Here is a 51,304-nt window from a genome sequence, read left to right on the forward strand (position 1 = left end):
GTGATAGCCTGTGGAGAGGACGTAAGACCTGCTCATACAGAGGCGACCTCGACGAAGCAGGAATTCAACGTCAAAGCTACCTATGCGTAGATTTGAGTAAGTTTGAAAGAACGGCATAGCAGCGTACTGCTTAGGATTCTCAAGGTATTTTCGTTGACTAATGATGATTGCGTTGCTACACTCTTGTGGGGATTTTATCGTTGAATAAAATTCCCGTTAAGGGAGAGATGATGCATGTCCACAGTGGTTGTGGTTGGAACACAGTGGGGCGATGAAGGCAAAGGCAAGATCACAGACTATCTCGCGGAGAAGGCGGATGTCGTTGCGCGCTATCAAGGCGGAAACAACGCGGGGCATCGAATTCGGCTCGGCGATCAAAAATTTGATCTACACCTTTTACCATCTGGAATTCTCTATCAAGATAAAGTATGTGTAATTGGCAATGGCATGGTCGTCGATCCACGTGCATTAATTGAAGAAATGGATTATCTTAAACAATTGGATGTCACGCTGGGTACGCTTGTGATCAGTGATCGTGCGCACCTTGTGATGCCATATCATATTCGTCTGGATGAACTCGAAGAAGAGCGCAAAGGCGCAAGTAAAATTGGTACGACGCGAAAAGGTATTGGACCTGCCTATATGGATAAGGCAGCGCGGATTGGTATTCGCGTTGTGGATCTACTTGATCGAGAAGTTTTCCGCGCAATGGTCGAGCGAAATCTTCTGGAGAAAAACCGCTTGTTTGAACGCTATTATGAGGCGGATGGATTCACTGTAGAAGAGATCATGGATGCCTATTTACCCTTGGCAGAATTGATTCGACCTTTTGTGACGGATACATCTGTGGTATTAGAAGCGGCGATTCTAAAAGGGCAAGATGTTTTATTCGAGGGAGCTCAGGCGACGATGCTCGATCTCGACCACGGAACGTATCCGTACGTTACAGCGTCGAATCCTGTGGCGGGTGGCGTGTGTATCGGTTCTGGGGTTGGGCCGACAGAGATTGACCAAGTGATCGGCGTGGTTAAAGCGTATACGACGCGTGTTGGGGAAGGTCCGTTTGTCAGTGAGCTTACCGACGCGCTTGGTGATCACATTCGCGAAGTGGGTCACGAGTATGGTGTGACCACAGGGCGGCCGCGTCGCGTTGGCTGGTTTGACAGTGTAGTGACACGACACGCGCGTCGCGTCAGTGGTCTTGACAGCATCGCGGTAACGAAACTTGACATCCTATCGGGCCTTGATGAGCTGCGCATTTGTATCGCGTATGACTGGAATGGTCAACGACTCGACGCAGTCCCCGCGAGCATCAAGCAGTTGAGTGAGTGCAAACCGATCTATGAGTCACTGCCGGGGTGGCAATCTGACATTTCAACTGTGCGCAGTTTTGATGAGCTTCCGAAGGAGGCGCAGTCGTATCTTAATCGGTTGTCAGAGCTGACAGGTGCTCCGATTTCTCTCTTCGGTACGGGAGCGGATCGCGACCAAATTGTGCAAATGAGGACTGTTTTTTAACTTGCCGAATGTCGATCACGGTCATCGGATTTTTACTTGCATTGATCGATCAATCATGGTATATTGATGACCGTTGATTCTTGAGCCATTAGCTCAGTTGGTAGAGCACCTGACTTTTAATCAGGGTGTCGCTGGTTCGAGTCCAGCATGGCTCATCGTTGGCCCCATGGTCAAGCGGTTAAGACACCGCCCTTTCACGGCGGGAACAGGGGTTCGAATCCCCTTGGGGTCACCATTTTATTACTCGTATGGGCGATTAGCTCAGCTGGGAGAGCACCTGCCTTACAAGCAGGGGGTCGGCGGTTCGAGCCCGTCATCGCCCACCATAAAAATGCCTTGATAAATCAAGGAAAATCGGACTGTACCCCCACAGGGTATGCAGTTCGATTTTGTTTTATGTCCTAGTTTTGTCCTAGTTTCTTTTCCTCTATCGTACGAATTGATTTTTTTGTAAGCACAAAGGGCGAGTGAAGAATCTCGTGCCCTTGCTCAGCACCGGTCGGTTGGTGCGCATGGATGAATGAACAAAATTTTTAAATGTCAATGTATTGATCAATTTTCGTTCGCATCTTCGAGCGATCAACCCAAGAAAACGGACAGCGAGTCTTACACCTGGGAAATGAGCGTCAAATTAATACGAGTTATCAAGCCACTGTTTATAGCTACGTGCCAATACGATCATCAATTCTTTAGCATGATGCTATCCTACCGCTTGTGTTGCTAAGGCAGATGCCGACGTATTGCATGCGGCACACGCAGCAAAATTACAGGAATACAATGGTGAAGTGGTCCGTGTTCGTCAGCTTTCTGTGGAGGGCATCATGGACTCCTAAATCGCTATGCAGTGCCAAGTAACCAAGCGATGTACGCATGGTTTAAGCAATATGGGGTGTAATGCTGCCCTATGGATTGAGATTGATTGGCGTGTCATCGTATTCCAGTGTAGGCGATACGTCAATCAGGCTCATCGGGATCGTGAAGCGGCCGTTATGCATAGGAGTCAAGTCGGCCATGGATACAAAGTGCTCTACCGTTTCATCGACATACAAAAGGACATTTTCCCGAAAAAGTTTGATGCGTTCAGCATCGGTGAGCGGGACCGCCGGTGTCGTTTGTGAGTTATAATCCGTTGCCGGCAGGACGATCGGTAACTGGTCCGGTTTCTTTGTCAATTGCATTGGATTGCAGAAGATCGTCTCTGTAAAGACGCCGGCCGTCCGCAGGCGTTCAATGACACGTCGTGCGGCGCGTTCCGCTCCCCGGCCGAAATTGCCCGGGAAGATTCCGATGTCAGCCTGCAAATCATTGTAGTCAGATCCTCCGAATAGCAGCACGTAAAGATCTGAACAGACGGAGAACACACAGGTCTTTGTCTCATCGCCTTGAATCAAAGTAACGCGGCGTATAGAGTCGTACGGTGTCACATTGATTTTAGGAAAGCGCGTAGAATACTGCACCATTTCAAATGACTGCGGCGTGGTCTTTGCTGCAGGCACATGCAACTCGCCTTGTGGGGTAATGAGTGTGAGCGCGTTGTAACGATGGTTCGGTTTGCTGCGTGGCAACAGGGAAGTAGCGAGGTTCAGTGTTGTGACGATCGTCACGCGCTTTTCTTGCGCTTTTTTTATGAGTGCGTCGAGAGTGCGTTCTGACTCATCGGCTGTATAGGCCGCATACTCCGGAAAGATCAGGATCTCGCCGACTTGGGCGCGATCACAAGTGTGGAGAATTTCCTCGCGAACCGCCGCCTCTGAACCGATCTGATACGTTTTTACACGCCAATTCAAGTTGTTATTGCCTCCTTCATGCACCCCGTCCATGGGTTCCATTCGTGACAAGCTTTACGAGTCATGCACTTCCGAGATGAGCATGGTGAGTGCGTCACTGTCTTCGAGTCCAGTGATATCGCCCTGAATCACGCTGCCCTCAAGCACCTCGCGCAGCATTCTGCGTATGATTTTTCCGGATCGTGTCTTTGGCATCACACTGACAAAATGAATGCGTTCCGGTTTGGCAAATGAGCCGATATCTTCGATAACTTTCTGCTGTAATGCTCTGGCCAGCACATCATTCGGTTGAAACAATTTGTCGATCGTGACAAACGCAACAGGAACGGTCCCCTTTATCGCGTCCGGTTGAGTCACTACGGCAGCTTCGACAACGGATTCGTGTTGAATGAGGGAACTCTCCATCTCCATGGTACTGATGCGATGTCCGGCGACGTTGATGACATCATCCACCCTCCCCAACACCCAGTAATGCCCATCGCTGTCGCGTACGGCGCTGTCGCCGGTGAAATAGGCGCCGGGTATTTGCTCAAAGTAGTTCTGCAAATAGCGGATGCGGTTGCCAAACACATCGCGCGCCAGTGTGGGAAACGGGGTTCGGATGATCAGAAAACCAGGCGTTCCGTCCTTCACGGGACGGCCTTCATGATCCACGATGTCAAGACGGTGACCAAAAAATGGAACACCGCATGATCCGGGTTTCATCGCTGTCGCGCCGGGCAGCGAGGCCAGTGGCGTACCGCCGGTCTCTGTTTGTCCCCAGGTATTGTTGATGACGGCGTGCCCCCCACCGACAACCCGGTACACCCAATTCCAGGCTTCCGGATTAAGTGGTTCGCCGACGGAGGCAATCAGGCGAATGGAAGAGAGATCATACGTTTGTGCCAAGGCTTCTCCATATTTCATAAGCATGCGGAAAGCCGTCGGAGCAGAGAATAATTTATTGATCTGGTAGCGCTCCACGATTTCGTATAAGCGGCCCTGATGCGGATGGTCGATGGCCCCTTCGTAGATGACATTCGTAACGCCGAGCGCCAATCCGCCCACGAGGACAAAGATATGGGCTGTCAGCCAACCAATGTCGGCGGTGTTCCAATACACGTCCTCGTCGCGCAGGTCGAGTTGGTATTTGGAGTAAGCGTAGGTCCCAAGCAGAAATCCGCCGCCGGCATGAACGATCCCTTTTGGCTTGCCGCTGGTTCCGCTTGTGAAAATCAGCAATCCGGGGTCGTTGCAGTCTAGCGGCACAGCGTCATTGGTTGCTGGGGCCGTTCGCATCAGTTCTGTATAGTCATAATCCCTGCCCTGCATCATGGGCGTGGCCAAGTCGGCAATTCGATTGAATACGATGACGTGCCTGACGGCGTGTTCACCCTGAAGAGCGGCATCCACAGTTTCCTTCAGAGTCAGCACTTTCCCTCTGCGATAACTGCCATTTGAGCAAATGACAGCTTTTGCGTTTGAAGTGACGATGCGCTCCCGGAGGGCTTCGGGTGAAAATCCCGCGAACACCGTATTATAAATAATTCCCATGCGGAAGCACGCGAGCAGGACAATATACGTTTCCGGGAGGTTTTGCATGTAGACACTGACGACGTCGCCCTTTGCAAGACCGAAGTTGCGGAGAACATTCGCAAACTTTTGCACATTGCGGTGCAGTTGCAGGTAAGTCAGTGACCGCGTTTCACCGTTCTCCCCCTCAAAGAAAAAGGCCACTTTGTTGCGGCGCAGCGGATTGTTTGCGTGACGATCCACACAGTTCAGGCATACGTTGATCTGGCTTCCGGGAAAGAAACGAAAATCGGGCATGCCTCCTTCTATAACCGTTTGTTCACGATGAACCCAATCCAGTTCGTCAGCGATTTTATTCCAGAATGCCGTAGGATCCTCGATGGATGTGCGGTACTCATTGCTGTACATGTCAGTGCTTGTCATGTAGGACCGTTCGACATAAGATGGGGGCGGAGGAAATGTTTTGCTTTTCTGAATAAAATCGATGCCATTTGGCGCATCCATCGTTCTTCCTCCTTTGTTTCTTTCAATATGTATGCGTTTTCTCCATAGTACGCCAGGACTTGCGCAAGAACAATAGAGTTTGATTGAGTCGGGGTCGACTCGAATGGAAAGGGATAAATATTCCCTTACGTTGAAGATTCATCGTTTGCAGAGGCGGCATTCAGCGATTTTACCCGATAGGTTCCCCACACGGAGAATCCGGTTGCGACAAGTACGCATCCAAACGCGCAGACCCCGTTCCATCTCCACGCGGTCCAGACGAAACTGCCGATGGCAGAACTGATGGAGCCGCCGAGAAAATAGGCCACCATGTATACCATGTTCAATCGGTTTCTTGCTTCTGGTAAAAGGTTGAAGATGCGGCTCTGATTTAGAATGTGCCCGGCTTGCGTGCCGAGATCGAGCAACACGATGCCGAGGATGAGTCCGACAAGGTGATATCCGAAAATCCAAAAGCAGAGAAATGAGAGAAGCACGGTGGTGAGTGCAAAGCCGGATAAGATCTGTGCGGGCATTCGATCCGCTAAACGTCCTGCGAAGCGAGCGGCGACGGCACCGACCACGCCGACTAATCCAAAGAGTCCGGCAATCTGGCTTCCATAGTGGTAGGGCGCTTGTTCAATAAAAAAGGTGAGTGTTGTCCAAAAAAGACTGAATCCACCGAATAGAGTTGCGCCGAGTAGTGAAGTCTCTCGCAAGGTGGGTTGTTCTCGAATCAATCGACCGACTGACACAAACAATTCGCGATAGGTGACCGTTTGCTCTGGGAAGGTTTGCGGGAGCAACAATCGCAAGAGAACGCTGAGGATTACCATCATCAGTGCAGCGATCCAGTACATGGTGCGCCAGCCAAAGTCGCCGCCAATCCATCCGGATGCCGTGCGCGCGAGCAAGATGCCGATGAGAAGACCGCTCATGACGCTGCCAATGACTTTGCCGCGTTCGTGTGGTGCGGCGAGTTGAGCGGCGAGGGGGATAAGCAGTTGAGGTGCAATCGATGTAACGCCGACAGCAAGACTGGCTGCATCCATCCATGCCATATTTTGCGCTGTCGCTATGCCGACAAGGAAGAGTGCCACTACGATGAGCAAGATCAGAATTAGACGTCTGCGCTCTTTCATATCCCCGAGTGGCACAAAAAAGAAGAGTCCAATTGCATATCCGATTTGGGTGCACATGGACAGGATACCGCCCTGCTGCGCTGTTGCGTGAAACGTGTGAACGATTTGCGCCAACAGGGGTTGATTGTAATACAGATTGGCGACCGTAACGCCGCTGACGAGAGCGAGAACAAAGACGACTCGCTTGGTGAGCGGAGAATGGGAGTGCTGAGGCTGTAGAAGCATCGTATCCATCCCTTAACCCCATCCAGGAAACACGGAGTGGAGACCGGTCAACGCCATTTGGACTGCGATAATGGAGAGAATAAAGCCCATGAGTCGAGTGATTGCGTTGAGCGCGGTGTGACTGATCCGCCCTGTGATCCAGGAGGCGTAGTAGAATAAGGCGAAGCATGTGAGCAAAACGATGATGACAGCGATAAAGACGGCCGTTGTATGCATGACCAGTTGCGGGCCGACGCTAAGCGCCATCACCGTTGTGATTGTGCCAGGGCCTGCCATAATCGGCAGGGCAAGCGGCGTCAAGGTAATATCGTGTTTTGGACTGGACTCGTCTGCGCGGGGAGACTGAACGTACGATGGCGTTGCGTTGAGCAAACGGTAGGCGATCCCAAAAAGCAGAATGCCTCCGGCGATTTGAAAGGCTTGAATCGTGATGCCAAAAAACGAGAGAACATCATGACCGATCAGCAAAAAGATGATGAGGATCAAAAAGGCGTTGATGACAGCCCGTTTGGCGATGCGCCGCCGTTCAGCGGAAGAGGCGTTAGATGTGAGTGCCAAGTAGGTGGGGAGAATCCCCAGCGGATTCATTACCGCAATGAGCGATACGATCGCATGAATTAAGTAGGAGGGCATGGGAAACTTTCATTCCTTTTCTGTTGTGTTCGTCTCATGCGGAACATGTATAGTATAGGGCATCAGGCAAATGAGTAAAATCGTGCGAAATAGGCGGTGAACCGATGGATGGCCAGGAGCGTGCGCGTCGTCAGGAGATGCTTATCGATTTTTTGCGGCAAGCAGAGGGCCCTCTTTCTGGTACACAGTTGGCGCGTCGTCTCGGCGTGACACGCCAAGTGGTCGTACATGATATCGCGCTTATGCGCGCCGCGGGTGTAACGATTTTATCGACGCCCCAAGGATATATTTATCAACAACGCGACTCGATGCGTTCCCAGACGGTGCTCGGGGTAAATCACACCCCAGAGCAAACAGCCCTGGAACTCTATACAATGGTTGATTTTGGGCTCTACGTGATGGACGTACAAGTTGAACATCCGCTGTACGGGATGTTATCCGGTGCGCTGCGACTAGCGTCGCGCCGAGATGTCGAGCTATTCCTTGAGCAAGTGCAGCGGCTGGACGCGCCGCTGCTTTCTTCTATAACGGGTGGATCGCACTATCACACGATCGCCTATCGCGAGACGCGCCATGTTGAAGAGGCGATCGCGAAACTGCGTGCGGTTGGGATCCACGTCGATGACGCGTGATGCCAAGAAAACGGTTATTCGGCCACGGTGCGCAGGCAGGATGCAGCCGCCTTAGCCGTTTGTCGCGCCTTTGTCACATCAGGATCGCTACTGAGCACGACTGCAATGCGTCGCCCTTTGGTGATGGTTGGTTTACCAAAAAGTCGCACTTGGGTTTGCGGATAGGCAAGTACGTCGGCAACCCCTTCAATTCGATACGAAGGCGCGTCCGCGTCCGCTTTCAGCACATGGGAAGCGCCGGGCGAGAGCAATTGAATCTCGGGGATGGGGAATCCGAGAATGGCGCGGACGTGCAGCGCGAACTCAGACAAGTTTTGCGTGATCATCGTCACCATGCCCGTATCGTGAGGTCGCGGCGAAACTTCGCTGAAATAGACCTCGTCCGGTGTGAGAAAGAGTTCGACGCCAAAGACGCCGTAACCGCCAAGGCGATCCGTGACGCGTTTTGCAATCTCTTGCGCTTTTTCAAGGTGTTGCGGATTCATCGCGTGAGGTTGCCAGGATTCAATATAGTCGCCATCTTGTTGACGGTGGCCAATGGGCGGGCAAAAAAGCGTACCCGATGCGGTGCGGACAGCGAGCAGTGTGATTTCTGATTCGAATGGAATAAACGATTCGACGATCACTTCTGCACTCTTGACGCGCCCGGCGGTCATCGCGTAATTCCATACCTGCTCCATCTCTTTCTCGGATCGACAGATGCTTTGTCCTTTTCCAGAAGAACTCATAATCGGTTTGACAACACAAGGGAATCCAATCTCGTAAGCGGCTTCTTTAAATGCAGCGAGACTCGTCGCGAACGCATAGCGCGCGGTAGGAATGCCAAGTTCCTCTGCGACAAGGGTGCGGATTCCTTTGCGATCCATGGTGAGCTTCGCCGCCGTGGCTGTGGGAATAACGCGAAACCCTTCCCGTTCAAGCGCGACAAGGGTGTCTGTCGAGATGGCTTCAATTTCAGGGACGATCAAATCGGGCTTTTCAGAGAGAATGAGCGTTCGCAATGCGTCTGCATCCGTCATGTCCACGACGTGATGGTGATGCGCAACCTGCATGGCGGGCGCATTCGGGTAACGGTCGACCGCGATGGTTTCAACGCCGTAGCGCTGCGCTTCAAGGATGACTTCTTTCCCGAGTTCACCAGAGCCAAGCAACATCACGCGTGTGGCGTTTGGTGAAAAGGGTGGGCTGAACATAAAAAAACCTCCTGTGGGGTTCGAGGTGTCACACCTCTGAAGTTGTGCCCAGGCGGTCGGCGTTATCGACGTTACACTCCATCGTGGTTACTCCACGTTACGTTCCGCCAGTCATGCAACGTCCCGCCTAGTATACATGAAGAAATAAGATTTTTCTCATCAAAATATGGGGAAACCTTCATCTCTCTCACCTCATGGGTTAAAGAACCTTGGCTACAATGAAATCATTCCGAAGGGGAGGGATTACACATGAAAAGATTCATCCTTGGTGGTGTTGCACTCGCGACGGCGGGTATGCTTTTGTCACAAGTATCCGCGTTTGCTGCAACGCAGAGCACGACGACTCCACCTGTCGCTCAAGTGACGAACCTGACACTTCCAGCGTCCGTGTCGGCAGGCCCTGAGGCAAAGGACGGCGTTGACAATGGCCCGAATGTTCAAGGCCAAGTGGGGGGTCAACGCAATGACGGTGGGATTGACAAACCCGGTGCTGAAAAGCATGGTGTCGAAAAAGGCATCGACCATGGTTTGAATCAAGGTCCGAACGTGCAGGATCAAGTGGGCAGTCAAACGAAGGATGGCGGCGTAGATGCGCATCCGGCGGGGCAAGGTAACTAACGCGTTCCTGCGCTCTGTCTGCCTACGGGTGGCTGAGTATACGCGTTGAACGGACCTGGAGTGATCGGCCAGCGAGAATGGACAAGTTCCATCATCGCTGGCCGTCTTCCTTTGCTATACTTGTATTGGGGTGAATAAAATGAGCAAAGAGCGAGTACTGCTCATCGAAGACGATGAAGAGATTGCCGGATTTGTCGAGTTAGAGCTGACGCATGAGGGATATCAGGTTACGGTGGCCAATGATGGTCGCGATGGGTTGCGCAAGGCGCTTGACGCGACGTGGGATCTACTGCTTTTGGATGTCATGCTCCCTGGAATGTCGGGTCTTGAAGTATGTCGCAGAATTCGTCTGGAGAGCACCGTACCGATCATCATGTTGACGGCCAAAGGCGGTATCTCTGACCGTGTGGCGGGGATCGACTATGGCGCGGACGACTATCTCATCAAACCGTTTGCGATTGAAGAGCTGATGGCTAGAATGCGAGGGTTATTGAGGCGGGCGCACTACGCGCAGGATTCGCTTACCGTACTCTCCATTGGCGATTTGACGCTTCATCAGGAGACGCGGGATGTGAAGCGGGGCGACGTCGAAATCCGTCTGACGCCGCGCGAGTTTGACTTGCTGCGTCACCTGATTGAGAACAAAGGGCATGTGCTATCGCGGGAAAATTTGCTGCATGCCGTGTGGGGCTATGATTTTTCCGGAGAAACGAATGTGGTTGACGTCTATGTTCGCTATTTGCGCGCAAAGGTCGATGAAGGATTCTCCACGCCCCTGATTCACACGGTGCGCGGCGTCGGATATGTGATGAAAGAATGAGAACGCGCTTATCCATCAAATGGCGCGTCTCTCTGATCTCAATCGGAACGATCGCGGGTATCACCGTTCTCTTTACACTGTTTATCTATTTTTCACTCTCTAAATGGATGATGGAACAACAGGATCACGCGGCACTGACAAGCACTCAACATATCGCGCTCGCCTATCCTGGAAACATTGAGCAAGGCAGTAATAATTCCAATGATAAATCGCAATCTTGGCTTTCGCAGTTTGCCTCCAAAAACCAGACGTTCTATATCATCGGATTAAACGGGAAAACGGTCGCAACGCTCGGAAATGCATTCGGCGTGCTTCCGCACTCAATCGGGCTGACACACGCACAAAAAGGAACACTCACGCATGTCGTCGAGCGCGGACATTCGTTTGTGCGAATCATCTTGCCCAGTCGCTCAGAGTCAGGCGATACTGTCGCCTGGGTGATTTCGTATGCGTCGACCGATGTTGTGCAGGCGTACATTACGGCACTGGTGCGTGTGTTAATCTTCGGATCGCTTCTTGCGCTGATTTTGGCTGGACTGAGTGGTTATGTGATGAGTTTCGTTGCGCTGCGCCCAATTACCGACATCATCCGGCGGATGCATCATATGGATGCGTTTTCGATCAAAGGACGATTGCCCCACGATTCTGGTCGCGATGAGATTGCGGAATTAGCAAAGACGTTTAACGAAATGCTCGATCGAATTCGCAAGACGATCGAGAAGCAGAATGAGTTTATCGCAGACGCCTCCCATGAGTTTCGATCGCCGCTCACCGTCATTGAAGGGTATACGAATCTGCTCGATCGCTGGGGAAAGGATGATCCAGCCGTGACGGAACGCTCCATTGGCGCGATCAAAAAAGAGGCTGCACGTTTGCGAAGATTGACGAATGGACTTCTGCAACTCGCATCACTTGCCAATGTGCAACTCGAAAGTACACCGTGTGACGCCAAACGTGTCGTGGAAGAGGTCGTCCTTCAATTTAGCGAGGTTTTTCAGCGAAACATTGCATTTGAATGTTCCGATGTATCGGTGATGACAGAAATGCAATCCGAGCATCTCCATCAAGTGACTGCGATTCTTTTACAAAATGCGGTCAAGCACACCACAGAAGGCCAGGGAATTTCAGTGCGGGCGGTACGTCAGAAGAGCGGACTTCTTTTGGCTGTCGAGGATAAGGGCGAGGGGATTGACCCGGAGCATCTTCCCCACGTTTTTGATCGATTTTACCGCTCAGACCGAGCGCGCAGTCGATCAACCGAAGGATTTGGGCTGGGACTTGCGATAGCCAAAGAGATCGTCGGTCTTTATCAAGGAACGATTCAAGTCGTGAGCGAAAGAGGGAAGGGAACGGTTTTTTCGGTAACAATTCCGGCTCGATAGGGCAGATTGCGACCGCCAAGAAATATTCTCATCAAATTCTAATCTGTTTCTATCTATATTCTAATATTTTCGTCCCGCCGTTTTAATCATGAGCCAGTACACTGATGCTGCACAGGGTACGCCGTGTGCTTGATGACGTGGCTAGGCAAATGGGATTACGCAAGGGGCAATGTTGGATGTGCGGAATTGCTGCAATCGTACCAAAGATACACCCATTTCCACAGCAGGAAGAGATTTTGGTGGAAATGCTTGATAGCATGGTTCATCGCGGGCCGGATGGTCACGGGGTGATGCGAAAAGGACACCTCGCGTTGGGTATGGTTCGACTTGCGATCGTTGATCTTGAGCATGGCATGCAACCGCTTTTTAATGAAGATCAGACACTTACCTTGGTTTGTAATGGAGAAATCTACAATGCGGATGACCTGCGGACATCCTTGATCAAATCCGGGCATACGTTTCAAACGTTTTCAGACACTGAAGTGATTTTACATTTATACGAAGAAAAAGGGAAAGAATGCCTTGCCGATCTTGAAGGCATTTTTGCATTTGCACTATGGGATGAAAAAGAGCAAGAACTTTTTATTGCGCGGGATCGACTCGGCGTAAAACCACTCTACTATATGGATCAGGGGGCGTATTGGGCGATCGCGTCAGAAATGCGCGCGCTCCTTCCTTTGATCGATGAGGCGGTTCACCTTGATCGCGATGCGGTGACTGCGTATCATGCGTACCGCTTTACACCGCGCGAGCAGACGATGGTCAAAGGGATTTATCGGCTACTCCCAGGTCACTATGCAGTCGCCTCGAAAGCGGGGATGGTGCACCATGCGTATTGGACCCCTGTGTTTGCGACGCCAATCGTGAAGCGCAACCATGCGGATCAGGCCGTACACCTGCGCTCTCTGCTTTTTCACGCTGTAAAGAGTCAACATGCGGAGGAAGTCAAATCTGCCGTGCTTTTAAGCGGAGGGTTAGATTCGACAGCGATCCTCGCGATGCGACGCGAATTTCTGGGAAACCGCGAGGATTGTGCCATTACGGTTGCGTTTGAGCGACCGAAACGACACGCGGAGCGTGAAGAGTACACGGAAATGAGCGAGGCAGAACGTGTCGCGCTCCGTTTCGGTGCGCAACATCTCTCGCAAATCGTCAGTGCGGAAGAAGCGCTAGAAGCGTTTCCTCGTATTATCCAAGATCTTGATGAACCGATCGCTGATCCGACAGCCATTCCACTCTGGTTTGCGGCAAAGCTTGCGAACCGTCACGAAACGAAGGTTTTATACAGCGGTGAAGGCATGGATGAGTTGTTTGCGGGATATTCCATCTATGGTCACGAGAAGGTGTTGCGCCGTATGCGCATGATCCCATCGCCCTTGCGGCGGGCGCTGCGAAACATACTTTTGCGGGCAGACTTGCCGGGTGCAGGTGTCCTGGAGCGGTCGCTAAGTGATGTGGAGACGTGGTATCAAGGCGTTGGCGGTGTGTTTACGCGCGCAGAGCGCATCGCGCTTCTGGGTGGAGACGAGAGCCGACGAGGTAAGTGTCCTTCTGCATTTTACGGAGAATCGCTTGATAAAGCGAAACATAGTGCAAGTAGCGACCTGCAGCGCATGATGCTTCTTGATCTTGTGACGTGGCTGCCCGACAATACGCTTGCCAAATCGGATAAGATCACCATGGCACACTCTGTGGAGATGCGCGTGCCCTTTTTGAATCAAGAAGTGGTGGAGTATGCCCTCGCGTGTCCGGATCACCTGAAGTGGAAACGGGAAGGGAAAGAGATTGTGCGCAGAGCGCTCGAAGGTGTTATACCGGAGGAGGTTCTTAGGCGCAAAAAGGTCGGATTTAACGTACCCGTATCGGCGTGGATCTTTGGCGAGTGGAATTCCTATGCAAAAGCGATGCTTTTATCGGATGACGCCGTGACCCGAACGCTATACGAACATCGCGCGGCGCACCTTTTTGATGCAAAACCCAGTCAACAAGAGCGCGCTGGAAGGCTATTGTTTGCTATGCTGACCTTGGAGCTTTGGCTTAGGTACATGCCGATGCGAGCGGAAAAAAGGGGATTGTTTCATGAACGGGAAGTCGCGCATTATCCCACTGAAAGAAGGATTCCACGTGTGGACGCGGCAAGTGGGGGAAAGTCCGATCAAGCTGTTGCTGCTTCACGGCGGGCCTGGGTTTAACCACGAATACTTAGAGTGTTTTGCGGACTTTTTACCGCCGGAAGGCGTAGAACTGTACTTCTATGATCAATTGGGTTCCTATTTCTCAGATCAACCGGATGATTCCTCACTGTGGATTGACACGCGATTTCGAGAAGAGGTCGAACAGGTTCGCTCTTTTCTCGGCTTAGAATCATTTTATCTCTGCGGCCAATCGTGGGGTGGGTATCTCGCGATTGAGTATGCGCTCAAATACCCATCGCATCTCAAAGGCCTTGTCATCTCGAACATGACGGCGAGCATTCCCGCCTATGTCGCGTCGATTCAAGCGCTGCGCAATCAATTGCCGGAACCCATCGTTTCCCGCATGCTTGAATTTGAAGAACGCGGCGATTTTGAAGCAGAAGCGTATCAAGAGCTTGTCATGGAACATCTCTACAAGAAGCACATTTGTCGTCTGGATCCGTGGCCGGAAGCGGTGCGGCGCGGGTTTGCCCATGCGAATATGCAGGTCTACAACACAATGCAGGGACCAAACGAGTTTCTCGTCACCGGAAACTTCAAGGATTGGGACCGTTTTGCAGACCTAAAGGACATCCATACACCGACGCTTCTTCTCTCTGGTCGTCATGACACGATGGCGCCGTCTGACATTGAAGAGATGGGACGGCGCATCCCCGCGTCGCGCGTCGCCATTTGCGAAGCGGGGAGTCACCTCTCGATGTGGGATGATCAGGAAACGTACTTTGCGCATTTGCTCCAGTTCATCCGCGACGTTGAGGCGGATCGATTCAACCGCGATTGACCCACGCTTGGCCGCCGTTTGTCGTGACAAAAAGCCCGTCGTAGGTGCTAAACGCGTAACCAAAGCGCGGTGTGAGGAATTGCATCGCGCTCCACGTGATCCACTGATTGTGCGGGAACATGTACCGCTTCCACGTCTTTCCTCCATCGCTTGTCGACTGGTATCCTGTTTGCGCACTCAACATAAACGAACCGCTGTCAGGCGTCGGTCCGAGCGCGAGAAAATTCGCGTTTTGCGCGCGCGCGGCGACGGGAATCGCCGTTTTCGCGAGTCCTGCGGCGTCTGCCATGAGCGAAATCGGGTCGGTGGATGCTGCCAGGAGCCATGTCAGGCCGCCGTTTCGCGTCAACCACGCGTGATGGCCAAGCGCCCCCACAATGTATCCGAATCTTCCCTGCATATCGATGCTCGATGCGCGACCGGATCCTCCTTTTAACGCAAAGGGGACGAATACCTTTCCGCCGTCTTGCGTCTTGTAGAGGTGCTGGTCTGAACCAATGATGTAACCGACGTTTGGCGATGGAAAGGCGACAATCTGAGCAGAGGATGGACCGCTATAGGGAAGTGGATTGTGCACGGGAAGCCGTCCGATAATGCTCCACGTCGCACCGCTATCGCGTGTCATCAGGACGTCGTTTGCAGCACCAGGGATTCCCACACCGTAGCCGAGTTTTGGTGTGACCATCTGCGCGCTAAGCACGGGGGATGGTTTTGGCGAGGGGTAGATGGCTTGCCAATGCAATCCGCCGTCGCGCGTACGCAGTACGGTTCCGCTTTGTTCCCCCTGAAGGAGGAGATATCCGATCTGTTGACTCGGGAACGCAGAGACGTTGCCGAAGCCCATGCCATTCGCTGCGGGAATGGGGGTTGACTTTGACCACGTTTTTCCGCCATTCATCGTCTCGGTGACAGAGGTTGTCCCATAGCCGCACGCCGCACAACCTCCCACGAAGTACGCGCGGGTGGCGCTGATCGGAAAGATCTGTCCGCCGTGGCTCCCAGGCCCTTGCGGGATAGGTGTGGCACGGTGTGTCACCGGAATGCCGGGCGCGGGTCCGGCTCCGGCCGTTGACAATGCGAGAACGGGCTTGAATTGCTGGCCTACGAGGCGAAACACGGTGTAGGAGGACTGTGACATGCCGGCGCCGCCGTCTACCATGACCCACGCGCCGTTTTTAACCAATTTTATCTGTGCGCCTTGGATCATCCCGGGGCCGGAGATGCGGTTGACGAGTTGAAACGAGCGTCCGCCGTTGTGTGTGACATAGAATGCACCTTCGCCGTACCCTGCCTGGTTGGATGATGTGATCTTAGGTTGTGTGAAGATGTATCCAAAACCATTTGCATCAATCGAAACAGCGAGCGCGGGTTCCGGCGTCTTGAGGGGGATCCACGTCTTCCCGCCATTGCTCGTGCGAAAGAGTGTTCCGCCTAGGTCTGGCTGCTGACGCGAGGGGGAGATCGCGTATCCGAGTGAGAGCGTGTCAAAGGTTACGCTGTTTGCGAGATTAAAAGGGAGAGGACGTGTCGTAAAAGAGTTGCCGCCGTTCGTTGAGATGGCGAGTTGTGCGCCAGATTGAGACTGTGAAACAGCGATGAGTGTATGCGAATTAAGCGGCGTGAGATCCGTCAAATTCAGCCCGTGCAACGGAATCACGCGGAAATGGTTGCCGCCATCCGTCGTGGCGTAAAGTTCACCCTGCGCGGCGAGCCAACCTGTCGACGGTGTTGCAAACGCGAGGTCTTGCAGTGGGTTAACCGCGGATTGGTGGATGGATACAGGAATCACGTGCAGAATCGGGCGCATCGCAGCGAATGTGCAAGGCGTGAGCGCGGCTCCTGCGAGAAAAAACGATGCGATACCCGTTCGCGCGATCCATTTGGGTGAGAAAGTTTTCATAGCAAGGTACTCCTTCACAGTTCGTTACAAGACAGACGAAAAAAGGAGGGTTGGGGTTTCAAACTTCTTTGCGGTAAACTATTCCATAGAAAAAGGATGGGGGAATTCACGTGAGTATTCATCTTGCGGCAGCCAAAGAGGATATCGCAGATGTCGTTTTGCTACCTGGGGATCCACTGCGCGCCAAGTTTATCGCAGAAAACTTCCTTGAAAATGCGGTCTGTTACAACGAAGTGCGTGGGATGTACGGGTTTACAGGTACCTATCAAGGGAAGCGCGTTTCTGTGCAGGGGACGGGGATGGGAGTTCCGTCGATCTCCATCTATGTTCATGAATTGCTTGAATCGTATGGTGTGAAAACGCTCATTCGCGTTGGAACGTGTGGAGCGCTTCGCAAGGATGTGAGATTGCGGGATGTCATTTTGGCGATGTCAGCATCAACCGATTCTGCCACAAATCGCATCCGCTTTCCAGAGGTGCAGTTTGCTCCGACGGCAGATTTTTCACTTATCATGAATGCGTATCTCGCGGCAAAGGAAGGCGTCATTGATGTGCGCGTCGGCCCTATTTTTACGACAGATACGTTCTATAGTGAGGCGCAGAGCGTCGTTGATCACGTGGCAAGCTACGGCGCCCTCGCGGTGGAAATGGAGACATCTGCGCTCTATACGCTGGCAGCCAAGTTTGGCGCGCGTGCACTCTCTGTTTTGACGGTGAGCGATCACTTGGTCACAGGGGAGACGACGACGGCACAAGAGCGTCAGGAAACGTTTCGTGACATGATGCAAATTGCACTTGACGCGGCGATTCGTGAGTAGCTGATGTGTAGAATGATTGTACAGAGCGTCCACTACGGCGAATGAGTCAAGGTCAAAAACCTTGCATGCCACAATGGACGCTCTGAGTATGGTTGTAAGGCGAATTACCAACCAAACGGGGCAACGGCTGGATAGATTCCAGTGATCCCCCCATAAGGCATGAAAATTCCTCCGGGGACAGGCGATGGAAAGAAGGCAAGCGAGACGTCAGATTGATCAGCATGCACATTCAATAGCTGTGCGGACAGCTGTTCCTCATCCGTGCCGGAACTGTGCGCGGCGTCTACGCGTGTGACATGGGAGAGGATCATGCCCCGTTCAAGGACATGGGTGACGAGCCCGTGATGGACACCGTAGACGGAGTGGCACTGAATCCACTTTTGGTGATGCATGCGGACGGTTTCCGCTGTGTAGACCATGAACAATTCCTCCATATCGCGTCATTTACCCTGTTACGATATGGTGAGAGGGGCGTTTGTTCCTGTGTGTTTGCCCTGATCAAGAGAATCGTTTGCCCTTTTTTTGCAGACCTTACCGTTATGGCCGCAGTTTCTAGAAAGCGAACACGAGGGAATTTTACGCAGTCAAAATCGATTCATGATTCATCACGAATTGTACATTTCCTTTCCAAAAAAGGCGTCGTTTATCATAAAGCCTTTTGCTACAATGCGGATGACATAAAGCGTATGCGGCCGGGTAAAGGGGATTTTGTTCTGAACAAAGTAGCATTCAGTACCGTTGTGAGCGTTCTCGGCAGCCTATCGATGGCAGGTTTTCTCTATTTTACTCGAACTCACGCGATGGGCGCGCCTGTCGTCATGATCAATCACGTTGTGGTGAATCCGAACGTCCCTGTACAACGCGCGACACTGCGGAAATTTCCATTTCCGTTTCAAGCGATGCTCGCGATTGCATCTGATGCGGATCACGTGACACTGCGCAAGTTTAATGTTGTTCACGAATTCTTGAACACGAAGGAGGACACGATGCTCGGGCTTGGTCTTGGTCTTGATGTGAGCGACAGTTTTTTTGCGTACAACGGCTCGGACAGCCCCGACATCGTCGATATCAACCACACGCCATTGCGCGATGAGATGACCTTTTTCCGCGGTGTATCACGCCAGCTTTACATGGGCAAGATCCTGCTTCGCTATATGCGCGCAGGATGGATCGACTCATTTCACTCCATGGGCGATTATTCGCGCGTCGATTCAACGCAGACGCTATTTAAACGAAGTCAGGCGGAATACGCGATCGCCTATCTCTTGAAGCAGGGGATCCATCTCACCGTTACGATTGATCACGGTAATCAGAGCAACGTAGCCAATTTTGGCGCGTACGGATACAAGGACAATCCATTTTTCGACTACCAACAAGGAGCAAACCCGTATTCACCTTATTACGTGGCAGATTTGTTGCGGGAAATCGGCGTTCGCTTTGTGTGGCCTGACATCTACAATGGAAATTTCAGCATGAAGAGCATGCTATTCCCGATTCATCTTCAAGACGGTCACACGATGTGGGGATTTTGGCGCTACACAGGTCGACTCGTTCAAGGCGTGATTCGCGGTAAACTTTATAATTTGCGGTGGGAGAATGAGTGGAATCCGCATGACCTCTACAGGCAATTGTCGTTGCGTCATCTGAGTGAGTTGATTCGCACGCACGGCTATGCGATTGTCGCACAGCACTTGGAAGGCAATGCGGATGCCTTTGTCTTGCCGACAAGTGCGATTGAGGCGCTAACGCGACTCGCACACTTTCAGGATCGCGGTAGCATCTTGGTGGCGCGCACCAGTCGATTGCTTATGTACAACCTCGTGACACAATACTTGCAGTTTCACACGACGTACGCAAAAGGCGTCACGACGATTGACATCACTCGTATAAACGATCCTGTGGATGGAGCTTGGATTCCCACGCTTGATCAATTACACGGTGTAACCTTCGACGTGCGTGATCCCAATCAGGTCGTTTTGCGCGTAAACGGCAAACTTGTGCCTGAAAGTTGGATCAAACGCTCGCCACACACGATCGGTGTGGTGTGGTTTGCGCCTGATTACACCAATTATGCGATTGGGAGTTAAGGATTAAAAAAGAAATTTTCATGGGAGTTTGCGGAAGATCGCACATAGTCGTTGACAGGCTGTTCCCCACCCATCATAATGTTAGAAATCGCTGGTTGAGACGGGTAAGTTTCAGGGGGTGTGGGCGTGGTACCCGAACACTTTATCGAATTCGACCCTGTTCACCGGCAGGATCGCCGAGGTCGCTTCTTTATTTTGTCAGGTCCTTCTGGTGTTGGCAAAAACACGTTGCTGGCAAAGGTGCTAACTGACCTGCCGTGGATGTACTATGTGCCTTCTGCGACGACGCGCGCAATGCGGCCTGGGGAGTATCAATTTCACCCTTATGTGTTTTTAAGCACAGAAGAGTTCGAAGGTTTGATCGAGAAGGGTCAGTTTCTTGAGTGGAAGCGAATCCACAATGCAAGCTATTATGGAACGCATCGCCCTACGATTGAACATGCCATCGAGCAGGGATATGATTTGATCACAGATATGGATGTGCTGGGGTGCGCTGACGCAGTGGCTGCCTTTCCAGAAGATACGTATACCATTTTTATTACACCGCCCAATTTGAATGTATTATCTGATCGCTTGCTGTCGCGCGACGCGGATGTAGCGGCAGTTTCGCAACGGCTAAAACGTGTAGAACTTGAGATGGGCCATATGAACAAGTATGACTATGTGCTTGTGAATGATGATTTGGAGGTCAGCGCGCAACAACTCAAGGAATTGTTGCGCGCGAGTCTCGTTTCGGTGAAACGGGCGGGATCGGTCGCCAAAACCATGCCTTCATAAGCGTGCCCTGCGAGAGCGTGCGGAGCGCAGTGTACCTTCCATTTTTGAACACGCTCAGTTAGATGAGCGTCACGCGGTGGGTTGTCATCCACGCGTTGATTTGAATGATGTAGTCAAACAGTTGCGGAATCGCCATGATCTGCCCGAACCAAGGTTCGTGCTCCAGGTGACCGCGACTTTTTTCTATGGTCTGCCGCACTGCGGCGACGTCGATCAAAGCAAGAACGGGCGATGAAGCGTCCGAGAGGATCGCTTCGACACGCGCGCGCGTGCCTTCGAGATACGCTGGGTGAGCGGTGGATGGATAGGGACTCTTTTTTCGATAGACGACATCATATGGAAGTATTCCCTCAGCCGCCTTGCGAAGAATTGCCTTGGGCGTTCCATTAAGGCTTTTTAGAAACCATGGAATGTTCCAGACATACTCAATCAGGCGATGGTCGCAAAACGGGACGCGCACCTCGAGACCCGCGGCCATACTCATGCGATCCTTGCGTTCGAGAAGGGTGGGTAAGAAGCGGGTCAAGTTCAAATAGCTGATCTCCCGAATGCGCGCCTCTTGCTTATCTTCGCCATAGAGTCGAGGCACCTCTTTGAGCGCGTCTGAATAGCGCTCGGCGACGTACGCGGTCGGATCGAGCTTTCCGGCGAGCGCTGGATGAAAATAGCGTATGCGATCACCCAGTCGGCGTGACCACGGGAAGGTATTGTCGCTCAGCACCTCAGGGCGGTGAAACCATGGATAGCCTCCGAACACCTCATCAGCCGCTTCGCCGGAAAGTGCAACGGTTGCGTTTTTTTTGATTGCCTCACAGAAGAGAAACAGTGAGGTGTCAATGTCAGCCATCCCCGGCAGATCGCGCGCGGCGAGTGGTCGCAAAAGGTGTTTGAGCAAATCGTCTGTATCTAACACAATATCGTGGTGCACCGTCTGGAGATGTTCTGCGACACGAGTCACCCACGGGGCGTCGCGCCCGGTCTGAAATGCATTTGCTTCAAAGTGCTCATCCATGCCGATGAAGTCGACAGAGTACGTGTGAAGCGTATCCTTTCCGTTCTGTTTGAGCGCGCGCGCGGCAAATGCACTGACGATGCTTGAGTCGAGGCCGCCTGAGAGCAGGGTGGCCAGCGGGACGTCTGACACCAACTGACGCGAAACGGCGTCTTCGAGCAGATCGCGAACATGCTCTGCCGTGGTCCTAAAATCGTGTTCGTGCGGCTTACTCTCAAGTCGCCAATACGTGTGCTCAGACGTGCGCTCGCGGGTGTGCAAGACAAAGGTGCCTGGGCGCACCTCGTGGATGTGTTTGAAAACGGCGAGTCCCGGCGTTCGCGCGGGGCCGATAAAGCAGAGTTCAGCTAATCCAGTTGCATCTACTTCAGGCGGGATGGCAGGGTGCGCGAGAATGGCCTTGATCTCGGAGCCGAACGCGAAGACGCCGTCACGGTTCGCAAAATAGAGTGGCTTGACGCCCATGCGATCGCGGGCGAGAAACAGGGTTTGCTCAGCCTCGTTCCAGATGCCGATGGCGAAGATGCCGTTCATCTTTTCGACGCAGGCGGGGCCCCACTCCATATACGCGAGCAAAACGAGTTCTGTATCTGAACGCGTTTGCAGGGTGTGTCCGCGCAAAAGCAACTCGCTTCGCAATTCATCCATGTTATAGAGTTCACCATTGTACGTGATACAATAATCCGAGTGAAAAAGGGAGCGAACCATGGGCTGAACGCCGCCTTCCGGATCGATGACGATCAGGCGGCGATGGGCAAATGCAGCGTGTTCGGAGAGATAGGTGCCGCTCGCGTCAGGACCGCGACAGACAAGGGTTTCACCCATCGCTTCGACAATCGCTTGCTGTTGTTCACGATGACCCGAAAAATCGATATATCCAGCGATACCACACATACGCGTTGACCCCTCCGTCGACCGAGATAGACTCTAGGCTATGCGTCGCGTTGTCGCTTGGTGATGAATGCGGGAAGCGAGAGAAGAGGAATTTTTGTGAGGGATGAAGAGGTATCGCGAACGTTTGCAGAGAATGAGCGACGCGAGAGCTGGATGCGCACCGCCCTTTTATGTGCGGCAAAAGCCGCGATGTGGGGAGAAGTACCGATCGGGGCAATCGTCGTCAGTGCGAGCGGGGAGGTTCTCGGAGAAGGGTTCAATCTGCGGGAACACCTGCGTGACCCGACGGCTCACGCAGAATTGATCGCGCTGCGTGCGGCGACGCATCGGATCGGAGACTGGCGGCTGTATGGGTGCACACTCTATGTCACCGTCGAGCCGTGCATGATGTGCGCAGGGGCAATCGTTCAGAGCCGGATTGAACGTGTGGTGTTTGGCGCGGACAGTCCCAAAAGCGGTATGCTTGGAAGCTTGTCTGATGTCTATCGCATCCAGGGCATGAATCATTATCCACAGGTTATCGCTGGCGTTTTGGCAGAGGAGTGTGGTACAATCGTGGAGCAGTTCTTTTCGCGTCGCCGAAATACGGAGGCGTGATGGAACCCTTGCGGAGAGATGTCCGAGTGGTCGAAGGAGCTCGCCTCGAAAGCGAGTAGTCCTTTACGGGGCTCGTGGGTTCGAATCCCACTCTCTCCGCCATTTTTATGTGGGCGGAGTATGGCGTGAGTCTCAGCGCCCATCTCCTTGGGCCCTGCGCAGCGAACGCCTCCGAAAGGTGTCAGGTCCTGACGGAAGCAGCACTAAGGAGTGCCGTTCGGGTGCCGCAGTTTGCCTGGGAGGTGGCGCTGAGAGTCACGCCATTTTGGGATGAGGACGGGGTGTTTAATGTATCTCGCACTATACCGGACATGGCGGCCTCAACGCTTTGATGAAGTGGTAGGTCAGCAGGCTGTCGTTCGGACACTAAAAAATGCGTTGCGCGCGAATCGCTTGGCGCATGCCTACCTGTTTGCGGGTCCGCGTGGCACGGGCAAAACGAGTCTCGCTAAAATTCTTGCAAAAGCGGTCAACTGTGAGCAGCCTGCGGATGGCGAACCCTGTAATGCATGCGCAGCGTGTGTCGGCATCACTCAAGGGTCGATTGTCGATGTGGTGGAGATGGATGCGGCGTCCAATCGCGGCGTGGATGAGATTCGCTCGGTGCTTGAGCAGGTGCGCTATGCGCCGACGGCTGTTCGCTATAAGGTGTACATTATCGATGAAGTGCACATGCTTACGACCGAAGCGTTTAACGCGCTTCTAAAGACACTCGAAGAACCGCCATCCGAGTGTCTCTTTCTGTTGGCGACGACGGATGTGATCAAGGTTCCGGCAACCATTGCATCTCGATGCCAGCGTTTTGACCTCTCGCGCGTCGCGAGTGATTTGGTGGTCGCCCGCCTTCGCCAGGTCGTCAAAAGTCTCGATCAGGACGTAGAGGATGCGGCGCTTTGGATGATCGCGCGCGTGACAGACGGCGGGATGCGCGACGCGCTGAGCCTGCTTGATCAACTGCTGTCCTATGAAGAGGGGCGCGTGGATGTCGAGTCAGTCACGCAGCTTATCGGTGGCATCCACAGCGAGCGTGTGGGGCGTCTCGTGGGGGCGCTATTGCGGAACGAACCTGCGCTCCTTTTGGCGGAACTCACTGAACTTTTTGGGCTCGGCGTCGATGCGGCACATCTCCTTGGGGAACTCGTTTCCTATCTTCGGGACGGTATCCATTTGGCGCTTCGCGTGGAAGGCGCAGATGCAAGCGATCGCGTTCACTATGATCCGACGTTCCCGGTGGTGGTGCAACAAACGGATGGCGCCACTCTCTTGCGCATGCTTGAAACACTCGCGCTCGCGCAATCGGAGATTCGCCACCAGGCGCAAGCGAGCGTGTACTTCGAAGTGGTTTTGCTCTCCCTTTTATCCGAAAAGGCGACGGTAAGATCTAGCGCGGCGATTACGGCGGGTGAGGCGCGCGGTGCACGGCCAGAGGAGCAAAACGAAGTGACGCGCCTTAAAGAGGAGATTCGCGCACTTCACGCGCGCGTCGCTGCACTGGAGCAGTCGCCCCCGCGGCGCGCTGCGCCTCCTACCGCGAGTGTGGCACCGAGTTTGCGTGCGGCACCCCCTGTGCCTTCGTCTGTTTTGGCGGAACGAACGCAGGGCGTACCGCCTTCTGAACGTCTCCCTGTTGAGCGGCGCGAGGATGTGGCGGATGCGTCAGTCTTATCGCGCTCGCCCTCTGTAGAAGAAGCGTTGAACGGTGTCGACGGTGAGAGTGATCCCACGCTTCTTAAACGGATTCAGGCGGATTGGAATCAGATTCTCGACGCTGTGCGTGAGGTTCGCGTGCAGACGCGTGCGTGGCTTGCGGACGGTCGTCCGGAGGACATGATCGGGAACACGATTTATGGACGCTACGCACATGCGCTTCATGCCAGTCACGTGATGAAGCAGGTCAATCTTGAACTGATTGAAGAAGTGCTCGCCAAACGCTATCAGCGGAAACTTCGCTTTGTGGCAATTAGTGAGGATGAATGGCGGCAGCGTTCGCCGAAAGCGGAGGTGGTGGATGTTACGCCACCGCAAAAGCGAGAAGCGTGGGTTGAAAAAGTGGTAGAATGGTTCGGAGAAGATGCGGTCACCGTTGTCGATGAGTAAAATGCTGCGGCGCGCGGTTGCCGCGCTTGATTCGGAGAATGAGAAGGAGAGCGTACGATGAAAAATATGAATCAATTGATGAAACAGGCGAAAAAATTGCAGGAAGATATGGCGCGTGCGCAAGAAGAGTTGGGTACGCAGATTGTGACAGGTTCAGCCAGCGGTGACGCAGTGCAAGTGGATATGAATGGGCACAAAAAGGTGAGCGCTGTGCGTATTAAACCAGAAGTGGTGAACCCTGAGGATGTGGAACTGCTTGAGGATCTCCTATTGACGGCGCTTCAGGATGCGGAGCGAAAAGCGGATGCGCTGGCTGAGTCGCATGTCGGCAAATACACCAAAGGGCTGAATCTTCCAGGGTTATTCTAAGGTGTACAGTTTCCCGCCCGCTCTTGCCAATCTGATCGAGCAATTGAGCTCTCTTCCGGGCATTGGTCCGAAATCTGCGCAGCGTCTCGCCTTTCATCTCGTCGCGGAGTCTCAAGAGCGAATTGAACAGCTTGTGGAAACGATGGTGCAGGCGAAAGAAAAGCTACATACGTGTCGCGAATGTTTTGCGCTCTGTGACGGTGAGCGCTGTGATGTCTGCGCGGATGCAGAGCGCGATCAGGGGACCCTGTGCGTTGTGCAGGATACGCGCGATGTGTTTGCGCTTGAGCGAATGAATGCGTATCGCGGACTCTATCACGTCTTGGGTGGGGCGATCTCGCCGCTTGACGGCGTTGGACCCGATCAACTGCATCTCCGTCCGCTGCTTGAGCGCTTAAAGCATGCAGCGATTCACGAGGTGATCCTTGCGACGAGCACCACGATGGAGGGTGAAGCGACGGCTCACTATCTGGCAAAACTTATGCGCGGCGTGGAGGATTTGCGGGTGACGCGTATCGCGCACGGCATACCGATTGGCGGCGATCTTGAATACGCGGATGATTTGACGCTTGCGCGCGCGCTTGAGTATCGCCACGAAATGGCTTGATGGGAATCGATTTTCGCTTCTTTTTAACGGTATGACGCAAGTTTGCGTCATACTTTTTTTTTGTCTGACTATACTCTACTAACCCGATTGCTAGGGGATTGCTGACACGCAAATCGAGAGGGGTAGTCAGAGTGGCGAGTGAGTCAAGAGAAATGGTCAATCCCCATCAGGAACTTTTGGAAGAGATCGCTTTTGCAAAGGAGCAATTGCAGATTGCAAGAGAACACTTTGACTATGCGGACGGACAGGATGCGGTTGACGACGCAATCTATCTCTTATCTGCGGCAGAGATGAGGTACGAAGGTCTTTTGCGCATCGCGAAGCATCGCGGATTGATGGTTGACGCGAAAGGCCGTGCTTTGGTGACGTTACAGCGTCCATTGGAGAGGGAGCGTATCGCGCAAAAACTGAATCCTGACGTGATAAGCATGGATGAGGCGAGGTACAGAGAATCAGGTCTTTAAAAATCTGCGGGGAATGAGGGGGGGCATCGCATGCCTGCGTATCAAATCTGGTTGATCCTCGCCGGAGGGGTTGTTCTCTTGCTGCTTTTGCGCAGTATGTATCGCGATCCGTCGCGCTATGTGGTTGGGCTTCTAAAGAACGTGATTCTCGGCGGCGCGGTCTACGTTCTGATCAATAATACACTGCGCACACACGGGTTTCACATTCCGCTGAATTGGGGGACGGTTGCCGTCACTGGAATTCTTGGCGTTCCTGGAATCGCGGCGCTCACGGTAATCGACCATTGGCTTCTTTAAGCGCGCAGGAAGCGGCTTATCAGTCTCCCGACAAGCGGTAAATGGACGAGTTCATCGAGCGTCGATGCTTTGAAAAAGAATGCGGATAAGAGATAAATGGGTATCCCGAGCGCGAGCCCGAGGAGCAGGATCGCGAGTGCAAGCAAACGCGAGTGATCGAGTGTGAGCGCGTGTGCAACCGATTGGCCGACGCGCTCAATGCCATAGAGCCACGCCCCGAAAACGAGTGTTGCGAGAAAGGGTCTGACACTCAGTTTGACATAGGAGATACGCAGCCCTGAGATGCGGCGAATCAACGCCATGTTGAGCCAGGAGGACAGTGCGTATTCGGCGATACTTGCATACGCTGCGCCTGCAATGCCATAGATCGGAATGAGTGTGAGGTTTAAAGCAAGTTTTAGGACTGCGCCTGCCGCCATATGGACGACAGGGCGATAGAACGCATTGTATCCTTGGAGGATATACGTTGAGACCAATTCAAGTCCAGAGAGAACAACAATGATGGAGGTTGCCTTCATCATTGTGACGCCATCTGTCCCGCGAAACAATGCGATGTCAATCGGGCGCGCCATCGTAAAAAGTACGGCAAACGCGGGAAGCGCGATGAGTGTCGACATATGCAGCGCTTGGTGCAGGCGCGTGCGCGTCAGCGCAGGATTGCGTAGTGTGACGCTCTCCGAGATGGCGGGAAGCGCGGATGTGCCGATGGCTGTTGCGAACGAGAGGGGCAACTGGATTAAACGGAGCGCTTCGCCAGAGTAAACACCGTACTGTGAAAACGCGCTTACAAGCGTGGCGCCGCTTGTAACGAGTACGCGTGGAACGGTCCATCCGTCGATGGTTTGCGAGATCGGCAAGACGAGTGTTCCAAGTGTGATTGGGAGCGACATCGCAAAGAGATTGCGCAAGATGGGCCGCGCGCGCAGCGCCGATTTTTTGAGGTGGGGCAAGCGGCGAAGGGTTTCTCTGCGCATTTTTTTTACGGATTGCAAAAGCAACATAAAGGCTGTAATCGCGCCGGCGGTGGCGCCAAACGTGGCGATCGCCGCAGTCACGGTAGGACCTGCCCCCATCTTTACCGCGATGATCAGCGCTAAAAGGACGACGACGACGCGCGTGATTTGCTCGACGACCTGCGATGCGCCGGACTGTTTTAATCGAAAGTTTCCTTGGAGATAGCCGCGCTGCGCACTCATGAGGGGAAGCAGCAAAAGTGCTGGCGCGAGTGCGCGGATCGCGGGAATGGCAGCGATGCGCATGGCGTCTCCGGGGACCGATAGTCCGACGAGGTAGGGGCCTGCAAACCACATAATGAGAAACGCGGGGATGCCAAGGAGCATCAAGAAGCGACCTACGATACTGAACATGTGGCTGGCTTCGCGAAGCTTTCCTTGTGCGACAAAGTCACTGATCGATTTTGAGAGGGCGAGTGGGAAACCGGCTGTTGACAGGGTGATCATGACGGTATAAAGAGGATAGACGAGTTGATATAATCCGAGTGCGTAATTGCCGATCAGGTTTTGCATTGGCACGATGAGCGCAATCCCAAGGATTCGGGAGATGAAAACAGCACTTACCATAGATGACGCTCCGCGGCGAAATTTTGTTTCATCCGAATCGGGCCTCATCCATATTCCTCCTAAAACGCATCATCATCGCCCCAGTATACCACAGCCCGTACTTTATCCCTTGTGGCACTTCTTCTCTTCGTTTCATAGGGTATAGGCGTTAGCCACCCGTACCCCGTACCCTCGTATAAATGGGTCGCTAGAGAGGTATACTGTTTGATAGACCTCAGACGAGGAGTCGGCGCATGATGGAAGAAGAGCAATGTTGTTTGATTTGCGAAGCGCGCGTCCGCGAAGGGATCGTTCTGCTCGGACACACGATCTGTGCGGATTGTGAACAGGAAATGATTCACACCGAAGTAGACGACGAGCTGTACGCTTATTTTGTTGAAAAACTGCGCACATTGTGGTTTGAATTGACGATGCGCCCGGAGACGGGAACGCCGTAATACGGTTGCCAGTCTCTACGCTTAAACGAGGTGATCCTGCACACTGTGGCAGGATTTTTCCTTGTCTAAGGCGAATGATAAGGGTATGAACATGTACGGAAACAAGGATCAAATGCGCATGCCGATTGTGGAAGCGCTACTACAACACATGAGAATGGAGCGTACGAGCGCGCACGTTCCTGGTCATAAAACAGGCAAAGGGTTGGATCCGCTGATGGATGCGCTGGTGGGTCAAGCCTACATGCTTGATTTCACAGAGCTTCCGGATTTGGACGATTTGCATCGCCCCGACGGAGTGATTGCTGAGGCGCAGCGTTTGGCGGCGTTCGCTTTTGGTGCAGATGACACTTATTTTCTTGTCGGGGGCAGCACAGCGGGAAACTTGGCTGCACTTTTATCCGTCTTAGAGGTGGATGATGTTGCGCTCATCGCGCGACACGCCCATCAATCTGTGTGGAATGGTCTCACCCTCGCGCGCGCGCAGGGTGTGATGATCGAGCAGGAACGGGACGATGTGACGACATGGAGCGACGTGGAGCGAGCGCTCGCAGAGTATCCTGACGCAAGGTTGGTCGTTCTCACGAGTCCGAATTATGACGGCGTGACGTCTGACGTCGAGGCGATTGCAACGCTTGCGCACGCCCGCGGCTGTCTGTTGATGGTGGATGAGGCGCACGGCGCGCATTTTGGCTTTTCCTCTGCTGTGCCGCGCTCGGCGCTTTCGCAGGGGGCTGATCTTGTCGTTCAAAGCACGCATAAGATGCTTACATCCCTTACGCAAACTGGGATGCTCCATTTGAAAGGAACGCGTATCTCTCGGCACCGCGTGCAGGCGATGCTGCGTGTCGTGCAATCCTCGTCGCCATCGTACCTGCTGCTGGCGTCGCTTGATGCGGCGCGCAAATGGGTGATGGCGGGGGGAGACGTGCAGATCGGTCGAATGGCAGGCGTGTTGGAGGAGGCAAAGTCGCTGCTGAATGCAGAGCGCGAGACGATTGTGCAAGGGGCGGCAGAGCGCGAGCGCGATCCCTTTAAGTGGCAGGTGAGCGCAGAATCGTTTCACTGCACAAGTCTTGAATTGCGGCAAGCGCTGGAGCGCGAGTTCGGGATTTACCCGGAGAAGCATGATGCGTTCTATGTCTTGTTGGCGTGGTCTCCAGCGAGTGCGCGGCGTGACGTGGAGCGCGTGGTAAAGGCGCTTTTGGCGTTGCGTACTCGCGTGTATGCAGATACGCCGCTGCCAACGGCGGTGTGTCGCGTTTATGAGGCGGTGGGCAGTGTACTTTACGATGCCATCGTGCCGTATCCACCCGGAATTCCGCTCCTTTTTGCGGGAGATTGTCTCACGGAGGAAAAGGCGCGCGCGATCGAGCAACTGTGGCGGGCGGGTGTTGCGATGGATGGCATCCACGCAATGGACGGCCGGGTTTTGTCTCTTCAGGAGGTGCGCGCGTGAGTGGGCGAGGGTGGTTTATCACGTTTGAAGGCATTGACGGTGCCGGAAAATCAACGCAGGTCGACCGAATGTGTGAAAGGCTGCGCGAAAGTAGCGTGCGTGTGACCCGCACACGCGAGCCGGGGGGTACGCCGATTGGTGACCGCATTCGGGGGCTGTTGCTGGATCCTGCGAGTTCGATGCACCTTGTGACGGAAGCCTATCTCTATGCTGCATCACGCGCGGAGCACGTGCGCTCTGTGATTCGACCCGGTTTGGCGGACGGTGCGCTCGTGATTAGCGACCGTTTTGTCGAAGCGAGTATGGCGTATCAGGCAGAAGGCGAATTGACAGTCGGGCGCATTGCGAAGCTCAATGAGATCGCGTTGGATGGGCTAGAGCCAGACCTGACGATTCTCATTGACCTGCCGGTGGTGCGCGCTCGTGAACGGTTGATGCGCACAGGAAATGCCGCAGATCGACTTGAGCGGCGTGATGATCTTTACTTTGAACGAGTTCGTGGTCGGCTATTGCAGATTGCTGCAGCTCATCCAAACCGCGTATTCGTCTTTGACGGTGAGATGGATCCTGCTGAATTGCATGAAGCGATCTGGCGACAAGTGAAAACGCGCGTCGGAATCATCCGGGAGGAGAGATGAAGGATGCAACTGATCTACGCCATTGTTCAAGATAAAGATGTGCAACGGTTGAACGATCAACTCGTGAAGGCGGGTGTTCGAGCGACGAAGTTAGCATCGACTGGCGGATTTTTACGGGCAGGGAACACCACGTTTTTAATCGGGGTAGAAAACGATCAAGTTGACCGTGTTCTGGAACTGATTCGGCAGAGTTGCCGCGCGCGCGAACAATTGGTGACACCGCTCTCGCCACTCGGCAATCAAGTAGAGTCTTACGTTTCCTATCCTGTATCGGTGCAGGTGGGTGGCGCAACCGTGTTCGTGGTGCCGGTCGATCGCTTCGAGCAGTTTTAGACGGGTGGGGTATTCCATGAAGATTGAGACTCGATCGGGGCGTCCCCTGCGCATGCCGCCAGCGCGCCCCGGGGATGCGGTGGGGCGGGTGACAGCGCGCGAGGATCCCTTCATGATGAAACTTGCGCAGGAAGAGGAGCGAAGGGCGCGTGAAGCGTGGGAGCGTCTTTTGGCGGATGTAGAATCTCGCGGACGCGCCTTCGTGGATCACCCGTCTGTCGCCACATGCGCCGCCTATCGAGACGCGATGCGTGCGCTCATGCGCCACGGGGTTTCAAGCGCTCTTCGCCTGCGGACACAAGTCATTCACGATTTGCGCGGTCGCCAGCAGGTTCACGCGGTGGTTGAACAGATCGACCAAGCGCTTGTAGAATTGATGGAACAGGCGATTGGACAAAACCTTACGCGTCTTGAGATTTTGACGCGCTTGGGCGAGTTGCGCGGTTTGGTGATCAGTCTTGCGCTTTAGACGTGGGCACCTTTCCGTCGATTGCCAGAGAGAACAGCGCGTTGTGAAGGGAATTTTCAGATGGATCAGGATACTTTTTTACAATCCCTACAGACTGCGCGCGCGCAAGGGAAGTTGAACCACGCCTATCTTCTAACACAAAATTCACAGCGTGAATTGCGGGAGACGGCGCAAAAGGCGATCGCAGCACTTACGTGTGAGCGTGGTGCGATCGAGGGATGCGGCGAGTGCCCGGCGTGCATGAAGCGTATTTCGGATAATCTTCCACATGTGACATGGCTTGAACCTGATGGAAGTTCGCTTAAAATTGCCCAAATGAGGGCTGCTATGCACCGGGATCACACAAAACTGCCTACCGGCACGCTTGCGCTTATTTTTTTTGAACAAGCGCAGCGAATGACGGTGGAAGCGGCTAATTCAATTTTAAAATGGATCGAGGAACCTCACGCGCAGCGTGTTTTTTTTCTGCTTACAACCTCTCCATTTGCGCTCTTGCCGACCATTCGCTCGCGCTGCACACTGATTCGCCTCAACGATGCAAGGGCGAATCAAGAAGAACCGTCTGATGAACGATTTGCGGAGCTTGAAGCGGCAGTGCTAGAATTGGTTGAACTGTGCAAAACCAAACCGCATCGTGCATGGCATTTTGCAAATGATCGCGTGGCAAAACTCCAGGTGAAGCCGGAGGAAATGCCCGTTTTTTTTGATCGAGTGATTATTTCTTTTCGCGATTTATCGCGCGACCAAGCGCGGTTGGATCAAGCGGCATTGGCACCTGTTGGTGCGGCCACTCGATCGGTCGATGGAATCGATGCTTACCAACTCGCGCGTGCCTACGCGCAGTGTGCCTTGCTTTTTTCCCATGCGCGCAAGCGTTTGTCCCATCATGTTAATGGAATTTCACTTTTAGAAGTGACGCTCATGGATGTAGCCAAGGTTCTTCACGGATAGTGAAGATTGCGGTCTATGTCAAAAGGAGGTTCCTGTGGATCAACAACGCATCGCCATGAGGGTTCAACTCTTGCAAGAGCGTATCGAACAATTGCAGAGTGAGCTTCAGGAACTTTTACTTGTCGTACATGATTTGGCAACTGAGAATCAACGTCTTTCGCTGGAGAACGCCCACCTTCATGAACGAGCAAGAAAATACATTGACAAGCAGCCGACAGTTGAGGGCGAGGCCATGCATTACTTGCGTCAACTCTATGAAGAGGGTTTTCACATCTGCAATGTGAATTATGGTTCATTGCGAAAGGGCGACTGTCTTTTCTGCTTACAGGGTTTAGAACGCGTGTGACCCATTTAGAATGCGCGAAGATCAGTGAGGATCTGACATGGAGAACAGAATGACGGGAACACTTTACGTGGTTCCAACCCCGATTGGCAATTTGGAAGATATGACTCTGCGTGGTCTGCGTGTGCTGCGCGAGGTCGATTTCATTGCGGCAGAGGATACAAGGCATACCCGCAAGTTGCTCTCGCACTATGAAATTGTGCCCAGGGAACTTTTTCCCTATCATCAACACAATGTGTTAGGCTCCTCCGAGCAGATTGTAGCCCGGTTGCGGGAGGGAAAGTCGGGGGCGCTTGTCTCTGATGCGGGCATGCCTGGCATTTCCGATCCGGGAGCTGAGATGATCGGTGCATTGCTTCGCGAGTCGCTGCCATATATCGTGTTGCCTGGCGCCAGCGCGAGCTTGACAGCGCTTGTCGGTTCCGGTCTTGACACGAGAATGTTTCAGTTTTTCGGGTTTTTTCCGCGAGAGCGAAAGGGGCAGGAATCGCTCGTTGAACGCTTGCGAAACGAGGGTGCAACAACGATTTTTTATGAGTCGCCACATCGTATTCGCGCGACACTTCAGGTTTTATACGAAGGCGTGGGCAATCGTCGGTTTGTCCTTGCGCGCGAACTCACAAAGCTTCACGAGCGATATGTACGAGGCATGCTTTGCGATGCGCCAGAGCTTTTGTCTGAAGATGATGAGCGTGGTGAAATCGTACTGATTCTCGAAGGTCACTCACAACAGAGTGAGGATCGTGAAGAGAGCTTGACGAACGAGCAAATCAAACTTCGTGTAGGGCGCCTCGCGGCAGCGGGCATTCCCGCAAAAGAGGCGATGCGAGTGGTTGCGAAGGAAGCGGGGCTATCGCGGCGAGAGGTCTATCAGGTGTTGCTTGACCACGCGGATGACGAATTTTGAACGTATTCTTGTAATCGTGTATAAAGAGCATGACCTTTGTAACCGCGCCGCTTGGCAGGGTGCCGTTGACAAAAACTGCACTCGCGGCGCTTGGTACGGTACAAAGGATAAAGATTATGCCTTTTGCATTTCGGCGATGCATGAAGGGCAGATGTTTTTGCCGCGAAAGTGGACAATGTTGTCAGCTTGACCGCAAAAAATACACGCCGGTTCATACTTTTTCAAAACAATGCGATCGCCGTCGACATAGATTTCAAGCGCGTCTTTTTCGGCGATTCCGAGCGTTCTTCGCAACTCGATCGGAATGACAACACGACCTAATTCATCGACTTTCCTGACGATGCCAGTGGATTTCATCACGTGAAATCCTCCTCCCCCGAATCGTCTAACCCCATAAAACATAACGGCGTTTCACAGAAATTGCCGCTCCACACGCAAACCGCTTGGATTCGTTGTAGAGAGTCGGCCATCTTCTATAAAACGCAGGTTATTTCTATCTATGAATGTAGCTTTTGCAACGTCGCGCCAACAATTTTGCAAAAGGCTCACTAACTAGTAAAACTCTACCATACCGAAGCGAATCTGCGCAAGATCACGATTTGTGTAAAAATGGATAAATTAGACACAAAAGTTTGCACGCAGATCCTTTGTCACGCATAGATTGCCCTGATTGCGTCGAATCAAGCAGGGGGTCATGATCTTGTCATTGATTGCAACATGGCTTGGCTTCGCGTGTGTCGATTCTTGCACCGCTCTCGTTTCGTATGTGAAGAACCAAGCATTCCCACATCCGCTCGGTGAAGCGGAGGAGCGGGAATGCCTATTGCGTATTGGGCGGGGTGAAGAGGACGCATACCATAAATTGGTGGAACATAATTTGCGTCTGGTTGCATTTATCGCAAAGAAATTTCGCGATTCCGGAGTTGATGAGGATGATATGATCTCGCTCGGGACCATTGGATTGATCAAAGCGGTGAAAAGTTTTCGGCCGGATGCGGGTACGAAATTCGCAACGTACGCAGCGCGATGCATTGAAAATGAAAGTTTGATGTGTTAAGGTGTGCGGAAATCGATGGAAATGACGAATGATGATCTTCGCTCTCGAATTTAATTGATATATGTTACGAATTGATTACGTGATATATCTAGGGATATCTGTATAGAAACTTCATTGACAAAGGTTATGAAACTCTCGTATGCTCCGTTTATGAAAAGGATTTCATAAATTTTCATTTTTGGTATTCGGGGGTGATTCGTCGCGAAAATTACGATTCGAATGGTCGCAGAGCATGCGGGTGTTTCCATTCCAACCGTGTCACGTGTACTGAATTCACCCGATCGCGTTCGCGAAGAAACCAAGCAAAAGGTTCTTGACGTGGTTCGCACACTTGGATTCTATCCGAATGAAAATGCCCGACGATTGAGAACGCACGAGGTTCAGGCGATTGGCGTAATTGTTCCTCATATCCGTGATTTCTTTTTTAGCGAGATCTACAAAGGCATGTCGGAAGCGGCAGAAGCGGCAGGAGTACAGATCTTTCTCCACGACGCGTTGCAGCGGCAGGAGCGGTTGTATGAAGGATTTCCACTTTTAAAAAGCAAAGGTTGTAGTGGTGTCATTCTTGTTAGCGCTTACGTGTCGCGCGATTTTGAAACCTGGATGAGCAGAGCGGGAATTCCTGTGGTTCTTGCGCTTACCGAGAGTGAAACGGGAGCAATACCTGCGTTTAAGGTGGATGATGTTCAAGCGTCCTTTGACGCAGTGGCACACCTGATCACGAGGGGACATCGCAGGATCGGAATCATCTCGGGGCCGGATGAAGATCCGACAGCGGGGCGCAACCGGTTGCAAGGATACCAATCTGCACTGCGGCACTACAACATACCACTTGACCCGGCGTTGATCGCATACGGCGCATTCCGCTTTGAACACGGTTATGAGGGAATGAGCCAGCTCCTTTTGAGGCAAGGAGACGAACCGCTCACCGCAGTGTACGCAGTGAGCGACGAGATGGCCGTGGGCGCCGCGCGCTGTCTTTATGATCGAGGGATACGCGTGCCAGAGGATGTCTCGGTTGTCGGCTTTGACAACATAAGGCTGGCGAGTCTCGTGACGCCAACCCTCACAACGGTAGCTCAGCCGTTTGAAGAGATAGGGTCTGAGGCAGTTGTGACACTGCTTGACATGATTCATCAAAACATCACAGAGCAACAAAAAGGAACGCGCTATCTGCCTCATCGAATTGTGACGCGCGAGTCAACGCGCTTTTATGCCTACGATTCATCGTAGGCAGCGGTGTGCGCACTGCAGAGACAAACCATAAAAGGGGGAACTTCGTTTTATGAAAAAATCCATTAAGGCAGGCTTCGCAGTTTTGACCGCGAGCGCATTGTCGCTCTCAGGAATGGCGGTACAATCTTCATTTGCGGCTGTCAAACACGCTGCAGCACCTGTCACCATTGTTTGGTATGCAGGGACGATTTCTGGAAATGGACTACGCGCCGACGTGGTCAGCCACTTTGAAAAGCTCTATCCAAACATCAAAGTCAAAGTGGTCGCGGAGCCGACCAACACGGACACCACACGCGCGCAGCTTATCGCGCAGATCTCAGGCGGCGCGACACAGCCGGACGTCTATCTCGGCGACGTGATCTGGCCAGGCCAGTTCGGTTCCATGCACCTTGCGCTTCCGCTGAACAAATACCTGCCGAAGTCATTCTTCAACCAATTCGCGCCAGGACTGGTTGCGGGCGCCTCCTACAAAGGCAATGTATACGGCTCGCCGTGGTTCCAGGACAGCGGCTTCCTGTACTATCGGAAAGACCTGCTCGCAAAATACCATCTGCCTGTTCCGAAAACATGGGAGAAGCTTCAACAAGAGGCAAGGTTCCTCTTGAATAAAAAAGCGGTCAAGTACGGATTTGTTTGGCAGGGTTCTTCCTATGAAGGGTTGACCTGTGACTGGATGGAATACCTGACGGATGCGGGCGGTCAAGTGTTCAACGCAAAAGGACAGCCGGTAATGGATTCACCCGCAGCCCTGCACGCGCTCAATTTCATGCGTGGTCTGATCACGTCGGGCGTATCGCCAAAGGCAGTTACGACCTTTACAGAACCAAACACGATGAACCTGTTCAATGCGGGGCAAGCGGCGTTCCTTCGCAACTGGGATTACGCGTACACCAACTCGCAAACGAAAGGCCAGTCCAGCGTCATTGGCAAAGTGGGCGTGGCTCCGCTGCCGACGTTTGCAGGACACGGCACAGCAGGCTACGCGACGATTGGTGGATGGGATAACTATATCAACCCGCACACCAAGCATCTCGCACAAGACTTGTTGTTCGTGAAATACCTGGCGAGTGTGCCAGGGGAGACGATTCTCGCGACAAAGGCTTCAGAGATCCCGACAAACAACGCCGTTCAGCACAACCCGGCAGTTCGCAGACTCAACCCCGTGCTCTCGATCGTTGCAGAACAGCACCTGATCGCACGTCCGAGCCAGTCGCCTTCGTACGCAAAAGTGTCGCAAGCGATCTACACGAACATCAATGCAGCGCTGTCCGGTCAAACGAGTACGGCGAACGCGTTGAAGCAGGCGAACAGCCAACTGGCATCCGCACAAAGTTCTTCGTCGCTGTAAGATTGGCGCTTGTGAGCGTCGGAGGCGTGTCGAAGGGTTGACCTCGCGGCGTGCTGAAAGACCGTGTTTGTGCACTCGACAAAATCGCACACAGTGTAGAGTAAATGAAGCGAGGGGCAGAGGTTTTCGCTCTGCCCCTCAAGCGTTTCGAGCAGAGCGGGAAAGTAGGTAAGGAGGCGTTTGTGTGCGGGTAAGTCGACTTGAACGTAAGTATGCGCTCGCGGGTTACGCCATGTTGGCGCCAGCGCTCTTAGTGATCGCACTTGTGACGATTTTTCCCATCGGGTATTCGGTGTGGATGAGCCTTAACAACATCTCTTCGACGTATTCAGGGTTCCAGTTTTCCTTTGCGGGTCTAAGCAACTATATCACTGTGTTCCACGCGCCAATCTTCTGGCAATCCCTCCTATTTACGGTTATGTACGCGGCGGTTACGGTCGTTGTTGAGATGGTGCTCGGCCTTTTGGTCGCACTCGCGCTCAACCAACCGATTCGCGGGCGCGGCGTGGCGATCGCCGTCATGTTGGTGCCGTGGACGCTGATTACCGTTATCTCCGCACAGATGTGGGGCTATATCTACAATGGGATCTACGGTGTCTTAAATGCTGTACTCATGAGCCTTCATATCATCAATACGCAAGTGTTGTGGCTCGGCGCGCCAACGTCTGCCACGATTTCGATCATGATCGCAGATATCTGGAAGACGACGCCGTTTGTCACGATGATCCTATTGGCAGGACTTCAGTTGATTCCGAGTGATCTCTACGAGTCTGCGAAGATTGACGGTGCAACAGGGTGGCGCAGTTTTTGGAATGTCACGTTCCCGCTACTTCGGCCAAGTCTTGGGCTCGCGGCACTTTTTCGCATCCTTCAAGCGTTCGGACTGTTCGATTTGCCGTTTGTTTTGACCAATGGCGGCCCGGGAACGAGTACAGAACCGATCGCAATGCTCGCCTATAAGGCGATCTTTAATGACGGGAATTTCGGAACAGGGACAGCCGTCGCGGTGTCCACGGTTGGAATCGTCATTCTGCTCGCGTTGCTTTCCTTAAAGGCGCTGCGCACACAGGTAGGTGAAATCGATTGAGTAAATATTCCCAGCGATTGCGCAAGTCAATCGGTTACGTTGTATTGGTCGCCATGCTTTTGATCATCATCGCGCCATTCTTTTGGATGGTGGATACCTCCTTTAAAACGAATCTGGATATCGGAAATTTCCCGCCGAGCTTTCTGCCACATCCATTTACGTTCAGTCACTACACGAGGGCGTTTTCGAAATACGGCTTTGGTGTATATTTCAGAAATAGCGTCGTCGTTTCCATCGTTGCCACATTCATTGTACTGGTCATCGCCTCTCTCGCCAGCTACGCGATTGCGCGACTGCCGATTCGCGGCAAGGCGCCACTCATGGTGTTCTTGTTGGCGATCTCCACGTTTCCTGAAGTCGCTGTCATCTCACCACTTTTCCTCATCATGCAGAGAATTGGATGGCTAAACAGCTATCAATCGCTGATTGTCCCCTACGTTGCATTTAACCTGCCTTTTGCAATATGGGTCATGCGCACGTATTTCGCCGGTATTCCCAAAGAACTAGACGAGGCGGCACGCGTGGACGGAGCAGGTATCATGACGACCGTCTTTCGCGTGATTCTTCCCGTCGCAACACCAGGGCTCTTTACAGGTGGCGTCTTCACCTTCGTCGCCTGCTGGACAGAATTTCTGTTTGCGCTCGTCTTTAACAGCAGTCAGCAGTTTCGCACGATTCCTGTGGGTATCGCACTCTTTTCTGGACAATTCACCATCCCGTACGGCACTATCTTTGCTGGGTCTACCGTTGCGGTTCTTCCGATCGTGATTCTCGTTTTGATCTTCCAGAAATGGGTGGTGGCAGGACTTACGGCGGGCGCAGTCAAAGGATGAGAGACAGACCGTCGCGCACGGCAAACGGTCGTCACTCACCAGGTATTTATCTCAAGCGCGCGGTTCACGGGATCAATGTAGATCTCCCGAGCGACCGCGCGAATGACCGCCTGTCGCACATCCTCTGGCACTTCACGCTGCGGTAGTGCCAGAAACTGCTCGATCCGTAGTGTGCCTTGAGATGGCACAGTATCCGCATTCCACTCGCTTCCCGCGTCGTGAGCTGACCGCTCCTCTTCAAGCGCCGCCAATTGTGCACGCAAGACGCACTTGCGTTCGCTCAGCTTTTTGGCGTGTGCGAGCCATTCACTTTCTTCACAGTCAGGATCCTCAAGAAAATGAATCAATCGCGCGTATGCGGCTTCTACCCGCCCCAATTCCGCGCAGAGTGTCTCGCGTAAAAGCGTGCACGCGTCTTCCTCGTTTTTCACGCGGTCTTCACGGATAGCGTAACTCCATTCCACAGGTTCCAACCACGCTTTTATCGCCCACCACACCGCGTCATCGATGCGATCACAGCGCAAGGATAGGACACACCCAGATGTCTTTGCACCTTGTGTGTGTTTGCGATCGGTGTACGTGTATACGTGTTTTCCCCACTGCGTCGCACGGCATCCGGTCAGCGTATTTCCGCACAGCGCACAGCGCAACAGCCCGCTCAATAGATAACGGTGACGCGTCTGCGCCGTTCTACGACGTTTGGAGACGGATAGTTTGGATTGAGCGAGTTCAAAAATCTCTCGCGAAACAATGGCGGGAACATCAATTTTGATCCACTCTTCGAACGGGCGTGTCTGTACGGTAAAGGGGGCATTTGGAGTTCGCGTGCGCCTGCCTTCTGCCTTCCAGCGATTTTGGTAGAATTCCCCGATATAGGTTTGGTTCATCAAGATCTGGCGTACGACCTGGCGATGAAACAGCGGCGCGCCGCGCTTCGTCGGAATCCCGCGCTCATTTAAAAACCGCGCGATACCGTTGATCCCCTGCACTTCTCGGGTGGGCGATGTAAACAGAGAAAAAATGAGGCGTACGATGGCAGCCTCCCGTTCATCGACGAAAAACGCCGCGGTTGCGCGATCATAGCGATACCCGTAGATGGAAAAATCGCGCAGCACACGACCCTGTTTCGCTTTTTCACGCCTCCCGCGCGCCATGCGTTCATTGATTTTCGCCTTTTCAAACTGACTGATCGCGCCGCGCATCTGATAGAAGAGCTGTCCTTCCGGCGTATTCTGATATTCACCGCTTACAAAGCGCAGTGTCGCGCGCTTTTCCCACTCGTCGGAGAGCACCAATTGGTTCATCAATTTACGCGAGAGGCGATCAGGGTCTAGGCAGATCACCTCGTTGATCTCACCGTCGAGAATGGCCCGGCGCAGCGCAAAGAGCGCTGGTCGATCGAGGGTTTCTCCGGAGACGCCTTCATCTACATATTCGCGCACGGGTGAATTACCTGCGATCGCTCGACAACTCCTCAGTTGGTCGTTCAGGCTGAAGCCGTTTTTCGCTTGATCCTCGGTCGAGACGCGCGCGTAGATCGCAATCAAGATCGGTTCGCTCCTTTTCTTCCATATATGATGTGATGATGCGGTACGCGTTTTCCCGCGCGCGGTCGGCGTGCGGGCCGTCGTGAAGTCGTAGTTTCATTCCTCTCACCCGTAAAACGTACGCCGATTCTGGGCTGTCCTAGACCTTGTGGAGATTTTTCCCGCAGTACCTAGGAAGTGAACGTGAGATTCTGATGCATCTACGCACGAGGAAAAAATCAAGCCGCGATGTGTCGATGGATGAATCGATTGGAACGGATAAAGAGGGGAATGACCTGACACTGCGCGATGTGCTTGGGTCTGATCCGGATGAGCTTGAGCGATACGTGGGTGAGCGCATCGAACAGGAACGCTTGCGAAGTTATTTGCATGTGCTTGACACGCGCGAGCAAAAGGTGATCTGTCTGCGTTACGGGCTGCTCGACGGTGTGGAGTGGACGCAGAACCAAATCGCAGAACACCTGAATATCTCCCGTTCCTATGTTTCCCGCATTGAGGCGCGAGCTCTTACCAAACTCCAGCACGCGCTTCATCCGCGTCCAAAGTCTGCCCCGCGCAGTCACCTGCGCGTGATGCGTTCGTCACATCCTGGTCAATCGCGGTAGTTTTCGCGCGGACACAGGGAGGGCGTGCCCATTTGACAGTCTCTGGCATGACTGATACCCTACGATCATCGAAGCGTTAGCGGATGAACCATGGGATACGTTCGTGAAAACCCCGTCTCCAAGCATTTGGGGACGGGCACTTTTGCATGAGGGATCCCGTGCGCCGCGCTAAAGGGAGAGTCATCATGGGCAAACCGACATTCTATATCACAACGCCAATTTATTACCCGAATGACAAATTGCATGTCGGTCACGCGTACTCGACGACCGTTGTGGACACGATGGCGAGGTACAAGCGGTTACGTGGCTACGATGTTCGCTTTTTGACAGGTACCGATGAGCACGGACAAAAGCTTCTGCGCCGCGCAGAGACGGTAGGCCAAGCGCCGCAAGCGTTTATTGACGGAATTGTCGCGGGGATCAAGGCGCTCTGGGAGCGACTGGACATCTCTTATGACGACTTCTTGCGCACGACAGATGAGCGTCACAAAATGCGCGTGCAGCGCATCTTTTCAAAGCTCCTGGAAAAAGGGGATATCTACCTCGGTGAGTATGAGGGGTGGTACTGTACCTCGTGCGAATCGTATTGGACAGAGCGGCAATTGAGTGACGGGAAGTGTCCAGACTGTGCAGGGCCTGTGGAACGGTTTCGGGAACAGAGCTACTTTTTTCGGATGCATCAGTACGCGGATCGTTTGATCGCCTATTACGAGGAGCATCCGGAGTTTATCTATCCGGAGTCGCGCAAACAAGAAATGTTGAGCAACTTTTTATTGCCGGGACTCGAAGATCTCTGCATTTCAAGGACGGCAATGCCGTGGGGGATCCCTGTTCCAAACGATCCGGAGCGGGTTATTTATGTGTGGCTCGACGCGCTGACCAACTACATCACAGCGCTCGGGTATCCATTTATAGAGGATGAGCGAGACGAGCTGTTCTCGCGCTACTGGCCAGCGGACGCGCACGTGATGGCCAAAGAGATCGTGCGCTTTCACGCGATCTACTGGCCGATTATGTTGATGGCGCTCGATTTGCCGCTGCCAAAGCGCATCGTTGGACACGGTTGGCTGTTGATGAAGGATGGGAAGATGTCAAAGTCGAAAGGCAATGTGATTGACCCGAATGCCCTGATTGACCGCTATGGCTCAGACGCGCTCCGCTATTTCCTGTTGCGCGAGTTTTCATTCGGTCAGGATGGCGTCTTTACGCTTGAAGCGATCGTCGAGCGCATGAACTATGATCTGGCGAATGACTTTGGCAATCTGGTGCATCGCACGCTCTCGATGGTCGAGCGGTTCTGCGATGGGAGAGTTCCTGTTCCCGGTGCGTTGACGGAACTGGAGCGCGAAATCAGCGATTTGATGAAGACGTGCAAACGACAGGCGGAAGCGGCGCTCGATGCGTTTGACTATTCGGGGGCGCTTGCACAGATCTGGATGATCATTCGCCGCGGCAATCAATATGTGGATGAGACGGCGCCGTGGGCGCTTAACAAGCGTGGGGAGACGGAGCGCCTCAACACGGTCATGTACTTTGCGTGTGAAATGATTCGTACGGTTGCCATCCTGGTTGCGCCGTTTATGCCGAAAACGCCTGCCGCCGTGTTTGCGAAACTTGGCCTGCCGAGTGACACTGCGATGAACTGGGATGACGCGGCGGTGTACGGCGTGTTGCAATCAGGGATTGCGATCGCCAAAGGTGATCCGCTCTTTCCGCGGCTCGACGTCGCAGAGGAAATGACGGCGCTTCAGGCGGTTATGGGAAAATCGACTGAAGGTGGGAATTCCGTGGAACAAACAAAAGACGCAATGTCAAACGAGGCAGCGCAAAAAGAGCCTGCGCAAAAGGACATCACAGCACATGAGACACAGCCGGAAGGCATCGCGCGACTCATCGATATTGACGACTTCGCAAAAGTGGAATTGCGTGTCGCGGGTGTCGTCGCGGCGGAGCGCGTGCCAAAGGCGGACAAGTTGCTACGTCTCGAACTTGATCTCGGATCGGAAAAACGGCAGGTCGTGTCCGGGATTGCGAAGTACTATGAGCCGAGCGACCTGATCGGTCAGAAGGTGATTGTCGTCGCCAATTTGAAACCTGTCAAACTGCGCGGTGTGGAGTCGCACGGCATGATTCTCGCCGCGTCACACGGCGATCAACTGGTATTGGCGACCGTATCCGGAGACATTCCGCTTGGCGCCATCGTGAAATGAGGACACGCTGATGTTGGTCGACTCGCATTGTCACTTGAATGATCTTGACCTCTATCCATTGGCGGATACCCTTTTAGAAGAGGCGCAGGCATCTGGCGTTTGCACGGTGCTTGTTCCGGGGTACGATCGCGCGTCGTCGCTGCGTGCCATCGCACTCGCGGAACGTTTCACAGACGTGTACGCGGCAGTTGGCTTTCATCCGCAGGACGCAGAGCAGGTGACGGAGCGCGACTATGACGATCTCGCGATGTGGTGCCGCCATGAGAAAGTGGTTGCCATTGGGGAGATCGGGCTTGACTATCACTACGACCATGTGCCGCGCGACGTGCAGCAACAAGTGTTTTCACAGCAAATTGCGCTGGCAAAACGGATGAATAAACCGGTGATCATTCACGATCGCGAGGCGCATCACGATGTGTTGGAGACCTTGCGCGCGACCGACGCGGCGGCGATTGGCGGCGTTTTACACTGCTTCTCTGGAAGTGTCGAGATGATGCGTGAGGCGATCGACTTGAACTTTTATATTGGACTCGGCGGACCTGTCACGTTCAAAAATGCGAAAAAACCGGTGGAAGTCGCCTGCGCTGTTCCGGCGGAGCGACTACTGGTAGAGACAGACGCCCCGTGGCTGGCACCGGTGCCCCATCGCGGAAAGACGAATAAGCCGTCCTATGTTCGGTTGATTGCGGAACACATTGCAAACCTGCGCAGTATCACGCTTGAAGAACTCGGGACACAGACGACGGCGAATGCGCGTGCACTTTTTGGTCTGGGGACGCGCTGAGATGGAGAAGATTCGTGAAGTCATCGTTGTCGAAGGGTTGCACGATCGCGACCGCGTTCAGAAGGCGGTCGACGCAGACGTGATCGTGACGGGCGGTTCGCACATAAAACGTCAAGTGTTTGACGATCTCGCGCGCGTTGCAAAAACGCGAGGCATCATTATTCTCACCGATCCAGATCACGCTGGAGAGCGCATTCGCCGGGAACTCGCTATGCGTTTTCCGCATGCAAAGCACGCGTATCTCCCTCGGCGGGAGGCGATCAACAAGGATGATGTCGGCGTCGAGAATGCAACGCGTGAAGCGATTCACATCGCGCTTGCTTTGGTGCGCACACCGATGGAGCAGAGCAACCCGGAAATTCTGTGGGAAGACCTTGTTCGCGCTGGATTGGTCGGAAAGCAGAATTCCGCTGCGCAGCGTGAACGCATGGGCGAGGCGCTGCGAATTGGATATGCCAATGCAAAGACGTTTTTTAAGCGCTGTCAAGCGCTCGGCGTCACGCGTGAGGAGTGGGAGCGCGCCCGTGCCCGCATCGCGGAATCGAATGCTGCAAAAGAGGAGTTTACGCGATGAAGCATCCCTTGCATGATCCGCGCTCCGTGAGGAAACTTATCAAAGAGCACCAATTCTTCGTAAAAAAGGGATACGGGCAGAACTTTCTCACGGATGACACGGTGCTTGATCAGATTGTCGATGCGGCGTGCGAGCGTCTGGCGGGCAGCGAGCGTCCGCACGTTGCGCTGGAAATTGGCCCAGGGCTTGGCACGCTCACGGAGGCGCTTGCAGAGAGCGGATTTTCCCAAGTCGTATGCATCGAAAAGGATGCTCAACTGATTCCTATCTTGGCGGAGACGCTCACAGACCACCCGCACGTCACAGTGCTTCAGGCGGATGCGCTGGAGGTTGATTTTGCGCAGTTGCCTTTTGCGCCTGGACATGCGCTGCGCGTGGTTGCCAATCTCCCGTATTACGTGACAACGCCGATTCTCATGCGCATCCTTGAATCGGATCTTCCCTACGATCGTGCGGTGTTTATGGTGCAACGTGAAGTGGCAGAGCGTATGGTGGCTTCGCCCGGCGGAAAGGAGTATGGCGCTTTATCCGTCGCTGTGCAATACTATTGCCAAAGCGCGCTGCTTTGCATTGTGCCGCCTGAAGCGTTTTTCCCACCGCCGACCGTTGAGTCAGCTGTGATTGTCTTGGATCGCAAGAAAGAGCACGTCGTTTCAGACGTGCATCGCCCGATGTTCTTTCGCGTGGTGCGCGCCGCGTTTGCGGTGCGTCGAAAAACACTCGCCAACGCCTTAGCCACCCATTTTGGGGATAAGGCATTTGTTCGCAAATGTTTGGAGGACGCGTCGATCGACCCCGTTCGGCGCGGTGAAACCTTATCGCTTGAAGAGTTTGCTCGTTTGGCTGTCGCATGTTCTGCACGTTCAGTTCACGCGGGTGGTGACAAGAGTGAAATTCATGAGTCTTTCAAAGGGCGCGATGTCGATTGAAACGGTCGCCCGCGATTTACGCGATTTTTTAGAAGAAGATCGAACCGCGACATATCGGTTGATTGTTGGATCGGATTCACAGCCGCACGGCGCGCACCGCGACACTCTGTTTGTGACAGCGATTGTCATTCACAGGGTCGGGCGGGGCGCGCGTTTTTATTTCTGCAAAAGAGGGTATAAAAAACCGCTCGCCTTTCGGCAGCGAATCTTTTCTGAGGCGGCCATGGCACTTGAGGTCGTACAGGCGCTTGAAGCTCAGCTTGAGACGCTTGGGACGAGCATGCCGATTGAGATTCACTTGGATGTCGGAGAAGACGGTGAAACCAAGGCGCTGATCAAGGATCTGGTTGGTTGGGTAACACAAAGTGGATATGAAGCGAAGATCAAACCCAATTCATTTGGCGCATCGAAGGTGGCAGACCGCTTTACCAAATCGTAGTCGTCGATGAGGACGTGATTTTCTGCACGTGGGCGCTACCGCAGGCATAGGATGCCTATGCGTTTGTGACAAATGACCACGCCCTCTTGGCGTGGTACGTCGCGCAGGCGCGGGGGGCGAGCGTCGTGTGGAAAGTCGGCGATTTGGTGGTTCGGCCATCGTATGGCAGAGATGTTTGCTTTGTCATTACGCGGGTTGATCTTGAGGCGGGCACTGTCGAGCTTAAGGGCTTGGACGTGCGCCTGGTCGCGGATGCTCCGTTTTCAGATCTGATGTTGATTACCGAAGATGATTTTACAGACTATCGTCGCGCACAGGCAAAAATAGAACAGGATACCATTCGGCTTGTCCAATTGCGACGTCAGGCGGATCGCGATAAAAACAATTATCGCTCAGAGCGAAGCAGGCATCCGTATGATTTTTTTGAGCGTCCCGGCCGTGTGCTGCACCTCGATGGGGATGGAACGTATTTAGAGAAATGCATTCAGACCTATCGTCGTCTCGGTGTCCGTGCGGTCGGGAAGAATCTTGACGAGTCAACCATTGCAGAACGCATCCCTGATCTGCTTGAACAATACGCGCCTGATATTCTGGTCATCACGGGACACGACAGCGTCATGCGAAAGCAGCGCGGTGAGTCGGAGGTCATGCACGTAGGGAATTATCGCAACTCGGAGCATTTTGTGCGGGCGGTGCGGGCCGCGCGAAAGTATGAGCGCAGCCTTGACGAGCTTGTCATCTTTGCTGGGGCGTGTCAGTCTCACTATGAGGCGCTGCTTGACGCGGGGGCAAACTTCGCGAGTTCTCCCGATCGCATCATGATTCACGCGCTGGATCCCGTGTTTGTGGCTGAGAAGGTGGCGTTTACGCCGATTGGTGAAACAATTGACATCTATGCGGTTGTACAGTCTACCATTACGGGGACGGAAGGGCTTGGGGGTCTTGAGTCGAGGGGGAAATATCGGATGGGATTGCCGCGATCACGGTATTGAGTGATTGCGGCGTGTTGACAAACAAAAAGATAGCTTGCTATAATATTCGACCTAATTTGACTTCCTCTTTGTGCTGTGTTACACTGACAGTACTGAAAAGAGGTGGAGTTTGTGGCTGCTAAAAATGCCTTAAATGACATCAAGCGTAACTTGGAAGGCCTCGTCGGTGAAAAAATCCTTTTGCGTGCAAATGGTGGTCGCAGAAAGACCGTTGAACGAACGGGCGTCCTCGAAGAAACGTACCCCTCTGTTTTTGTTGTCCGTCTGGATGAAGCGGAAAATTCTTTTAAACGTGTGTCGTATAGCTATGCAGATATTCTCACTGAAACGGTTGAACTCATGGTGTGCAAGGATGACTTGCATGTCAAAGTCGGTGCAGACACGGAATAGGTGAAAGGATCAACCTTTTTACAATGTGAACAAACGGATCGCATCTCATGCGGTTCGTTTTTTTTTGTGCAAAATAGGGAACAAGTATCAATAGGACGCGATTCTCAAAGGGGGTACGACCATGGGACGAAGACGAGGCGTGATGTCAGAGCAGTTCAAGTATGAGCTCGCTAAGGATCTTGGCTTTTACCCCACGCTAGAACGTGAGGGTTGGGGTGGGATTACGACGCGCGACGCAGGGAATATGGTAAAACGGGCCATTGAGATTGCTGAGGCGTCGCTCACGGCGCGTGAGAGGACCTAGTCTGACTTGTTTTTGAGAGTATGCTCCTACAGGGTGGTTGGTTTCTGCCACCCTGTTTTGTTTCATTTGTCGCGCGGGTTTGTATAACCTGAAAAGAATCGGAAAGTCTAGAAGTGCCAGTTCAAAAGTCAGGAATGGGATTCATGTTTTTTAATCATCGCGATTTGTGCGCGGGTCAGTGTCGTGACCAGGGGGATAACCATGACGAAACAAAAAGGACCGCTTGTAATTGTCGGCGGTGCCGAAGATAAAAAAAATGAAATGATCATTCTTCGCGAGTTTGTAAGGTTGTCAGGAGGGACGCACAGCAAGATTGTCGTGATGACTGTTGCGACGAAGCTTCCCATAGAAGTCGGTGCAGAGTATGTCGACGTGTTTGAACAGATTGGCGTTGCTGATGTACGGACGTTCGACGTCTCTTCGCGTGAGGACGCCAATCGCGCGAGTGCCTGTAAAGCGATCGAAGAGGCGACAGGCGTCTTTTTCACAGGTGGTGACCAATTGCGGATCACCACCCTTTTAGGTGGAACGAATATGGACGCGGCGCTCCAGACGGGTCTTGAACAAGGGCTTGTGCTCGCAGGGACAAGCGCCGGTGCCTCGATGATGAGCAGCACGATGATTGTAGAGGGAATCGCTGAGACCAATCCGCGCATGGGCATTGTGAACATGGCGCCAGGTATGGAATTTCTGGACGGTGTCGTCATCGACCAACATTTTGCGCAGCGTGGACGCCTTGGCAGGTTGCTTTCGGCCGTCGCGCAGTATCCACACCACCTCGGGCTTGGCATCGATGAGGATACGGCAATCATCGTCAAAGAGACAACGTTTGAGGTGATCGGACGCGGCGCGGTATCCGTCGTTGACGCCGGAGCGCTCCTGTATTCCAACCTGCAAGATTTGCGACACAACGACGCGTTGGCGCTGGGTGGCGTAAAACTTCATGTGCTTCCCGCAGGCTATCGGTTTTCGCTGCGCGAGCGCACGCTTTTGACGGGACAAGATTCGAGGAGTGGAAACGCGTGAAGGTCATCCATTATCGTTATCTCGACGGTCCAAATGTGTATCTCCATCGACCCGTTCTGGTCATGCGTGTCGATCTTGAAGACTTTACGGAGCGTGAGAGCTATGAGTACCGCGGATTTGTCGAGCGCATCCTGGCCGCGTTGCCAGGACTCTACGATCACCATTGCGCAGCGGGGAGACCTGGCGGATTTGTCGAACGGTTATACGGTGGCACCTATTTTGGGCACATTATCGAGCATGTCGCGATCGAGATGCTCACACGACTCGGATATACCTCCAATTTTGGAAAGACGCGAAACGCCCTGTTTCCAGGAATCTATGACATCATCATTGAGTGCAAGAACGAGACGGTCGTGCGCAGTGTGTTACAGGTTGCGATGGAATTCGTCGAAGCTTGCGCAAAACAGTATGCTTACCCACTCGAGGAGCAGATGATTCAGTTGCGCAAGCTCGTCGCGCGAAGTGAGCTTGGTCCAAGCACCGCTGCGATTGCACAGGCTGCGGCGCGACGACAGATACCTGTGCGGCGTGTGGGCGCAGGGAGCCTTTTGCAACTCGGATATGGAAAATTCAGGCGTTACGTGCAGGCGACGATGACACAGATGACCTCGGCGATCGGCGTTGACATCGCGAGTGACAAAGCGCTCACCAAACAAATTCTCGACGAGTGCGGAATTCGCACGCCACTTGGCGTAGTGACCGAAAAGGTCGAAGAAGCGCTTCAATTTCTGCAGACGCATAACGTGCCGATAGCGCTAAAACCGCTTCACGGCAACCAGGGGCGCGGGGTCACCGTAGACATCCGACATCCGCGCGAAGTAGAGGCGGCGTTCGCCTTCGCGCAGTCGATCTCTCGCGCAGTCGTGGTGGAAGAGTATGTGCGGGGGCGGCAGTATCGGCTGCTGGTCGTCGATCAACGCCTTGTTGCGGCGGCTGAACGTGTCCCAGCGCATGTTGTGGGCGATGGGGTTCACGCTATTCAAGAATTGATCGAGCGTGTCAATCTTCACCCCGAGCGCGGAGAGGATCACGAAAAGCCACTCACGCGCATTGTCGTTGATCAGGCGGTCTTGCGCCAACTGGAGAGACAAAAGCGTACGCTGCGCGACATTCCACGCTACGGAGAGCGTGTGTGGCTGCGTGACAGCGCCAATCTAAGCACAGGTGGGATCGCGATTGATGTGAGTTGCGACGTTAACCCATTTTTTGAGCGACTGGCGCTTCGCGCGGCGCGCGCGGTCTCGCTCGACGTCTGCGGCATTGATCTCATCGCTGAAGATATCGCACAAAGAGGTGATCCACAGAGCTATGCGGTAATTGAAGTGAATGCGGCGCCTGGAATTCGCATGCACCACCATCCGAGTATGGGCGAGTCGCGTGATGTCGCGGCGGCGCTCGTTGATCACATCTACCCGCGCGGCATGCCAAGCCGTATCCCGATCGTGAGTGTGACGGGTACAAATGGCAAGACTACGACAACGCGCCTGATACGCCACATTCTACGCGAAACGGGGCTCACGGTGGGGATGACAAGTACGGAGGGGGTGTATGTTGACGAGGAGTGCGTCCTCGCGGGCGATACGACGGGCCCGCAGAGCGCTCGGATTGTCTTGTCAGACCCGCGCGTGGAGGCGGCGGTGCTTGAGACCGCGCGTGGAGGCATTCAGCGTGCAGGGCTCGGGTATGACGTGGCGGATGTAGGGATCATCACATCACTTGCGGATGATCACATCGGGCAAGATGGCATCACGTCCGTTGCGGATATCATCAAAATCAAATCGCTGATTGTCGAGTGTCTCGCGACGACAGGACTCGCAGTGCTAAACGCTGACGTTCCTGCACTTGTCGAGCTCGCGGAGGCGCTGCGCCACCCTGTCGCGTTTGTCAGCCGATACGCAGACAATCCTGTCATCACACGCCACCTCGCGCGCGGCGGCATGGCTTTCTTTCAACGCGACGGGTGGCTCGTCGAGGCAGCGGGATCGCTTG

Annotated in this window: 51 protein-coding genes, 4 tRNA genes, 1 other RNA gene and 1 riboswitch; of the genes, 45 read left to right on the plus strand and 11 right to left on the minus strand. The window is 53.5% G+C overall.

All coding sequences use genetic code 11. The features are described from left to right. Positions 1-234: 234 nt before the first annotated feature. The 4 genes from AYW79_RS07290 (at position 235) to AYW79_RS07305 (ending at position 1,844) form a co-directional block, all read left to right on the plus strand. Positions 235-1,518, plus strand: a complete 1,284-nt coding sequence (locus AYW79_RS07290) for an adenylosuccinate synthase (protein WP_067563892.1) — start codon at positions 235-237, stop codon at positions 1,516-1,518. Positions 1,519-1,600: 82 nt separating this feature from the next. Then, a tRNA-Lys gene (locus tag AYW79_RS07295) sits at positions 1,601-1,673 on the plus strand. Between the two features lie 5 nt (positions 1,674-1,678). After that, positions 1,679-1,753, plus strand: a tRNA-Glu gene (locus tag AYW79_RS07300). A 15-nt stretch (positions 1,754-1,768) separates the two neighbouring features. Continuing rightward, positions 1,769-1,844 (plus strand) — tRNA-Val (locus AYW79_RS07305). Positions 1,845-2,420: 576 nt separating this feature from the next. Here AYW79_RS07305 and AYW79_RS07310 read toward each other — a convergent pair. The 4 genes from AYW79_RS07310 to AYW79_RS07325 all read right to left on the minus strand — a co-directional run bounded on the left by AYW79_RS07310 (position 2,421) and on the right by AYW79_RS07325 (position 7,300). Beyond that, a complete protein-coding gene (locus AYW79_RS07310; protein WP_067563895.1) occupies positions 2,421-3,305 on the minus strand; it encodes a hypothetical protein in 885 nt (294 codons plus the stop codon). A 54-nt stretch (positions 3,306-3,359) separates the two neighbouring features. Continuing rightward, complete coding sequence (gene acs, locus AYW79_RS07315) at positions 3,360-5,321, minus strand: acetate--CoA ligase (RefSeq protein WP_067563897.1); 1,962 nt, start codon at positions 5,319-5,321, stop codon at positions 3,360-3,362. A 125-nt stretch (positions 5,322-5,446) separates the two neighbouring features. Next, positions 5,447-6,676, minus strand: a complete 1,230-nt coding sequence (locus AYW79_RS07320; RefSeq protein WP_067563900.1) for an MFS transporter — start codon at positions 6,674-6,676, stop codon at positions 5,447-5,449. Positions 6,677-6,679: 3 nt separating this feature from the next. Then, positions 6,680-7,300, minus strand: a complete 621-nt coding sequence (locus tag AYW79_RS07325) for a MarC family protein (RefSeq protein ID WP_067563902.1) — start codon at positions 7,298-7,300, stop codon at positions 6,680-6,682. A gap of 104 nt (positions 7,301-7,404) precedes the next feature. On the opposite strand from AYW79_RS07325, the gene AYW79_RS07330 reads away from it, so the two are divergent. Then, positions 7,405-7,932, plus strand: coding sequence for a transcription repressor NadR (locus AYW79_RS07330; RefSeq protein ID WP_067563904.1), 528 nt, complete (start codon positions 7,405-7,407; stop codon positions 7,930-7,932). 14 nt (positions 7,933-7,946) lie between these two features. Here AYW79_RS07330 and purT read toward each other — a convergent pair whose 3' ends face one another. Continuing rightward, positions 7,947-9,125, minus strand: coding sequence for a formate-dependent phosphoribosylglycinamide formyltransferase (purT, locus tag AYW79_RS07335; RefSeq protein ID WP_067563906.1), 1,179 nt, complete (start codon positions 9,123-9,125; stop codon positions 7,947-7,949). Between the two features lie 39 nt (positions 9,126-9,164). Then, positions 9,165-9,250, minus strand: a riboswitch (ZMP/ZTP riboswitch). A gap of 124 nt (positions 9,251-9,374) precedes the next feature. On the opposite strand from purT, the gene AYW79_RS07340 reads away from it, so the two are divergent. The 5 genes from AYW79_RS07340 (at position 9,375) to AYW79_RS07360 (ending at position 14,921) form a co-directional block, all read left to right on the plus strand. Next, positions 9,375-9,743, plus strand: coding sequence for a hypothetical protein (locus AYW79_RS07340; protein WP_067563909.1), 369 nt, complete (start codon positions 9,375-9,377; stop codon positions 9,741-9,743). A gap of 139 nt (positions 9,744-9,882) precedes the next feature. Continuing rightward, positions 9,883-10,563, plus strand: coding sequence for a response regulator transcription factor (locus AYW79_RS07345; protein ID WP_067563912.1), 681 nt, complete (start codon positions 9,883-9,885; stop codon positions 10,561-10,563). Next, a complete protein-coding gene (locus AYW79_RS07350) occupies positions 10,560-11,945 on the plus strand; it encodes a sensor histidine kinase (RefSeq protein ID WP_067563914.1) in 1,386 nt (461 codons plus the stop codon). Before AYW79_RS07345 ends, AYW79_RS07350 begins: the two co-directional genes overlap by 4 nt. Positions 11,946-12,121: 176 nt before the next feature. Further along, positions 12,122-14,137: an asparagine synthase (glutamine-hydrolyzing) gene (asnB, locus tag AYW79_RS07355; protein ID WP_067563917.1), complete on the plus strand. Its 2,016-nt coding sequence runs from the start codon at positions 12,122-12,124 to the stop codon at positions 14,135-14,137. Next, on the plus strand, positions 14,070-14,921 hold the full coding sequence (locus AYW79_RS07360) for a proline iminopeptidase-family hydrolase (protein WP_231877764.1): 852 nt from the start codon (positions 14,070-14,072) through the stop codon (positions 14,919-14,921). The genes asnB (AYW79_RS07355) and AYW79_RS07360 overlap by 68 nt, the downstream gene beginning before the upstream one ends. Here AYW79_RS07360 and AYW79_RS07365 read toward each other — a convergent pair. Next, complete coding sequence (locus tag AYW79_RS07365; RefSeq protein ID WP_067563922.1) at positions 14,908-16,821, minus strand: WD40/YVTN/BNR-like repeat-containing protein; 1,914 nt, start codon at positions 16,819-16,821, stop codon at positions 14,908-14,910. The genes AYW79_RS07360 and AYW79_RS07365 overlap by 14 nt on opposite strands. A gap of 110 nt (positions 16,822-16,931) precedes the next feature. Between AYW79_RS07365 and deoD the strand changes: the two genes are divergently transcribed. After that, on the plus strand, positions 16,932-17,639 hold the full coding sequence (gene deoD, locus AYW79_RS07370) for a purine-nucleoside phosphorylase (protein ID WP_067563924.1): 708 nt from the start codon (positions 16,932-16,934) through the stop codon (positions 17,637-17,639). A 104-nt stretch (positions 17,640-17,743) separates the two neighbouring features. Here deoD and AYW79_RS07375 read toward each other — a convergent pair whose 3' ends face one another. Further along, positions 17,744-18,058, minus strand: coding sequence for a beta/alpha barrel domain-containing protein (locus AYW79_RS07375; protein ID WP_067563927.1), 315 nt, complete (start codon positions 18,056-18,058; stop codon positions 17,744-17,746). Positions 18,059-18,325: 267 nt separating this feature from the next. Between AYW79_RS07375 and AYW79_RS07380 the strand changes: the two genes are divergently transcribed. Together AYW79_RS07380 and gmk are read left to right on the plus strand one after the other, a co-directional pair. Further along, the gene (locus AYW79_RS07380; protein WP_156481781.1) at positions 18,326-19,726 is read left to right on the plus strand and encodes a hypothetical protein; all 1,401 of its coding nucleotides are present in this window, start codon (positions 18,326-18,328) and stop codon (positions 19,724-19,726) included. Positions 19,727-19,852: 126 nt separating this feature from the next. Then, on the plus strand, positions 19,853-20,503 hold the full coding sequence (gmk, locus tag AYW79_RS07385) for a guanylate kinase (RefSeq protein WP_067952762.1): 651 nt from the start codon (positions 19,853-19,855) through the stop codon (positions 20,501-20,503). Positions 20,504-20,561: 58 nt separating this feature from the next. Here gmk and asnB (AYW79_RS07390) read toward each other — a convergent pair whose 3' ends face one another. Next, positions 20,562-22,409, minus strand: coding sequence for an asparagine synthase (glutamine-hydrolyzing) (gene asnB / locus AYW79_RS07390; RefSeq protein WP_067563932.1), 1,848 nt, complete (start codon positions 22,407-22,409; stop codon positions 20,562-20,564). A 96-nt stretch (positions 22,410-22,505) separates the two neighbouring features. Between asnB (AYW79_RS07390) and tadA the strand changes: the two genes are divergently transcribed. The 8 genes from tadA (at position 22,506) to AYW79_RS07430 (ending at position 26,840) form a co-directional block, all read left to right on the plus strand. After that, positions 22,506-23,006 carry a tRNA adenosine(34) deaminase TadA gene (gene tadA, locus AYW79_RS07395; RefSeq protein ID WP_269449033.1) on the plus strand — a complete coding sequence of 167 codons (501 nt, stop codon included), beginning with the start codon at positions 22,506-22,508 and terminating at the stop codon, positions 23,004-23,006. A 12-nt stretch (positions 23,007-23,018) separates the two neighbouring features. Then, positions 23,019-23,108, plus strand: a tRNA-Ser gene (locus AYW79_RS07400). Between the two features lie 43 nt (positions 23,109-23,151). Further along, an RNA gene (gene ffs / locus AYW79_RS07405) (signal recognition particle sRNA small type) lies at positions 23,152-23,250 on the plus strand. Positions 23,251-23,294: 44 nt separating this feature from the next. Then, on the plus strand, positions 23,295-25,103 hold the full coding sequence (gene dnaX, locus AYW79_RS07410; RefSeq protein ID WP_067563935.1) for a DNA polymerase III subunit gamma/tau: 1,809 nt from the start codon (positions 23,295-23,297) through the stop codon (positions 25,101-25,103). Between the two features lie 57 nt (positions 25,104-25,160). Further along, complete coding sequence (locus AYW79_RS07415) at positions 25,161-25,472, plus strand: YbaB/EbfC family nucleoid-associated protein (RefSeq protein ID WP_067563937.1); 312 nt, start codon at positions 25,161-25,163, stop codon at positions 25,470-25,472. Position 25,473: 1 nt separating this feature from the next. After that, a complete protein-coding gene (recR, locus tag AYW79_RS07420; protein WP_067563940.1) occupies positions 25,474-26,079 on the plus strand; it encodes a recombination mediator RecR in 606 nt (201 codons plus the stop codon). A 131-nt stretch (positions 26,080-26,210) separates the two neighbouring features. Beyond that, complete coding sequence (locus tag AYW79_RS07425) at positions 26,211-26,543, plus strand: DUF2508 family protein (RefSeq protein WP_067563942.1); 333 nt, start codon at positions 26,211-26,213, stop codon at positions 26,541-26,543. Positions 26,544-26,573: 30 nt separating this feature from the next. Further along, positions 26,574-26,840, plus strand: coding sequence for a pro-sigmaK processing inhibitor BofA family protein (locus AYW79_RS07430; RefSeq protein ID WP_067563945.1), 267 nt, complete (start codon positions 26,574-26,576; stop codon positions 26,838-26,840). Here the strand turns inward: AYW79_RS07430 and AYW79_RS07435 are convergent. Continuing rightward, a complete protein-coding gene (locus tag AYW79_RS07435; RefSeq protein WP_067563948.1) occupies positions 26,837-28,468 on the minus strand; it encodes a putative polysaccharide biosynthesis protein in 1,632 nt (543 codons plus the stop codon). The two genes, AYW79_RS07430 and AYW79_RS07435, sit on opposite strands and share 4 nt — an antisense overlap. 185 nt (positions 28,469-28,653) lie before the next feature. Between AYW79_RS07435 and AYW79_RS07440 the strand changes: the two genes are divergently transcribed. The 8 genes from AYW79_RS07440 (at position 28,654) to rsmI (ending at position 33,954) form a co-directional block, all read left to right on the plus strand. Further along, on the plus strand, positions 28,654-28,857 hold the full coding sequence (locus AYW79_RS07440; RefSeq protein ID WP_067563951.1) for a sigma factor G inhibitor Gin: 204 nt from the start codon (positions 28,654-28,656) through the stop codon (positions 28,855-28,857). Between the two features lie 61 nt (positions 28,858-28,918). Beyond that, on the plus strand, positions 28,919-30,313 hold the full coding sequence (locus AYW79_RS07445; protein ID WP_156481780.1) for an aminotransferase class I/II-fold pyridoxal phosphate-dependent enzyme: 1,395 nt from the start codon (positions 28,919-28,921) through the stop codon (positions 30,311-30,313). Next, complete coding sequence (gene tmk / locus AYW79_RS07450; RefSeq protein ID WP_067563957.1) at positions 30,310-30,951, plus strand: dTMP kinase; 642 nt, start codon at positions 30,310-30,312, stop codon at positions 30,949-30,951. The genes AYW79_RS07445 and tmk overlap by 4 nt, the downstream gene beginning before the upstream one ends. Positions 30,952-30,954: 3 nt before the next feature. Then, positions 30,955-31,284, plus strand: coding sequence for a cyclic-di-AMP receptor (locus tag AYW79_RS07455; RefSeq protein ID WP_067563960.1), 330 nt, complete (start codon positions 30,955-30,957; stop codon positions 31,282-31,284). Between the two features lie 16 nt (positions 31,285-31,300). After that, positions 31,301-31,753, plus strand: a complete 453-nt coding sequence (locus tag AYW79_RS07460) for a YaaR family protein (protein ID WP_067563963.1) — start codon at positions 31,301-31,303, stop codon at positions 31,751-31,753. A 60-nt stretch (positions 31,754-31,813) separates the two neighbouring features. Beyond that, the gene (locus tag AYW79_RS07465) at positions 31,814-32,704 is read left to right on the plus strand and encodes a hypothetical protein (RefSeq protein ID WP_067563965.1); all 891 of its coding nucleotides are present in this window, start codon (positions 31,814-31,816) and stop codon (positions 32,702-32,704) included. A 34-nt stretch (positions 32,705-32,738) separates the two neighbouring features. Further along, on the plus strand, positions 32,739-33,050 hold the full coding sequence (locus AYW79_RS07470; RefSeq protein WP_067563968.1) for an initiation control protein YabA: 312 nt from the start codon (positions 32,739-32,741) through the stop codon (positions 33,048-33,050). Positions 33,051-33,087: 37 nt separating this feature from the next. After that, the gene (gene rsmI, locus AYW79_RS07475; RefSeq protein WP_067563970.1) at positions 33,088-33,954 is read left to right on the plus strand and encodes a 16S rRNA (cytidine(1402)-2'-O)-methyltransferase; all 867 of its coding nucleotides are present in this window, start codon (positions 33,088-33,090) and stop codon (positions 33,952-33,954) included. Between the two features lie 114 nt (positions 33,955-34,068). On the opposite strand, the gene AYW79_RS07480 is transcribed toward rsmI, so the two are convergent. Continuing rightward, positions 34,069-34,311, minus strand: a complete 243-nt coding sequence (locus AYW79_RS07480; RefSeq protein ID WP_156481782.1) for an AbrB/MazE/SpoVT family DNA-binding domain-containing protein — start codon at positions 34,309-34,311, stop codon at positions 34,069-34,071. Positions 34,312-34,654: 343 nt separating this feature from the next. Here AYW79_RS07480 and AYW79_RS07485 point away from each other — a divergent pair, with 343 nt between their 5' ends. The 5 genes from AYW79_RS07485 to AYW79_RS07505 all read left to right on the plus strand — a co-directional run bounded on the left by AYW79_RS07485 (position 34,655) and on the right by AYW79_RS07505 (position 39,515). Next, on the plus strand, positions 34,655-35,011 hold the full coding sequence (locus AYW79_RS07485) for a sigma-70 family RNA polymerase sigma factor (protein WP_067563976.1): 357 nt from the start codon (positions 34,655-34,657) through the stop codon (positions 35,009-35,011). Positions 35,012-35,230: 219 nt separating this feature from the next. Next, the gene (locus AYW79_RS07490; protein WP_067563978.1) at positions 35,231-36,244 is read left to right on the plus strand and encodes a LacI family DNA-binding transcriptional regulator; all 1,014 of its coding nucleotides are present in this window, start codon (positions 35,231-35,233) and stop codon (positions 36,242-36,244) included. A gap of 52 nt (positions 36,245-36,296) precedes the next feature. Beyond that, the gene (locus tag AYW79_RS07495; protein ID WP_067563981.1) at positions 36,297-37,595 is read left to right on the plus strand and encodes an ABC transporter substrate-binding protein; all 1,299 of its coding nucleotides are present in this window, start codon (positions 36,297-36,299) and stop codon (positions 37,593-37,595) included. A 184-nt stretch (positions 37,596-37,779) separates the two neighbouring features. Continuing rightward, the gene (locus tag AYW79_RS07500) at positions 37,780-38,682 is read left to right on the plus strand and encodes a carbohydrate ABC transporter permease (protein ID WP_067563982.1); all 903 of its coding nucleotides are present in this window, start codon (positions 37,780-37,782) and stop codon (positions 38,680-38,682) included. Further along, complete coding sequence (locus AYW79_RS07505) at positions 38,679-39,515, plus strand: carbohydrate ABC transporter permease (protein WP_231877762.1); 837 nt, start codon at positions 38,679-38,681, stop codon at positions 39,513-39,515. The genes AYW79_RS07500 and AYW79_RS07505 overlap by 4 nt, the downstream gene beginning before the upstream one ends. A gap of 35 nt (positions 39,516-39,550) precedes the next feature. Here the strand turns inward: AYW79_RS07505 and AYW79_RS07510 are convergent, their stop codons facing one another. After that, positions 39,551-41,062 carry a recombinase family protein gene (locus AYW79_RS07510; protein WP_067563984.1) on the minus strand — a complete coding sequence of 504 codons (1,512 nt, stop codon included), beginning with the start codon at positions 41,060-41,062 and terminating at the stop codon, positions 39,551-39,553. A gap of 194 nt (positions 41,063-41,256) precedes the next feature. Between AYW79_RS07510 and AYW79_RS07515 the strand changes: the two genes are divergently transcribed. The 11 genes from AYW79_RS07515 to cphA all read left to right on the plus strand — a co-directional run. Further along, a complete protein-coding gene (locus AYW79_RS07515) occupies positions 41,257-41,667 on the plus strand; it encodes a sigma-70 family RNA polymerase sigma factor (RefSeq protein WP_067563987.1) in 411 nt (136 codons plus the stop codon). A gap of 185 nt (positions 41,668-41,852) precedes the next feature. Further along, positions 41,853-43,877 carry a methionine--tRNA ligase gene (metG, locus tag AYW79_RS07520; protein WP_067563990.1) on the plus strand — a complete coding sequence of 675 codons (2,025 nt, stop codon included), beginning with the start codon at positions 41,853-41,855 and terminating at the stop codon, positions 43,875-43,877. A gap of 10 nt (positions 43,878-43,887) precedes the next feature. Then, positions 43,888-44,661, plus strand: a complete 774-nt coding sequence (locus tag AYW79_RS07525; protein WP_067563993.1) for a TatD family hydrolase — start codon at positions 43,888-43,890, stop codon at positions 44,659-44,661. Between the two features lies 1 nt (position 44,662). Then, the gene (gene rnmV, locus AYW79_RS07530) at positions 44,663-45,235 is read left to right on the plus strand and encodes a ribonuclease M5 (RefSeq protein WP_067563996.1); all 573 of its coding nucleotides are present in this window, start codon (positions 44,663-44,665) and stop codon (positions 45,233-45,235) included. Next, the gene (rsmA, locus tag AYW79_RS07535; RefSeq protein WP_067563998.1) at positions 45,232-46,164 is read left to right on the plus strand and encodes a 16S rRNA (adenine(1518)-N(6)/adenine(1519)-N(6))-dimethyltransferase RsmA; all 933 of its coding nucleotides are present in this window, start codon (positions 45,232-45,234) and stop codon (positions 46,162-46,164) included. Before rnmV ends, rsmA begins: the two co-directional genes overlap by 4 nt. Beyond that, positions 46,133-46,603, plus strand: coding sequence for a ribonuclease H-like YkuK family protein (locus AYW79_RS07540; RefSeq protein ID WP_067564001.1), 471 nt, complete (start codon positions 46,133-46,135; stop codon positions 46,601-46,603). Before rsmA ends, AYW79_RS07540 begins: the two co-directional genes overlap by 32 nt. A gap of 65 nt (positions 46,604-46,668) precedes the next feature. Next, positions 46,669-47,595, plus strand: coding sequence for a sporulation peptidase YabG (gene yabG, locus AYW79_RS07545; RefSeq protein WP_231877761.1), 927 nt, complete (start codon positions 46,669-46,671; stop codon positions 47,593-47,595). Positions 47,596-47,706: 111 nt separating this feature from the next. After that, the gene (gene veg, locus AYW79_RS07550) at positions 47,707-47,985 is read left to right on the plus strand and encodes a biofilm formation stimulator Veg (protein ID WP_067564004.1); all 279 of its coding nucleotides are present in this window, start codon (positions 47,707-47,709) and stop codon (positions 47,983-47,985) included. Positions 47,986-48,106: 121 nt separating this feature from the next. After that, entirely contained in the window at positions 48,107-48,289 is a 183-nt protein-coding gene (locus tag AYW79_RS07555) for a small, acid-soluble spore protein, alpha/beta type (protein WP_067564006.1), read from the plus strand. Between the two features lie 201 nt (positions 48,290-48,490). Then, entirely contained in the window at positions 48,491-49,315 is an 825-nt protein-coding gene (locus AYW79_RS07560) for a cyanophycinase (RefSeq protein ID WP_067564009.1), read from the plus strand. Next, the coding region (gene cphA / locus AYW79_RS07565; RefSeq protein ID WP_067564012.1) for a cyanophycin synthetase at positions 49,312-51,304 on the plus strand (1,993 nt) is incomplete at its 3' end. The genes AYW79_RS07560 and cphA, both read left to right, overlap by 4 nt.

Origin of the sequence: Ferroacidibacillus organovorans, assembly GCF_001642725.1 — a bacterium.
Taxonomy (GTDB): domain Bacteria; phylum Bacillota; class Bacilli; order Alicyclobacillales; family SLC66; genus Ferroacidibacillus; species Ferroacidibacillus organovorans.

What these genes read in the sequence shown, in the direction of transcription:
- rsmA (WP_067563998.1), top strand. Translation starts at nt 45,232, where the DNA reads ATGAAGCATCCCTTGCATGATCCGCGCTCCGTGAGGAAACTTATCAAA.
- AYW79_RS07540 (WP_067564001.1), top strand. Translation starts at nt 46,133, where the DNA reads ATGAGTCTTTCAAAGGGCGCGATGTCGATTGAAACGGTCGCCCGCGAT.
- metG (WP_067563990.1), top strand. Translation starts at nt 41,853, where the DNA reads ATGGGCAAACCGACATTCTATATCACAACGCCAATTTATTACCCGAAT.
- AYW79_RS07290 (WP_067563892.1), top strand. Translation starts at nt 235, where the DNA reads ATGTCCACAGTGGTTGTGGTTGGAACACAGTGGGGCGATGAAGGCAAA.
- AYW79_RS07330 (WP_067563904.1), top strand. Translation starts at nt 7,405, where the DNA reads ATGGATGGCCAGGAGCGTGCGCGTCGTCAGGAGATGCTTATCGATTTT.
- AYW79_RS07365 (WP_067563922.1), bottom strand. Translation starts at nt 16,821, where the DNA reads ATGAAAACTTTCTCACCCAAATGGATCGCGCGAACGGGTATCGCATCG.
- acs (WP_067563897.1), bottom strand. Translation starts at nt 5,321, where the DNA reads ATGGATGCGCCAAATGGCATCGATTTTATTCAGAAAAGCAAAACATTT.
- AYW79_RS07490 (WP_067563978.1), top strand. Translation starts at nt 35,231, where the DNA reads ATGGTCGCAGAGCATGCGGGTGTTTCCATTCCAACCGTGTCACGTGTA.
- AYW79_RS07415 (WP_067563937.1), top strand. Translation starts at nt 25,161, where the DNA reads ATGAAAAATATGAATCAATTGATGAAACAGGCGAAAAAATTGCAGGAA.
- rnmV (WP_067563996.1), top strand. Translation starts at nt 44,663, where the DNA reads ATGGAGAAGATTCGTGAAGTCATCGTTGTCGAAGGGTTGCACGATCGC.
- rsmI (WP_067563970.1), top strand. Translation starts at nt 33,088, where the DNA reads ATGGAGAACAGAATGACGGGAACACTTTACGTGGTTCCAACCCCGATT.
- asnB (WP_067563932.1), bottom strand. Translation starts at nt 22,409, where the DNA reads ATGTGTGGTATCGCTGGATATATCGATTTTTCGGGTCATCGTGAACAA.
- asnB (WP_067563917.1), top strand. Translation starts at nt 12,122, where the DNA reads ATGTGCGGAATTGCTGCAATCGTACCAAAGATACACCCATTTCCACAG.
- dnaX (WP_067563935.1), top strand. Translation starts at nt 23,295, where the DNA reads ATGTATCTCGCACTATACCGGACATGGCGGCCTCAACGCTTTGATGAA.
- AYW79_RS07555 (WP_067564006.1), top strand. Translation starts at nt 48,107, where the DNA reads ATGGGACGAAGACGAGGCGTGATGTCAGAGCAGTTCAAGTATGAGCTC.
- AYW79_RS07345 (WP_067563912.1), top strand. Translation starts at nt 9,883, where the DNA reads ATGAGCAAAGAGCGAGTACTGCTCATCGAAGACGATGAAGAGATTGCC.
- AYW79_RS07460 (WP_067563963.1), top strand. Translation starts at nt 31,301, where the DNA reads ATGAAGATTGAGACTCGATCGGGGCGTCCCCTGCGCATGCCGCCAGCG.
- AYW79_RS07375 (WP_067563927.1), bottom strand. Translation starts at nt 18,058, where the DNA reads ATGGTCTACACAGCGGAAACCGTCCGCATGCATCACCAAAAGTGGATT.
- AYW79_RS07465 (WP_067563965.1), top strand. Translation starts at nt 31,814, where the DNA reads ATGGATCAGGATACTTTTTTACAATCCCTACAGACTGCGCGCGCGCAA.
- AYW79_RS07440 (WP_067563951.1), top strand. Translation starts at nt 28,654, where the DNA reads ATGATGGAAGAAGAGCAATGTTGTTTGATTTGCGAAGCGCGCGTCCGC.
- AYW79_RS07515 (WP_067563987.1), top strand. Translation starts at nt 41,257, where the DNA reads ATGCATCTACGCACGAGGAAAAAATCAAGCCGCGATGTGTCGATGGAT.
- AYW79_RS07320 (WP_067563900.1), bottom strand. Translation starts at nt 6,676, where the DNA reads ATGGATACGATGCTTCTACAGCCTCAGCACTCCCATTCTCCGCTCACC.
- AYW79_RS07340 (WP_067563909.1), top strand. Translation starts at nt 9,375, where the DNA reads ATGAAAAGATTCATCCTTGGTGGTGTTGCACTCGCGACGGCGGGTATG.
- AYW79_RS07495 (WP_067563981.1), top strand. Translation starts at nt 36,297, where the DNA reads ATGAAAAAATCCATTAAGGCAGGCTTCGCAGTTTTGACCGCGAGCGCA.
- AYW79_RS07380 (WP_156481781.1), top strand. Translation starts at nt 18,326, where the DNA reads ATGCGGCCGGGTAAAGGGGATTTTGTTCTGAACAAAGTAGCATTCAGT.
- AYW79_RS07480 (WP_156481782.1), bottom strand. Translation starts at nt 34,311, where the DNA reads ATGAAATCCACTGGCATCGTCAGGAAAGTCGATGAATTAGGTCGTGTT.
- AYW79_RS07560 (WP_067564009.1), top strand. Translation starts at nt 48,491, where the DNA reads ATGACGAAACAAAAAGGACCGCTTGTAATTGTCGGCGGTGCCGAAGAT.
- AYW79_RS07430 (WP_067563945.1), top strand. Translation starts at nt 26,574, where the DNA reads ATGCCTGCGTATCAAATCTGGTTGATCCTCGCCGGAGGGGTTGTTCTC.
- AYW79_RS07350 (WP_067563914.1), top strand. Translation starts at nt 10,560, where the DNA reads ATGAGAACGCGCTTATCCATCAAATGGCGCGTCTCTCTGATCTCAATC.
- AYW79_RS07525 (WP_067563993.1), top strand. Translation starts at nt 43,888, where the DNA reads ATGTTGGTCGACTCGCATTGTCACTTGAATGATCTTGACCTCTATCCA.
- purT (WP_067563906.1), bottom strand. Translation starts at nt 9,125, where the DNA reads ATGTTCAGCCCACCCTTTTCACCAAACGCCACACGCGTGATGTTGCTT.
- AYW79_RS07325 (WP_067563902.1), bottom strand. Translation starts at nt 7,300, where the DNA reads ATGCCCTCCTACTTAATTCATGCGATCGTATCGCTCATTGCGGTAATG.
- AYW79_RS07455 (WP_067563960.1), top strand. Translation starts at nt 30,955, where the DNA reads ATGCAACTGATCTACGCCATTGTTCAAGATAAAGATGTGCAACGGTTG.
- AYW79_RS07435 (WP_067563948.1), bottom strand. Translation starts at nt 28,468, where the DNA reads ATGAGGCCCGATTCGGATGAAACAAAATTTCGCCGCGGAGCGTCATCT.